Annotated in this window: 49 protein-coding genes (1 of these 49 running past the window's edge); 29 read left to right on the forward strand and 20 right to left on the reverse strand. The window is 64.9% G+C overall.

Annotated elements, in window-relative coordinates:
* Positions 1-253: 253 nt before the first annotated feature.
* The 4 genes from RAD16_RS36415 to tarD all read left to right on the forward strand — a co-directional run bounded on the left by RAD16_RS36415 (position 254) and on the right by tarD (position 3,695).
* Entirely contained in the window at positions 254-1,654 is a 1,401-nt protein-coding gene (locus RAD16_RS36415; RefSeq protein WP_458162694.1) for an amidase family protein, read from the forward strand.
* Positions 1,655-1,656: 2 nt separating this feature from the next.
* Positions 1,657-2,133 carry a glutathione peroxidase gene (locus RAD16_RS36420; RefSeq protein WP_458162695.1) on the forward strand — a complete coding sequence of 159 codons (477 nt, stop codon included), beginning with the start codon at positions 1,657-1,659 and terminating at the stop codon, positions 2,131-2,133.
* Positions 2,130-2,387 (forward strand): DUF3297 family protein, encoded by a 258-nt coding sequence (locus RAD16_RS36425; protein WP_148754636.1) that lies wholly within the window; start codon positions 2,130-2,132, stop codon positions 2,385-2,387. Before RAD16_RS36420 ends, RAD16_RS36425 begins: the two co-directional genes overlap by 4 nt.
* A 138-nt stretch (positions 2,388-2,525) precedes the next feature.
* Positions 2,526-3,695 carry a D(-)-tartrate dehydratase gene (gene tarD, locus RAD16_RS36430; protein WP_458162696.1) on the forward strand — a complete coding sequence of 390 codons (1,170 nt, stop codon included), beginning with the start codon at positions 2,526-2,528 and terminating at the stop codon, positions 3,693-3,695.
* 39 nt (positions 3,696-3,734) lie between these two features.
* Here tarD and RAD16_RS36435 read toward each other — a convergent pair whose 3' ends face one another.
* Positions 3,735-4,085, reverse strand: a complete 351-nt coding sequence (locus RAD16_RS36435) for a hypothetical protein (RefSeq protein ID WP_458162698.1) — start codon at positions 4,083-4,085, stop codon at positions 3,735-3,737.
* On the opposite strand from RAD16_RS36435, the gene RAD16_RS36440 reads away from it, so the two are divergent.
* Positions 4,084-4,371 (forward strand): GIY-YIG nuclease family protein, encoded by a 288-nt coding sequence (locus RAD16_RS36440; protein WP_458162699.1) that lies wholly within the window; start codon positions 4,084-4,086, stop codon positions 4,369-4,371. The genes RAD16_RS36435 and RAD16_RS36440 overlap by 2 nt on opposite strands.
* Before the next feature lie 146 nt (positions 4,372-4,517).
* Here the strand turns inward: RAD16_RS36440 and RAD16_RS36445 are convergent, their stop codons facing one another.
* Together RAD16_RS36445 and RAD16_RS36450 are read right to left on the reverse strand one after the other, a co-directional pair.
* Positions 4,518-5,870: a malonyl-CoA decarboxylase gene (locus RAD16_RS36445; protein ID WP_458162700.1), complete on the reverse strand. Its 1,353-nt coding sequence runs from the start codon at positions 5,868-5,870 to the stop codon at positions 4,518-4,520.
* 265 nt (positions 5,871-6,135) lie between these two features.
* On the reverse strand, positions 6,136-6,957 hold the full coding sequence (locus tag RAD16_RS36450; RefSeq protein WP_458162701.1) for an AraC family transcriptional regulator: 822 nt from the start codon (positions 6,955-6,957) through the stop codon (positions 6,136-6,138).
* Between the two features lie 50 nt (positions 6,958-7,007).
* Between RAD16_RS36450 and RAD16_RS36455 the strand changes: the two genes are divergently transcribed.
* The gene (locus tag RAD16_RS36455) at positions 7,008-8,180 is read left to right on the forward strand and encodes an MFS transporter (protein ID WP_458162702.1); all 1,173 of its coding nucleotides are present in this window, start codon (positions 7,008-7,010) and stop codon (positions 8,178-8,180) included.
* Between the two features lie 308 nt (positions 8,181-8,488).
* Here the strand turns inward: RAD16_RS36455 and RAD16_RS36460 are convergent, their stop codons facing one another.
* Both RAD16_RS36460 and RAD16_RS36465 read right to left on the reverse strand, forming a co-directional pair.
* A complete protein-coding gene (locus tag RAD16_RS36460) occupies positions 8,489-11,647 on the reverse strand; it encodes an efflux RND transporter permease subunit (RefSeq protein WP_458162703.1) in 3,159 nt (1,052 codons plus the stop codon).
* Positions 11,648-11,660: 13 nt separating this feature from the next.
* The gene (locus RAD16_RS36465) at positions 11,661-12,854 is read right to left on the reverse strand and encodes an efflux RND transporter periplasmic adaptor subunit (RefSeq protein ID WP_458162704.1); all 1,194 of its coding nucleotides are present in this window, start codon (positions 12,852-12,854) and stop codon (positions 11,661-11,663) included.
* Positions 12,855-13,106: 252 nt separating this feature from the next.
* Here RAD16_RS36465 and RAD16_RS36470 point away from each other — a divergent pair, with 252 nt between their 5' ends.
* Positions 13,107-13,898 carry a transporter substrate-binding domain-containing protein gene (locus RAD16_RS36470; RefSeq protein WP_458162705.1) on the forward strand — a complete coding sequence of 264 codons (792 nt, stop codon included), beginning with the start codon at positions 13,107-13,109 and terminating at the stop codon, positions 13,896-13,898.
* Between the two features lie 39 nt (positions 13,899-13,937).
* On the opposite strand, the gene RAD16_RS36475 is transcribed toward RAD16_RS36470, so the two are convergent.
* On the reverse strand, positions 13,938-15,113 hold the full coding sequence (locus tag RAD16_RS36475; protein WP_458162706.1) for a YncE family protein: 1,176 nt from the start codon (positions 15,111-15,113) through the stop codon (positions 13,938-13,940).
* Between the two features lie 270 nt (positions 15,114-15,383).
* Here RAD16_RS36475 and RAD16_RS36480 point away from each other — a divergent pair, with 270 nt between their 5' ends.
* Together RAD16_RS36480 and RAD16_RS36485 are read left to right on the forward strand one after the other, a co-directional pair.
* Positions 15,384-17,099: an alkaline phosphatase family protein gene (locus RAD16_RS36480; protein WP_458162707.1), complete on the forward strand. Its 1,716-nt coding sequence runs from the start codon at positions 15,384-15,386 to the stop codon at positions 17,097-17,099.
* Positions 17,100-17,112: 13 nt separating this feature from the next.
* Positions 17,113-18,432, forward strand: a complete 1,320-nt coding sequence (locus RAD16_RS36485; protein ID WP_458162708.1) for a cytochrome-c peroxidase — start codon at positions 17,113-17,115, stop codon at positions 18,430-18,432.
* Between the two features lie 41 nt (positions 18,433-18,473).
* Here the strand turns inward: RAD16_RS36485 and RAD16_RS36490 are convergent, their stop codons facing one another.
* From RAD16_RS36490 to RAD16_RS36510, 5 genes are all read right to left on the reverse strand, one after another.
* Positions 18,474-19,256, reverse strand: coding sequence for a hypothetical protein (locus tag RAD16_RS36490; protein ID WP_458162709.1), 783 nt, complete (start codon positions 19,254-19,256; stop codon positions 18,474-18,476).
* Positions 19,257-19,616: 360 nt separating this feature from the next.
* Entirely contained in the window at positions 19,617-20,618 is a 1,002-nt protein-coding gene (locus RAD16_RS36495) for an NAD-dependent epimerase/dehydratase family protein (protein ID WP_458162710.1), read from the reverse strand.
* Between the two features lie 86 nt (positions 20,619-20,704).
* Positions 20,705-21,778 (reverse strand): hypothetical protein, encoded by a 1,074-nt coding sequence (locus RAD16_RS36500; protein WP_458162711.1) that lies wholly within the window; start codon positions 21,776-21,778, stop codon positions 20,705-20,707.
* Positions 21,779-21,875: 97 nt separating this feature from the next.
* Positions 21,876-23,369: a flavin-containing monooxygenase gene (locus RAD16_RS36505; protein ID WP_458162712.1), complete on the reverse strand. Its 1,494-nt coding sequence runs from the start codon at positions 23,367-23,369 to the stop codon at positions 21,876-21,878.
* Positions 23,370-23,473: 104 nt separating this feature from the next.
* Positions 23,474-23,923, reverse strand: coding sequence for a cupin domain-containing protein (locus tag RAD16_RS36510; protein ID WP_458162713.1), 450 nt, complete (start codon positions 23,921-23,923; stop codon positions 23,474-23,476).
* A gap of 185 nt (positions 23,924-24,108) precedes the next feature.
* Between RAD16_RS36510 and RAD16_RS36515 the strand changes: the two genes are divergently transcribed.
* A complete protein-coding gene (locus tag RAD16_RS36515) occupies positions 24,109-25,134 on the forward strand; it encodes an AraC family transcriptional regulator (RefSeq protein WP_458162714.1) in 1,026 nt (341 codons plus the stop codon).
* An 18-nt stretch (positions 25,135-25,152) separates the two neighbouring features.
* Here RAD16_RS36515 and RAD16_RS36520 read toward each other — a convergent pair whose 3' ends face one another.
* Together RAD16_RS36520 and RAD16_RS36525 are read right to left on the reverse strand one after the other, a co-directional pair.
* On the reverse strand, positions 25,153-27,012 hold the full coding sequence (locus tag RAD16_RS36520) for an ATP-binding protein (protein WP_458162715.1): 1,860 nt from the start codon (positions 27,010-27,012) through the stop codon (positions 25,153-25,155).
* A gap of 111 nt (positions 27,013-27,123) precedes the next feature.
* Positions 27,124-27,756 carry a cupin domain-containing protein gene (locus RAD16_RS36525; RefSeq protein WP_458162716.1) on the reverse strand — a complete coding sequence of 211 codons (633 nt, stop codon included), beginning with the start codon at positions 27,754-27,756 and terminating at the stop codon, positions 27,124-27,126.
* 205 nt (positions 27,757-27,961) lie between these two features.
* Here RAD16_RS36525 and RAD16_RS36530 point away from each other — a divergent pair, with 205 nt between their 5' ends.
* The 8 genes from RAD16_RS36530 to RAD16_RS36565 all read left to right on the forward strand — a co-directional run bounded on the left by RAD16_RS36530 (position 27,962) and on the right by RAD16_RS36565 (position 40,211).
* Complete coding sequence (locus RAD16_RS36530; RefSeq protein ID WP_458162718.1) at positions 27,962-29,653, forward strand: peptide ABC transporter substrate-binding protein; 1,692 nt, start codon at positions 27,962-27,964, stop codon at positions 29,651-29,653.
* A 27-nt stretch (positions 29,654-29,680) separates the two neighbouring features.
* On the forward strand, positions 29,681-30,631 hold the full coding sequence (locus RAD16_RS36535; RefSeq protein WP_458162720.1) for an ABC transporter permease: 951 nt from the start codon (positions 29,681-29,683) through the stop codon (positions 30,629-30,631).
* 1 nt (position 30,632) lies between these two features.
* On the forward strand, positions 30,633-31,508 hold the full coding sequence (locus RAD16_RS36540) for an ABC transporter permease (protein ID WP_458162721.1): 876 nt from the start codon (positions 30,633-30,635) through the stop codon (positions 31,506-31,508).
* 36 nt (positions 31,509-31,544) lie between these two features.
* A complete protein-coding gene (locus RAD16_RS36545; RefSeq protein ID WP_458162722.1) occupies positions 31,545-32,873 on the forward strand; it encodes an NAD(P)/FAD-dependent oxidoreductase in 1,329 nt (442 codons plus the stop codon).
* Between the two features lie 7 nt (positions 32,874-32,880).
* A complete protein-coding gene (locus RAD16_RS36550) occupies positions 32,881-33,807 on the forward strand; it encodes a 2-hydroxyacid dehydrogenase (protein ID WP_458162723.1) in 927 nt (308 codons plus the stop codon).
* A 9-nt stretch (positions 33,808-33,816) separates the two neighbouring features.
* Positions 33,817-35,685 (forward strand): ABC transporter ATP-binding protein, encoded by a 1,869-nt coding sequence (locus tag RAD16_RS36555; RefSeq protein WP_458162725.1) that lies wholly within the window; start codon positions 33,817-33,819, stop codon positions 35,683-35,685.
* A gap of 329 nt (positions 35,686-36,014) precedes the next feature.
* On the forward strand, positions 36,015-36,530 hold the full coding sequence (locus RAD16_RS36560) for a hypothetical protein (RefSeq protein WP_458162726.1): 516 nt from the start codon (positions 36,015-36,017) through the stop codon (positions 36,528-36,530).
* A 306-nt stretch (positions 36,531-36,836) separates the two neighbouring features.
* Positions 36,837-40,211, forward strand: coding sequence for an adenylate/guanylate cyclase domain-containing protein (locus RAD16_RS36565; RefSeq protein WP_458162727.1), 3,375 nt, complete (start codon positions 36,837-36,839; stop codon positions 40,209-40,211).
* Between the two features lie 3 nt (positions 40,212-40,214).
* Here RAD16_RS36565 and RAD16_RS36570 read toward each other — a convergent pair whose 3' ends face one another.
* On the reverse strand, positions 40,215-41,438 hold the full coding sequence (locus RAD16_RS36570) for a polyhydroxyalkanoate depolymerase (RefSeq protein WP_458162728.1): 1,224 nt from the start codon (positions 41,436-41,438) through the stop codon (positions 40,215-40,217).
* Between the two features lie 171 nt (positions 41,439-41,609).
* Here RAD16_RS36570 and RAD16_RS36575 point away from each other — a divergent pair, with 171 nt between their 5' ends.
* A complete protein-coding gene (locus RAD16_RS36575; protein WP_458162729.1) occupies positions 41,610-42,266 on the forward strand; it encodes a glutathione S-transferase family protein in 657 nt (218 codons plus the stop codon).
* Positions 42,267-42,546: 280 nt separating this feature from the next.
* Here RAD16_RS36575 and RAD16_RS36580 read toward each other — a convergent pair whose 3' ends face one another.
* Positions 42,547-42,771, reverse strand: coding sequence for a hypothetical protein (locus RAD16_RS36580; protein WP_458162730.1), 225 nt, complete (start codon positions 42,769-42,771; stop codon positions 42,547-42,549).
* Positions 42,772-42,956: 185 nt separating this feature from the next.
* Here RAD16_RS36580 and RAD16_RS36585 point away from each other — a divergent pair, with 185 nt between their 5' ends.
* The 6 genes from RAD16_RS36585 to RAD16_RS36610 all read left to right on the forward strand — a co-directional run bounded on the left by RAD16_RS36585 (position 42,957) and on the right by RAD16_RS36610 (position 48,236).
* Positions 42,957-43,316 (forward strand): hypothetical protein, encoded by a 360-nt coding sequence (locus RAD16_RS36585; RefSeq protein WP_458162731.1) that lies wholly within the window; start codon positions 42,957-42,959, stop codon positions 43,314-43,316.
* 211 nt (positions 43,317-43,527) lie between these two features.
* A complete protein-coding gene (locus tag RAD16_RS36590) occupies positions 43,528-44,373 on the forward strand; it encodes a GyrI-like domain-containing protein (RefSeq protein WP_458162732.1) in 846 nt (281 codons plus the stop codon).
* A gap of 149 nt (positions 44,374-44,522) precedes the next feature.
* Positions 44,523-45,449 carry an SMP-30/gluconolactonase/LRE family protein gene (locus RAD16_RS36595; RefSeq protein ID WP_458162797.1) on the forward strand — a complete coding sequence of 309 codons (927 nt, stop codon included), beginning with the start codon at positions 44,523-44,525 and terminating at the stop codon, positions 45,447-45,449.
* Between the two features lie 109 nt (positions 45,450-45,558).
* Complete coding sequence (locus tag RAD16_RS36600; protein WP_458162733.1) at positions 45,559-46,152, forward strand: GNAT family N-acetyltransferase; 594 nt, start codon at positions 45,559-45,561, stop codon at positions 46,150-46,152.
* Between the two features lie 17 nt (positions 46,153-46,169).
* On the forward strand, positions 46,170-47,816 hold the full coding sequence (locus RAD16_RS36605) for a GMC family oxidoreductase (RefSeq protein ID WP_458162734.1): 1,647 nt from the start codon (positions 46,170-46,172) through the stop codon (positions 47,814-47,816).
* A gap of 114 nt (positions 47,817-47,930) precedes the next feature.
* Positions 47,931-48,236, forward strand: a complete 306-nt coding sequence (locus tag RAD16_RS36610) for a hypothetical protein (RefSeq protein ID WP_458162735.1) — start codon at positions 47,931-47,933, stop codon at positions 48,234-48,236.
* Between the two features lie 239 nt (positions 48,237-48,475).
* Here the strand turns inward: RAD16_RS36610 and RAD16_RS36615 are convergent, their stop codons facing one another.
* The 3 genes from RAD16_RS36615 to RAD16_RS36625 all read right to left on the reverse strand — a co-directional run bounded on the left by RAD16_RS36615 (position 48,476) and on the right by RAD16_RS36625 (position 50,614).
* Complete coding sequence (locus tag RAD16_RS36615; protein WP_458162736.1) at positions 48,476-49,129, reverse strand: hypothetical protein; 654 nt, start codon at positions 49,127-49,129, stop codon at positions 48,476-48,478.
* Between the two features lie 303 nt (positions 49,130-49,432).
* On the reverse strand, positions 49,433-50,275 hold the full coding sequence (locus RAD16_RS36620; protein WP_326903869.1) for an AAA family ATPase: 843 nt from the start codon (positions 50,273-50,275) through the stop codon (positions 49,433-49,435).
* 93 nt (positions 50,276-50,368) lie between these two features.
* Positions 50,369-50,614, reverse strand: a complete 246-nt coding sequence (locus RAD16_RS36625; RefSeq protein ID WP_326903868.1) for a GlsB/YeaQ/YmgE family stress response membrane protein — start codon at positions 50,612-50,614, stop codon at positions 50,369-50,371.
* Between the two features lie 122 nt (positions 50,615-50,736).
* Here RAD16_RS36625 and RAD16_RS36630 point away from each other — a divergent pair, with 122 nt between their 5' ends.
* The 3 genes from RAD16_RS36630 to sseA all read left to right on the forward strand — a co-directional run bounded on the left by RAD16_RS36630 (position 50,737) and on the right by sseA (position 53,455).
* The gene (locus RAD16_RS36630) at positions 50,737-51,912 is read left to right on the forward strand and encodes a vWA domain-containing protein (RefSeq protein ID WP_458162737.1); all 1,176 of its coding nucleotides are present in this window, start codon (positions 50,737-50,739) and stop codon (positions 51,910-51,912) included.
* A gap of 122 nt (positions 51,913-52,034) precedes the next feature.
* Positions 52,035-52,448 (forward strand): rhodanese-like domain-containing protein, encoded by a 414-nt coding sequence (locus RAD16_RS36635; protein ID WP_235544204.1) that lies wholly within the window; start codon positions 52,035-52,037, stop codon positions 52,446-52,448.
* A 155-nt stretch (positions 52,449-52,603) separates the two neighbouring features.
* The gene (gene sseA, locus RAD16_RS36640; protein WP_458162738.1) at positions 52,604-53,455 is read left to right on the forward strand and encodes a 3-mercaptopyruvate sulfurtransferase; all 852 of its coding nucleotides are present in this window, start codon (positions 52,604-52,606) and stop codon (positions 53,453-53,455) included.
* A gap of 60 nt (positions 53,456-53,515) precedes the next feature.
* On the opposite strand, the gene RAD16_RS36645 is transcribed toward sseA, so the two are convergent.
* Entirely contained in the window at positions 53,516-54,289 is a 774-nt protein-coding gene (locus RAD16_RS36645; RefSeq protein WP_458162739.1) for a hypothetical protein, read from the reverse strand.
* Between the two features lie 369 nt (positions 54,290-54,658).
* Between RAD16_RS36645 and RAD16_RS36650 the strand changes: the two genes are divergently transcribed.
* Positions 54,659-55,843, forward strand: coding sequence for a L,D-transpeptidase family protein (locus tag RAD16_RS36650; protein ID WP_458162740.1), 1,185 nt, complete (start codon positions 54,659-54,661; stop codon positions 55,841-55,843).
* Positions 55,844-55,900: 57 nt separating this feature from the next.
* Here RAD16_RS36650 and RAD16_RS36655 read toward each other — a convergent pair whose 3' ends face one another.
* Positions 55,901-56,738: the 3' portion of a D-2-hydroxyacid dehydrogenase family protein gene (locus RAD16_RS36655; protein ID WP_458162742.1), read on the reverse strand. 125 nt of this gene lie beyond the right edge of the window; 838 of the gene's 963 nt are visible here — the last part of the coding sequence; its start codon lies off the right edge, out of view; its stop codon occupies positions 55,901-55,903.

Genomic DNA, 56,738 nt, shown 5'->3' on the forward strand with positions numbered 1-56,738 from the left:
TGCGGATAGCGGCCGGTCCGTCGGAAAGATGATCGAACAACATCGTTGTCTCCAGGTTGAGTGCTTCAGCAACCTCAGTCTGGCCTCAGACCCGGTCGCTATCCACTCCCCATGGAATCTTCGTCGCAAGGGCTCCTCGCAATGACGGAAAATGAGGCGCCATCCCGCGCCAATCCGCCCTTCGCCCCTGCGAAATCCGCATGGCCTTGCCGCGTTCCCGGCGCTAAAAGACGCCGGTCACACGGAGCAAGCCATGCAAGATCTCTGGCGCCTGTCGGCCGCCGACCTCGCTACCCTCGTCAAGTCCAGGAAGGTGTCCGCCCGGGAGGCCGCCAAGGCCGCCCTCGACCGCCTGGACGCCGTCAATCCCCAGCTTAACGCCGTGATCGACCACCGGCCCGAGGACGTGCTGAAGCAGGCCGACGCCGTCGATGCCGCCATTGCCAGGGGCGAGGACCCCGGCCTGCTCGCCGGCGTTCCCGTCACGATCAAGGCCAATGTCGACCAGGAGGGCTTTGCCACCACCAACGGCCTCAAGCTCCAGCGCGACCTGATCGCGCGCGAGGACAATCCGGTGGTCGCCAATTTCCGCAAATCCGGCGCGGTTCTCCTTGGGCGCACCAATTGCCCGGCCTTCTCCTATCGCTGGTTCACCACCAATCTGGTCCATGGCGACACCAAGAACCCGCGCGATGCCGCGCTGACGCCGGGCGGCTCGTCCGGCGGCGCCGGCTCGGCGGTCGCGGCCGGCATCGGCCACATCGCCCACGGCACCGACATCGCCGGCTCGATCCGCTATCCCGCCTATGCCTGCGGCGTGCACGGCCTGCGCCCGACCCTCGGCCGCATCCCCGCGTTCAATCCCGCGCTGCCGGAGCGCCCGATCGGGCCGCAGATCATGGCGGTGTCCGGACCGCTGGCCCGCACCGTGAATGACCTGCGCATCTCGCTCGCGGCGATGGCCGCGCCCGACGCGCGCGATCCCTGGTATGTGCCGGTGCCGCTGGAAGGCCCCGCGCGGCCGAAGCGCGCTGCGCTCTGCCTCAACCCGGACGGTCTTGCGACCACGCCCGAGGTGAAGGCGGCGGTGACCGACGCCGGCAAGCGCCTCGAGCGCGCCGGCTGGACCGTCGACGTGATCGAGAACACTCCGCCGATGCGCGAGGCCGTCGAGTGGCAGCGCAAGCTGTGGCTCGGCGATGCCTTTGAGGCGCAACTCGAGATGGCCGAGCGCGAGGGCGATCCCGGCGCGCTGGCGTGCCTGCGCGGCAACCGCGCCAAGGTCACGCCGATGGATCAGGCCAACTACGCGCAGGCGCTGACCCGCCGCGCCACGCTGACGCGCGACTGGATGCTGTTCTTCGAGAAATATGCCGTCGTGTTGACGCCGGTCTCCGGCGAGCCGCCGTTCCCCGATCATCTCGACGTCAAGGACGCCGCCTCCTTTGAGCGCGTCTGGGAAGCGCAGCTGCCGCAGATCGCGACCCCGTTCATGGGGCTGCCCGGCCTCGTGGTCTCCACCGGCCTCGTCGGCAAGATTCCGGTCGGCGTGCACATCGTCTCCGGCCGCTATCGCGAGGATCTGTGCCTGCTCGCGGGCGAAGCGATCGAGGCGGGCGGCGTGCCGCCGTCGCCGATCGATCCCGTGGGTTAGCGATGTCTGTGATCTACGACTTCAAGGCCAATTCGCTTCTCGGCGAAGAGGTGCCGATGCGCCGTTTCGAAGGGCAGGTGCTGCTGATCGTCAACACCGCGAGCAAATGCGGTTTCACGCCGCAATATCGCGGGCTGGAGGATCTCTATCGCGATCTGTCGCCGCGCGGCTTTTCCGTGCTCGGCTTTCCCTGCAACCAGTTCGGCGCGCAGGAGCCGGGGCAGGCGGACGAGATCCAGGCGTTCTGCTCCACCCATTACGACGTCACCTTTCCGCTGTTCGAGAAGATCGACGTCAACGGCGCCAACGCGCATCCCTTGTATGAGTACCTGAAACGTCAGCAATCCGGACTGCTGGGCGCCTCCATCAAATGGAATTTCACCAAATTCCTGGTGGACCGTGCCGGCAAGGTGATCGCGCGCTACGCGCCGACCGCAAGGCCGGAAGGATTGCGGCAGCAAATCGAGACCCTGTTATGAGCGAGACAATCATGAGCGACGAATTTCCCGACCGCCTCTCGGTCGACCCGAACAGCCCCTATTACAACGCGGACATCCTGTCGCGCGACGTCGGCATCCGCTTCAAGGGCATCGAGAAGACCAATGTCGAGGAGTACTGCATCAGCGAGGGCTGGGTTCGCGTCACCGCGGGCAACGCCAAGGACCGCTACGGCAATCCGCTGACCATCAAGGTGCATGGCCCGGTCGAGCCGTATTTCCGGGACAAGAAGTAGTTTGAGCTGAGCGCGCGCCGCGTTCTCTCCCCTCGTCATTGCGAGCGAAGCGAAGCAATCCAGAATCTTTCAGCCGAGGCAGTCTGGATTGCTTCGTCGCTTCGCTCCTCGCAATGACGAATAACCACCGAGGCCCCCATGTCCGTCCGCATCGTCGACGTCCGCGAGATCACCAAGCCGATCTCATCGCCGATCCGCAACGCCTATATCGACTTCACCAAGATGACGACCAGCCTCGTCGCCGTCGTCACCGACGTCGTGCGTGACGGCAAGCGCGTCGTCGGCTACGGCTTCAACTCCAACGGCCGTTACGGCCAGGGCGGCCTGATCCGCGAGCGCTTCGCCTCGCGCATCACCGAGGCCGATCCGAAGTCGCTGCTTAATGCGGCTGGCGACAATCTCGACCCCGACAAGGTCTGGGCCGCGATGATGACCAACGAGAAGCCGGGCGGCCATGGCGAGCGCTCGGTCGCGGTCGGCACCATCGACATGGCGGTGTGGGATGCGGTGGCGAAGATCGCCGGCAAGCCGTTGTTCCGCCTGCTCGCCGAGCGTCACGGCGTCACCGCCAATCCGCGCGTGTTCGTTTACGCCGCCGGTGGCTATTACTATCCCGGCAAGGACCTCTCGATGCTGCGCGGCGAGATGCGCGGCTATCTCGATCGCGGCTACAACGTCGTGAAGATGAAGATCGGCGGCGCGCCCATTGAGGAAGACCGCACCCGCATCGAGGCGGTGCTGAAGGAGATCGGCAAGGACGCGCAGCTCGCCGTCGACGCCAACGGCCGCTTCAATCTGGAAACCGGCATCGCCTACGCAAAGATGCTGCGCGATTATCCGCTGTTCTGGTACGAGGAGGTCGGCGATCCCCTCGACTACGCGCTGCAGGCAGCCCTCGCCGAATTCTATCCCGGCCCGATGGCCACGGGCGAGAATCTCTTCAGCCACCAGGACGCCCGCAACCTCATCCGCTACGGCGGCATGCGCCCCGACCGCGACTGGCTGCAATTCGACTGCGCGCTGTCCTACGGCCTGTGCGAATACCAGCGCACGCTGGAGATGCTGAAAACCTACGGCTGGTCCCCGAGCCGCTGCATCCCGCACGGCGGCCACCAGATGTCGCTCAACATCGCGGCCGGCTTGGGTCTCGGCGGTAACGAAAGCTACCCCGACCTGTTCCAGCCCTACGGCGGCTTCCCCGATGGTGTGCGCGTCGAGAACGGCCACATCACCATGCCGGACCTTCCGGGCATCGGGTTCGAGGGCAAGTCCGATCTCTACAAGGAGATGAAGGCGCTGGCGGAGTAGCCGGGCGTTGGAAACGCGACGGCGCCGCCACACTCTCCGTCATTGCGAGCGTAGCGAAGCAATCCAGAATCTTTCCGCAGCGGCAGCCTGGATTGCTTCGTCGCTGCGCTCCTCGCAATGACGGCGAAGGGAGCGGCGTCCCACGCCGGTACGTCGTGCACAGCAGCCGGTGATAGTCTCCGGTGTTTCCACACCCTTCGTCATTGCGAGCGCAGCGAAGCAATCCAGGATCTCTCCATGGAGGCAGTCTGGATTGCTTCGTCGCAAGCGCTCCTCGCAATGACGATGTGGTGACGAGCGGCGCTTTTTGCCGCGCCGTTCGCAGCCTTTGCTCGCATTCATCTCGTGGTTGTGATAGTTTTCAAGCTCTCTCGAAATGAGGGTGACCATGAAGCAGCCCTGCGTCTACATGTTCGCTAATCGTCGCAATGGGACGATCTACATCGGCGTCACGTCGAACCCGCTGCGCCGCGCGTTCGAGCATCGCGAGGGCCTGGTGAAGGGCTTCTCCTCGAAGTACAGCTGCAAGCTTCTTGTCTGGTACGAGCTGCACGCGTCGATGACCGACGCGATTATGCGCGAGAAGCAGATCAAGGGCGGCAGCCGTGCGGAGAAGCTTGCGCTGATCGAGAGCGTCAATCCGGATTGGTCTGATTTATACGAGACGCTGATCTGACCGCTGGGAGTAGAGCGGAAGCAGGCGAGACGGTCGCCACACACTCCGTCATTGCGAGCGCAGCGAAGCAATCCAGAATCTTTCCGCGGAAGCAGTCTGGATTGCTTCGTCGCGCTCGCAATGACGGTGGGGAGCGAGCGTGGCCCTTACGACAACCGCATATCCAGCAGCCGCCGTCCTTCGCCCTTCAGCAGCTTCTTCACTGCGCTCGACGCCACGACCTCGCCGTCGTTGGCATACGCCTCGTGGTTCTTCTCGATGTCGTCGAGGCGGTAGAGGTAGTTGACCATCACGCCGGCGGATTCGCGCAGGCCCTTGGGTGAGAGATCGCCGAGCCAGTTGATGCGTTCGAGCCGGGCGCCGTTGCCGAGATGGAAGCGCGCGACGGAATCGATCAGCTTGCCCTTCGGCGTGCGCGCCTTCAGGAAGTAGTGCGCGGCGAGCGGTTCGATCAAGGCGCGGAGCAGCGCTGTCGTCTCGGGGTTCTCGAACCATTTGGGATCGTCGAGACGCTTCATCAGCTCGCGGTCCTCGTCGGACAGCGGCAGGTCCTTGTCCTGCTTGACCCAATTCATGAAGCCCGGCACCGGCGACAGCGTCACGAAGGAGTCCAGCTTCGGTGTCTCGCGGCGCAGCTCCTCCACCACCTGCTTGATCAGGAAGCTGCCGAAGGAGATGCCGCCAAGGCCGCGCTGGGTGTTGGAGATCGAGTAGAACACGGCGGTGCGCGCCTTCTCGATCGGAAGGTGCTGGCGATCGACGGCCAGCAGCGGCGCGATCGCGCCGGGAATGGTCTCGGTCAGCGCGACCTCGACGAAGATCAGGGGCTCGTCGACCATCGCGGGATGGAAGAAGGCGTAGCAGCGGCGGTCGACCGGATCGATGCGGCGGCGCAGATCGTCCCAGTCGGAGATCTCGTGCACGGCCTCGTAGCGGATGATCTTTTCGAGGATGTTGGCCGGGGTCGACCAGTCAATCCGGCGCAGCACGAGAAACCCCCTGTTGAACCACGAAGAGAGAAGATGCGAGACGTCGCGGTCGAGCGCGGCGAGGTCGGCGTGTCCGTTCATCATGCCGAGCAGGTCGGCGCGCATGTTGACGAGATCGCCGGTCCCGCCCGGCGCGCGGTTGAGGCGGCGGATCAGCTCCTGCCGCCGCGGTTCCGAGGCGAAATGCAGCGAGCTGGCGTCCTCGTCGCTGGGCTTGGCGCGCCACTTCTCGATCGCCTTGGACAGCCGTTCGCGGTCGGGGCCGAAATCGCGCACCAGCGCCTCGAAAAAGGCGCGGCGTCCTGCCGCATCCAGATCCTGGTAGAGATCGAGCACTTCGCGCGCCATGGCTGTGCCGGAGGCTTCGCCCCGGCCCGACAGCAGCGCTCCGCAGAGCTCGATCAGGCCGGCGGCGTCCTGTTTGTGGTCCAGACCGTCGCCGCGGCGGAGCAGCGTCCGGCCGCGTTCGGAGATCGTGGCGAGCAGATCGGAGAAGAAGGCATTGGCCATCTGGGCTTTCGGATCAGGTTTGTGCGATGCGGGAAGCTTACACGGGATTTAGGCGGAAGCCGATCACAATCAAGCAGGGGAATACGGCATCTTTAGTTGGGCTGTGCGTTTCGGGAAGGCTGGCATGCCTGAAGAAGGCTTGGGAGACGGAGGCGCCTGCCTCAACCGCCGTCATTGCGAGCGAAGCAATCCAGACTGTTGCCGTGGAAAGATTCTGGATTGCTTCGTCGCTTCGCTCCTCGCAATGACGAGGCGGGCAGCAACCCTATTTCCCCGCAAACTCCGTCGGCGTCCGCCCCGTCACCTGCCGGAACGCCGCCGAGAACGCCGGCACGCTGGCATAACCGAGCTGCGTCGCGAGCTGTTTCACCGACACGCCCGCATCCGTCGACAGCCGCTGGATCGCCGCCGCGATCCTGGCGCGCTGGCACCAGCTTTTGAAGCTGAGCTGCGTCTCCGTCGAGAACAGCCGCGACAGCGTGCGGGCGGAGGTTCCGACCTCGCGCGCCAGCGTGTCGATGTCGTGCAGACCCGTGGGATCGTCGAGCACGATCATCGCGGCGCGGCGGCAGCGCGGCTCGTGCGGCAGCGGCACGAAGGTCGCGGGATCCTCGGCCTGGTGCAATTCCAGCATCACCAGGCGCACCAGCAACTCGGTGCGCTCCTCGGTGTTGCGCGCGTCGAACAGCGCCAGGATCGCCTGGTTGAGCAGCGGCGACACCCGCACCACGAAGTCCCTGGTCAGCCCCTCATGGCGCTGCTCGCGCTTCAGCCACGCCACGTCGAAATACAGCGTGCGCATCTCGATGTCGGCGAGCAGGTCGAGGGCATGCTCGAGCCCGGCCGGCACCCACACCGCGCGGTCCGGCGGCACCAGCCAGCGTCCCCCGGGCGTCGTCACCTGCATGGTGCCCTTGGCGGCATAGATCAGCTGCGCCTCGCGGTGCATGTGAGGGTCGATCCGCAAACCTCTCGGATAATCGCGCGCGACCAGGTGCACCCCCGCGGTCGAGCGGTGGTTGCCCCGGACCTCCCGGAGGATTGGCGTTTCCAAGATTGGCGTTTCCAAGACAGTCATTGGCAGCATCCCGTCATGGGTCCGACATATAACTCATTTCGGAGCAGGAGAGGATTCGTATGAACAGCCCCAGTCGGGTCATCAGTTTCGTCAACGCAGGCCATTTCATCGATCATTATTCGATGCTGATCTTCGCCGCCGCCGTGATCATCATGGGGCCGGCGCTCGGCATGGCCTATTCGGAACTGCTTCCCTACGCGACGCCGGGCTTCATCGCCTTCGGCGCCGGCTCGCTGCTCACCGGCTGGCTCGGCGACCGCTGGAGCCGCCGCCACATGATGCTGATCTTCTTCATCGGCATCGGGGTATCCATGATCTCGGTCGGCTTCGTGCAGACCCCGGCGCAGCTCGGCGCCGCGCTGCTGGCGATCGGCATCTTCGCCTCGATCTATCACCCCGTCGGCACGGCGATGATCGTGTCCTATGCCGACCGGCTCGGCCGCGAGATGGGCATCAACGGCGTCTGGGGCAATCTCGGCGTTGCCTCCTCGGCGCTGGTCACCGGCGTGATCGGCCAGTATTTCGGCTGGCGCTTTGCCTTCATCGTTCCCGGCATCGTCACCATCCTGATCGGCATCGCCTTTGCGATGATGGTCGTGCACGAGGACCGCAAGGGCAGCAAGCAGGCGGCGCCCCAGGCGCGCGTCGCCAAGCAGGACATGTGGCGCGTGGTGCTGTCGCTGCTGATCGTCGTGATCGCGATCTCAACCACCTTCAACGCCGTGACCGTCGCGCTGCCAAAACTGTTCGCGGAGCGGCTTGCCGATCTCACCAAGAGCCCGGCACTGCTTGGCGTCATCGCCGCCTGCGTCTACGTCTTCGGTGCGATGACGCAGTACACGATCGGCCGGCTGCTCGACCGCTACTCGCTGAAGACGGTGGCGCTGCCGCTGTCCTTCATGCTGGCGCCGTTCCTCTATCTCGCCGCGAGCCTGAACAATCTGCCGCTGATATTAGTGTCGATCGGCATCGTCATGGGCGCGTTCGGCCAGGTCACGGTGAACGACGCCATGGTCGGCAAATACACCAGCGAGGAATGGCGCTCGCGCGCCTATGCCGTGCGCTATTTCATCGGCTTCACCGCGGCGGGCGCCTCGGTCGGCCTGGTCGCCTGGCTCTACGAGCAGGGCGGTTTCGTCACCATGCTGCACGCGTTTGCCGGTTTGTGTCTGCTGGCGATCGCCGCCGCGATCATCCTGCCCCGCGAGATCCGGACGCCCGCGGCGGCGTGAGGTCTCCGTCATTCCGGGCTCGTCGCTGCGCGACGCGACGCTCTCCCCATCGTCATTGCGAGGAGCGAAGCGACGAAGCAATCCAGAGTCCCTCCGCGGAGGCACTCTGGATTGCTTCGCTACGCTCGCAATGACGGAGAACTGGGGGACGCCGCGGCACGTCACGCATCCTGCCCACGATGCCACTATGCCCCTGTTTTGCCCGACGGAGCAAGTCATTTCGGCAAAGCAGAAATTACCCAGCCTTTTCAACCCCATCCCTACTGTGCATGGGGTTGTTTTCGCACTTTTTGCCGGACCCTCGAGAATTACGGCTTCACCTCCGCCACCGGCTGCGGCTTCGGGCTCGTCTTCGATGCGCGCCAGTTCTCGAAGCGTTGCACCACCACGAAGAAGGCCGGCACGAACAGCACCGCGAGGCAGGTCGAGGCCAGCATGCCCGAGAACACGGTGATGCCGATCGACTTGCGCGCGCTGGCGCCGGCGCCGGTCGCGATCACCAGCGGCACCACGCCGAGGATGAAGGCGAACGAGGTCATCAGGATCGGGCGGAAGCGGGCGCGTGCTGCCTCGATCGCGGCTTCGATGACCGGCTTGCCGTCGCGGCCGTGCAGCTCGAGCCCGACCTCGACGATCAGGATCGCGTTCTTGGCGGAGAGCGCGATCAGGAGGATCAGGCCGATCTGGCAATAGAGGTTGTTATCGATCTTCAGGCCGTTGAGGATCAGTGTCGGTCCGATCAGCGACAGCGGTACCGCGAGGATCACCGAGATCGGCGCGTACCAGCTCTCATACTGGCCGGCGAGCACGAGATAGACCAGCAGCATGGCGAGGCCGAACACCCAGTAGATCTGGTTGGAGACCGCCTTCTCCTGATAGGACATCGCGGTCCATTCGAAGCCGGTGCCCTGCGGCAGCGTCTTGTCGGCGATCTCCTCCATCAGCTTCAGCGACTGGCCGGACGAGTAGCCCTGCGCTGGCAGACCGATCACGGTCGAGGAGGGATAGAGGTTGTAGAGGCTGATCAGCGACGGGCCCGTCGCCGGCGTGATCGTGGCGACGGTGCCGATCGGGATCATGTCGCCGTTGGAGTTGCGCACCTGCATGTTGGCGATGTCGCGCTCGGTGACGCGGAAGGCGGGATCGGCCTGCGTGTAGACCTGGAACACGCGGCCGAACTTGTTGAACTGGTTGACGTAGGAGGAGCCGAGATAGGTCGACAGCGCCGAGAACACCTGATCCGTCGTCACGTGCAGCGTCTGGGTCTTGATGCGGTCGATCTCGACGTTGAACTGCGGCACCGACGAGCGGAACGAGGACTGCACGCGCTGCAGTGCGCTCTGGCTCTGGCCGTTGGAGACCATCGCGCCGGTGATGGCCTGCAGCTTGGCGAAATCGCTGTTGCCGTCACGGAGCTCGACCTGCATCGAGAAGCCGGCGGCGTTGCCGATGCCCTGGATCGGCGGCGGCGGCAGCACGATGGTGCGCGCCTCCATGATGACCGCGAGCTTGTCGTTCAGCCCATAGACCAGCGAGCGCAAATCCTCGCCGGGCCCTTTGCGCGCGCCCCAGTCCTTCAGGATGATGTAGGCGACGCCGGCATTGGCAAGGCTCGCGCTGCTGTCGAGCGCGGAGATGCCGGCAATGGTGATGACCTGCTGGACGCCGGGCGTCTCCTTGATGATCTCGCTGGCACGGTCGAGCACGTTCTGGGTCCGCTCCAGCGAGGCGCCGTCGGGCAGCTGGATGGCGGCGATCAGATAGCCCTGGTCCTCGATCGGCAGGAAGCCGGTCGGCACGCGTGACAGGCCGTAGCCGCCGACTCCGATCAGCACCAGCGCGACGGCAACCGATACGGTGGCGTGCCTGCACAGGAAGGTGATCAATCGCGTGTAACCGCGCTCGACCCGGTTATAGACGTTGTTGAAACCGCGATAGAAGAAGTTGCGCTGCTCCGGCGGCACCGTCGGCCGCAGCCACAGCGCGCATTGCGTCGGCTTCAGCGTCGCCGCGTTGATGGCGGACAGCAGTGCGGTCGCCGCGATCACCAGCGCGAATTGCGAGTAGATGCGGCCGGTGAGGCCGGCGAGGAACGAGGCCGGCAGGAACACCGAGATCAGCACCAGCGTGATGCCGACGATCGGCGCGAACAGCTGGTCCATCGCCCTGATCGCGGCGTCATGGCCGTTCATGCCCTGCTCGATATTGTGGGCGGCGCCTTCGACCACGACGATGGCGTCGTCGACGACGATGCCGATCGCGAGCACGATCGCGAACAGCGTCGACATGTTGATGGTGAAGCCAAGCGCCGCCATCGCGGCGAAGGCGCCGATGATGGTGACGGGCACGGTCGTCGCCGGCACCAGCATCGCGCGCCAGTCCTGCAGGAACACCAGGATCACGACCAGCACCAGGAGGCCGGCCTCGATCAGCGTCATGTAGACCTCGTGCACCGAGGCCTCGACGAATTTGGTGGTGTCGAACGGCGTGTCGTATTGGATGCCTTCGGGGAAGCGCTTGGCGAGCTCCACCATCTTCTTCTCGACGGCCTGCTCGACCTGGAGCGCGTTGGCGCCGGGCGACTGGAACACGCCGATGCCGACGGCGGGCTGCTTGTTGAGCGAGAAGATCTGGCTGTAGGTCTGTGCGCCGAGCTCGACCCAGCCGACGTCGCGCACGCGCGTGACGTCGCCGCTGGTGCCCGTCTTGACGACGATGTTCTCGAACTGGGTGGCGTCGTCGAGCCGGCCGTTGACGTTGAGCGTGTACTGGAATGCCTGGCCCGGCGGCGTCGGCGGCGCGCCGACCTGTCCGGCCGAGACCTGCTGGCTCTGCTGCTGGATCGCCTGGATGACGTCCTGCGGCACCAATCCGCGCGCCTGCAGCTTGTTCGGATCGAGCCAGATCCGCATCGAGTACTGGCCGGCGCCGAACACGGTGACGTTGCCGACGCCGGGCAGGCGCGAGAGCTCGTCGCGGATGTTGATGGTGGCGTAGTTGCTCAGATAGAGGCTGTCGAACCGGGAGTCCGGCGAGGTCAGCGTGACGAACAGCAGGATCGAGGTCGACTTCTTCTGGACGGTGACGCCCTGGTTCTGCACCGAGGTCGGCAGTTGCGACAGCGCGCTGGAGACGCGGTTCTGCACCAGCACCTGCGCGAAGTTGAGATCGGTGCCGATCTTGAAGGTGACGGTCAGCGTGTAGGTGCCGTCGGAGGCGCTGTAGGACTGCATGTAGAGCATGTCCTCGACGCCGTTGACCTGCTGCTCGATCGGCAAGGCAACCGTGTCGATCACGGTCTTGGCGCTGGCGCCGGGATAGCGTGTGGTGACCTGCACCGTCGGCGGCACCACGTCGGGATATTGCGCGATCGCGAGGTTGAACAGTGCGACGCCGCCGATCAGGATCATCAGGAGAGCGATGACGTTCGAGAGGACCGGCCGCTCGATGAAGAATTTTGAGATCATGACCGGCGGCCCCTTACTTGCTTGAGGCCTGGGCCTGGTCGATCTTCGTCACCTGCGGGTCGATCTTCTGGCCCGGGATCACGCGCAGCAGCCCGGCGATCACCACGCGGTCATCGGGCTTCAATCCGCTTTCGATCACGCGCAGGCCGTTGTCGGCCGGGCCGACCTGCACCTTGCGCTGCTCGACCACGTTGTCGCCGTTGGCCACCAGCAGATAGCGGCCGCCCTGGTCGCTGCCGAGCGCGGTGTCGGGAACGAGCAGTGCATCCTTCTCCTGGGTGAAGGGCACACGGACGCGAACGAAATAGCCGGGCAGCAGCACCCGCTTGTCGTTTGGCACCACGCCGCGCACGGCGAGCGTGCCGGTCGACTGGTTGAGGGTCGGCGAGACGTAGTCGAGCTTGCCGTCATGCGGATAGCCGGTCTCGGTCTGCAGGCCGACCTGGATCGGGAATTGCTTCATGTCGGCGACGGTCAGCCCGCGGCGCGCCGCTTCGGCACGGATGCGCAACACGTCCTGCTCGTTGACGGTGAAGTTCACATAGATCGGGTCCATCGCGACGATGGTCGCGAGCTGGGTCGGGGAGGAGACGCCGACGAGCTCGCCGATCGAAACCAGATGCGCGCTGACGATGCCGTCGAACGGCGCGCTCACCTTGGTGTAGCCGTAATTGACCTCGGCGAGCCTGGTGTTGACCTGGGCCTGCTGGAGATTGGCCTGGGCGTTGTCGCGGGTCGAGGTCGAGGTGTCCAGCGTCGCCTGCGAGACCGCCTGGCGCTGCACCAGATCGGTCTGCCGCTTGAAGTCGGCTTCGGCTTGCCGAAGCGAGGCCTGCGCGCCGGCCTCCGCCGCCTGCGCCTGCTCGAGCTTGAGCTTGTAGGTCTCCGGCTCGATCGTGAACAGCTGGGTGCCCTGCTTGACGAAGGTGCCGTCCTGATAGTCCTGCGATTGCAGGAAGCCCTGCACCCGCGCGACCAGATCGACGCTCTTGATCGGCGCGGTGTTGCCGGTGGCCTCGACATAGCGCGTCACCGGCCGCTGCACCGGCGTTGCCACGTCCACCTTGGGCGGGGGCGGGGCGACATACGCGTTCTTGTCCTCGCAGCCCACAAGGACCGCCAATGCGGCCAGGGCCGTCAGCGCTCGTCCGATCTGTCTCCACTCTCCGTTGCGATGTGCGAGAGATGCGGGATTCGCGCGGGTCATTCGATCGCCCCCGATTGCGGTGTGTCGGTGCGGCAGGGTACCAACAAATGACCGGCCGTGGAACACCATAGCCATGGCAGTCACAGCCCTTGCACCGCAAACGGCGGCGTGGCCTTTGACAAGGTTTGTCATGACAAACCGCTTTTCATTGCACGCACGATCGACCACAATTGTGTAAGGCCGCGTGACCGAGGCGGAGCGCTCGGGATGAAAGACGAGAAGAACAAGAAGAAAAGGTGAGGAGAGCATGAGATGCGAAAATCCCTCCAATCGGTCCTTGCCGGCCTCGTTCTCGCAGTGGGCCTCGTCATGCCCGCGCTAGCTGATGGCTTGAAGGACGAGATCGCGCCGACCGGCAAGCTGCGGGTCGCGATCGCGATCAGCCCGGCGGGCGGCGCGTTCTGGTCGACCAAGACGGAGGCCGGTTATGCCGGCGTCCCCGTCGATCTCGGCAAGGAGATGGCGGCCCAGCTCGGTGTCCCCGTCGAATATGTCGTGCACCAGAATTCCGGGCAGATCACCGATGCGGCTGGCAAGGGGACATGGGACGTGACCTGGTTGCCGAAAGATCCCGAGCGCGAGACCAAGATGCTGTTCGGCCCGATCTACGAGGTCGCCGACGCCACCTACATCGTCAAGGCCGGATCAAACATCACCAATTTCGCCACGCTCGACCAGACGGACATCAAGGTCGCGGCCGTCAACGCGACGACCACGATGCGCGGCGCGGTGGCGCATTTGAAGAACGCGAAGGTCACGGGCTACCAGACCTATGACGAGATCTTCGGCCTGCTTAGGAGCGGCGAGATCGACGCCTTCGCGCTATCACGCGACCAGCTCAACAAGATGGCGCAGAAGATTCCCGGCACCAAGGTGCTGGACGAGACGTTCAAGAAGACGGTGACCGCAGTCGCCGTTCCGCTCGGCCATCAGCAGTCTCTGGCGTTCGTCACCAGGTTCATGAACGATGCGGTGACGAACGGCACGCTGCGCAAGGCCTATGACAACAACGGCCTGAAGGACACGCCGATCCGCACCGAGTAGGGCAGGCGGCGCAGCGAGGCTGCGCCGCGCCTAACGGTCTCACGGCTCCGCGGTGCGAATGCCGGCGGGGCTCACCTGCAGCTTGAGCGTGGACGTCTTCGTCAGTGCCTTGCCGTCGAACGAGAAGGCGATCAGCTCGTTCTCGACCATGCACTGCGCTACGACATGCTTGGAGTCCTTCGACCACACCATGCCCTGGCACCAATGGCCGATCTTGGCTTCGGCGACCGGCGTGAGGTCGGTGCCCGAGATCTTGTAGACCTTGAGCAGGCCGAAATCGTTGAAGAAAGGTGAGGCGGACGGCTTGTTCGAGCCGTTCATGACGGTGACGGCGACATGGCTGCCGTCCGGCGACATCTTCACCGCTTCGGGCGTCTGCCCGACCGTCACCGTCGTGACGACGCGGATCGGCTTGGCGGTCATGTCGATCAGGCTGATCGAATCGTTGTCGCCGCTGCTGGCGCCGACATTGCCGACCACCGCCGCGGCGCTGCCGGTGAGATCGATGTCGTAGGGGCGGATGCCCGCGGAGAGGTCGCGCTTGGCGTATTCGACCTTGCTTCCGTCGACGGTGAGAAGCGAGACCTTGTTGTCGCCGTCGCGGGTGACCAGCGCGGTCGCGCCGTCGCGCGAGAACACGGCGTGGCTCGGGCCCGACTTGGCATCGCCGAGCTGGATCTTGCCGGCCGGCGTCAGCGTGCTGCCGCTGATCGTGAAGACCGAGACGGTGCCTTCGCTCCGGTTCGCAACCAGCGCCAGCGTACCTGCGCGATTGATCGAGACGCCGGCCGCGCCGGCGCCCGCCTGAAGTGTCGCGAGCACCTTGGGCGGCGAGGATTTCAGGTCGATGACCGAGAGCTTGTCGTCGGGCACCGTCTTGGTCGCGTCCGCCGGATCGATCTTCATGGCGCCGGTGACCAGCGCAAACGAGCCATCCGGCGCGATCGCCACGCTCGGCGGCGGGCCGACGACGCTGGCAGGGGCCGCGACCTCGCCGAGCAGCTTCAGCGTGCCGTCGGTGAGATCGATGACGCTGACCGTGTCGGGCAGCGGCTGCTTGCGGACGACGGCATTGCCGTTCTCCAGCGCCATCTTGCCGTCATTGGCGCTGACGACGATCTCGGCATGGGCGGCGAAACCGGCAAGGCCGACCAGCGACGTTGCGACCAGGGCTGACGCGGCATGGCGCGTGCGCCTGCGAAGAGCAGCTTTCATGTTTTCCCCCTGAGGCTTTGTTCTTGTCCGGCCAAGCTAAATGCAACCGGGCGCATCAGGCAACAATCCGGGCGCGATCATTTTTGCCGTCGCCCGGGGAATAAAACGGCGTGAGGTGTCCCGGCGCGGCGAGGCAGGCGCCTGCACAATAAATCTTGTCACGGCCACTGCGCAAAGTGTCTCGTGCGTCAAACTGACACAGCTCTGTCATTCGCGCTGTTTAGAATATTTCTGATCGTAAAACCTCCTCATTTCCGGGGCGTCAAAAAAATGAAATCGAGACTACTGACGACGGCTGCGATTTTCGCGGCCGCGAGCGCGCTCGCGTGCACTCTTCCTGTCCTCGCGGACGATTTCGGCCGCGATCGCGATCACGGCCACGATCACGACGACCATCATCGTCATCCGCACGACATCCACACCGAGACGCCGATCAAGCATCTCGTGATCATCTTCAACGAGAACCGCTCGTTCGATCATTACTTTGCGACCTATCCGAACGCGGCCAATCCGTCCGGCTCGATTCCCTTCGTGCCGAAGCCGCATACGCCCAAGGTCAACAACCTCGCCAACGCCAATCTGCTGGTGAACAACCCCAACACCAACCAGGCCAATGGCACCGGCGCGACCGACCCGTTCCGGCTCGACCGCACCCAGGCCAATACGCGCTCGCAGAACCACTCCTACACGCCCGAGCAGCAGGCCGTGGACAACGGCAAGGAAGACCTGTTCCCGAAATTCACCGGCCGCGGCACCGCCGGCGGCGCCGGCGCGTTCGGCACCAACGGTCAGGTCATGGGCTATTTCGACGGCAACACCGTCACGGCCTTCTGGAACTATGCCCAGCACTTCGCCATGAGCGACAACAACTGGACCGACACGTTCGGCCCGTCCACGCCCGGCGTGCTCGAAGTCGTCGCCGCCCAGACCAATGGGGTGCAGCCGGTCATCGGCACCACGGCGTCGATCGCCGACGGCCAGGGCGGCCTGACGCTGACCGGCGACACTGATCCGGGCAACGATGCTTGCTCGAGCACCACGAGCACGATGCTGATGGGCGGCAAGAACATCGGCGACCTGCTCACCGACGAGCACATCAGCTGGGGCAGCTTCATGGGCGGCTTCGACCTGACGCTCAAGAACGCCAATGGCACCACCGGTTGCGGCCGCAGCACGTTCTCGAGCAACGTCAACGGCACCATCGTGGACTACATCCCGCACCACGCGTTCTTCCAGTATCACGCGTCCACGGCCAACCCGACCCATGCGCGGCCGAGTTCGGTCCACGCGATCGGCCACACCCATGACCTCAACGGCAAGGTCGATCCGGCCAACCACAATTACGATCTCGAAGACTTCTACGCCGCGGTGAAGGCCGGCAATTTCCCAGCCGTGTCCTACATCAAGATGCCGGCCTACCAGGACGGTCACGCCGGCAACTCCGATCCGCTCGACGAGCAGGCCGGCAATGTCGAGCTGATCAACTTCCTCCAGAAGCAGCCGGAATGGCGCGAGACCGCCGTCATCATCACCTATGACGATTCCGACGGCTGGTACGACCACCAGTACGTCGCGCCGAAGAATGCCTCGTACGATCCGACCGCCGACCAGGTCAACGGTCCGGGCCTGTGCGGCCTCGGTCCCAACAAGCAGCCAGCGCCGAACGGTCTCGGTGGCAAGCCGGTGAACGGCCGTTGCGGTCCGGGCACGCGTGTTCCCCTGATCGTGGTCTCGCCCTACGCGAGGACGAACTATGTCAGCCACACTTACACCACGCAGGCTTCGGTGGTTCGCTTCATCGAGGACAACTGGCTGCACGGCAAGCGTCTGGGCGGCGGTGCGTTCGACGCCGGCGCCGGATCGCTCTTGGACCTGTTCGATTTCGATCAGGATCACCGCCACGACCTGCGGGCGGATGCGCTGTTCCTCGATCCGACCTCCGGCACGGTGATCACCAGCCCGCCGGACGAGCATCATCACCACTAGGACGTCCCTTCGCATGAACAGCCGCACGATGTGGCTTCTCGGCGCCGGCCTGCTTTGCCTGGCCGGCGCCGTCTTTGCAGCCGAGACCAATCCGGCGGGCATGAACCCGAACCCGGTTCAGCTCAGACGTCCGCCGGTCGCGCCATTGTCGGCGATGGCGCAACTCGGCAAGGCGATCTTCTACGACGCTTCGCTGTCGTCTTCAGGTGCGCTGTCCTGCGCATCCTGTCACAGCCCGGATCACGCCTACGGTCCGCCCAATGACGGCCCGGTGATGTTCGGCGGCGCGACCCTGTCGCGGCAAGGCGCGCGCGCGGTGCCGTCGCTGACCTATCTCGACCGTCACCCCAATTTCAGCATCGGCCCCGACAAGGGCGACGACGACAACATCATCGACCTCGCGCAGATGGCCGCGATCGGCCAGCAGGCCGCGCGCACGACCAAGACCGCGGGCGGCACCGGTGCGTCGGCGAACATCGTGCCGCAGGGCGGCCTGTTCTGGGATGGTCGCGCCGACACGCTGCAAGACCAGGCGCTGTTTCCGCTGCTCGACCCCAACGAGATGGATGGCGGCAGCGCCGAGATCGTCGCGGACAAGCTGCGCCGTGCGCCTTACGTCCAGCGTTTCGTCGAGCTGTTCGGTGCCGGCGTGCTCAGCAATCAAAGCCTCCTGATTGCGGAGGCGATGTTTGCCGTCGCCCGCTATCAGGTGGAAGAGCCGAGCTTCCATCCCTACACCAGCAAGTACGATTACTGGCTCGAAGGCAAGGCGCGGCTGTCCGAGAGCGAGCTGCGCGGCCTGCAGGCCTTCAACGATCCCGACAAGGCCAATTGTGCGGGCTGCCACACGTCGGCACCGACGCGCGACAACCTGCCGCCGCTGTTCACCGATCACCAGTACGAGGCGCTCGGCGCGCCGCGCAATGCCACGCTCGCGGGCAACAGCGATTCCGATCATTTCGATCTCGGCGTCTGCGGCCCGCAGCGCACCGACATTCCGGAACAGACGCAATATTGCGGCATGTTCCTGACGCCGACGCTGCGCAACACGGCAACGCGCCACGCCTTCTTCCATAACGGTGTCTTCAGCAGCCTGGAGCAGGTGCTGGATTTCTACAATTTCCGCGACACCAATCCGGAAAAGGTGTTTCCGCGCGCCGCCGATGGCACGACGCGGAAGTACGACGACCTGCCGCAAAAATATCACGCCAATGTCGACGTCACCGATCCGCCGTTCGATCGTCACCCCGGCGACAAGCCGGCGATGACCGAACAGGACGAGGCTGACATCATCGCGTTCCTGAAGATGCTGACGGATGGGTACACGCCCTGAATATTAGGACGTGGAAGTATGGACCGATCGCGTGGCCATGTTCAAAAGAACTCGAGCGAAGGAAAATGATTCACTAACCTGTCCCAGAGCGAAAGCGGTGGTCGTGGCTGCCTTTTGGCGTCACTGAGCGATAGGCACCGCGGTGCCAGCCTCATCCCATAATAGAGGTTCGCTCCGGAGACGCTCTGACCGCCTTGTATGCTCACGGTCGGGTCAATATGGTTCCTTATCAGGTCCGTCGTTTGTTCGACGGAGCCTGTCGCCGTGTTGTCGTAAGCTGCGACGTATTTGGTCGATGCTTTGAGGACCCGTTGTCCCTGGCAAACGTACTCTCCGTTTTCCAGATACCGTCTCACCGCCCGATCGCAGGATTCGCGATGGAACAGCTCGTCCGCGATGATCGACAGGTCTTCAAGGGAGACTTCCAGCACTTGAACGTCGTCGAGCTCGAGCTTGACGGCTTCTGCCAATTTTGCATCGGCGCTGGACTGAATCGAATGCACGACCTTCGAGTCGAGTGAATATTGTGTCTTGCGCAATTCGGACGTGACCTGGGTCGCCGAAGCGGACGTACGCGTGACGCCAACCAATCGGTCCGATGAGACTTCGCACAGCATGTCGTAGTCTTGGCCGTTCGAAGAGACATGATAGATCGAGCCGGGAGCGCGCAGGAGCACCGGCGGCGTTATCGGGTGGAAGCCGATCGCCGTGATGGCTTCATTGAGTTTGTTCGGGGGGGTGTGGAGATGTATCGCGGCCACGGATGCCAGTGGTGCGATGCTCACGATCGTTACTAATGCCCCCCACTTGATTAACGGGCGCATTGGAGTTCTCCGCCGATTATCCGCAACAATAGTTTCCACAGGGGCGCGCACACGCGTTGGCCGAATCTGTGGGCCCCATCGTTGTCAGTGCGGCGAGAGCGAAGGCAAAAAGGAGTACTGCGAACTTCATGACCTGTCCTCCTGTGGATTGACAGATACTCGCTCGACCTGACGTCCGGAGACCCGTAACGCCTTGGCGACGGGAAGCGAGACATCCTTCTTGCGAGGCTACGTCCGGCATTGGGGCGCAGGTATGAACTGGCTCACATTCGATCTTGAATTGTGTTGGAGCAGCGCATGGGCGGTCGTGGCCGCCTCTGAGCGGCGTCGTCACAAGAGCCGGCGAAAGTCTGCCGCTGATTACATTGTCGATGTGCCCTGGCTCGTCCTGCCTGCGTGCCACGCAGCGAGCACGGCCTTCTCCTCGTCCTCGGTAAGTCCGACGACGGGTCCGTTGCTGGTGCGGAGCCAGCTGCGCGTGTCGCGCGCGGTGGCCGCCACCGGCCGCGCGGTCAAGCCGGCCTCGCGCGCCGGCGAAGCGTCGCGCGTCATGAAGCCCGCGTAGTCGGGCAGGGGCAGCCATATGGGCAGCGACCGCGGGCCGGCCCAACGCCTGACGTCGTGCGCTTCAAGGAAGGCGCGATCAATCCAGGTGAACTTGCAGGACGGGTTCAGCGCGGCGGCACACTCGGCCAGGAATTCGCCGCGCGTGCGGATCGGTCCGATCCCGTCATAGATGCCGGTAAGGCCAGTCTCCGCCGCATGCACGATCCATTGCGCGAGGTCGCGCACGTCGATGAACTGGACGGCATCGTCCGGCGATCCCGGTGCCAGCACCTCGCCGCCGCGCACGAGCCGCGCCGGCCAATAGGCGAAGCGTCCGGTGGGATCCTCCGGCCCGGCGATGAGGCCGGCCCGGCAGATGAAAGCGTTGTTGCCGACCGCCTGTTCGCAGGCGACCTTGGCGGCGCCATAGATGGCATCGGTGCTGTGCTCGACATCCTCAGCCACGGGTTCGCGGAGCGGCGCATTGTCGGCGCGCTGCCCAGGCGTGCGATTGTCCGCATAGACACTGACGGTCGAGATGAAGCTCCAGTGCACGCCGGGCCGCTTCAGCGCCGCGACCGCGCGGCGGACCTGGCCCGGATGGCGCGCGACATCGACCACGGCATCGAACGTCTGGCCCGCGAGCGGTGCAAGACCGTCGGCGCTGTCGCGGTCGACCCGTACGAAGCGGGCGCGCCCCGCGATCGGACCCGCGAGTCCGCGGGCCGCACAGGTCACGTCGTGGCCGGCCGCGCAGGCGTGGGTGGCGACCGCGCGCCCGAGAAACTGGCTGCCGCCGAGGATCAGCAGTCGCATGAGATGGCTGATGGCATCGTGGTGCGTCCTTCCCGGAGGGTGTGGATCGACAGCCTACGACGTCCAGTGGCGGCTGCAACTGTGCGTCAGCGCCCCTTGAGCTCGGCGTATTTCGCCATCGCGCGCTCGAACTTCCGGTTGAACAGCCACATCGCGCCGAGGATCTCGCGGAAGCTTGCCGAGGTTCTGGCACGGTCGGCCTGGCCGAACGCAAAAATGCTGTTGTTGCGCAGGTGCTTCATGATCGTCGGGCTCGACACCCGGTAGTTCAGGAGATCGCCCGATCTAAGCGCCGACCGCGTCGGGGTGGGAACGATCTGGATCAGCTCGAACAGCTTCATCTGGTCGATCGGATCGGGCAGCGTCTTCACAATGGCCGGGATCTCCCGGAAGATGTCCGCATGCGCGTTCATCAGGCCGTCGCGCACATTGGTCCAGTGATTGAAGCGATGGTCGGTGCCGCGGGCGCGCGCCTCTTCCTTGTCGTCGCGCGCGTTCAGCGCGGGATCGAGTGCCGCGATTTCGGGCTTGATCGCCTCCCATTTCCGGCGGCCGTTGCGGTCTTCGGACGGGCCGGTCTGGAAGCTGCCCATATAGGTGTTCGAACGTCCGTTGCGGACATTCTGCTTGCCGTTGGTCTCGGCAAAGAACAGCCCGAGGCTGATGCGGCCCGCAGCTTCGGCGTGAACCGGTGCAAGCCCCTTGGCGCGCGCGATCGCGACGGCGAGATCGACGACGTCCCTGAACGGCGTCGGCGAGTTCTGCGCGTCCGCCGGCGGTGCCTCCATGACGTCGAACAGCTTTCCGTATTCGTCGATCAGCGGCTCGATATCGGCGTCGAAATAGGCCGGCGGGATCTCGAACTTGTTGGGCTTGCCGATGCGCGAGGGCATCGCGTCGGTGAGATCCTTGTAAGTGCTGATCACGGCGACACGCGCGAGATACAGCGCCTGGCCTGGCAGATTCGGCAGCGGCTGCTTGGCGTCGATCTGCCTGCGCCGCTCGGCGAGGACGGACTTGAAATCGCCGAGCGCGCGTTCATAGGTCGCAGCCGCCTCCGACTGCTTCGCCGTGAGCGTCTGCGCCGCGCTCACGCCGAACGTCGCGAGGATCAACCCAAGCGCCGCGATGGCTGCGGCGGCGTGACGTCGTGGTCCCATGACGGGTTCCCATGTCCCGGAGATTCGTCGATCATGGGATCGTAACCATCAAATGCGCAGCCTGGCGAGTTGCAATTCCCGCGCAGGCTCGTTGGTCTCACGCCGTGGCCCGGTACTCCGGCGCCGACGTCAGGAATTTTGCGTAGTCGTCCGCATTCGGCGGCTGGAAATGTCCGGCAAGCCCGCCGCGCTTCTGGGTCTTCGCGCCGATATCGGCCATCAGCTCGTCGAAATGGCGGTAGTGATAGGGCGCGACGCACAGGCCGCCATAGACGCCGGCGGCCGGCCGCTCGACACGCTTGAAGTGCAGCATCATCTCGATGTTGTCGTGCATCGCCTGCGCCGTCGGCTGGTTTGCGAGTTGCCCGTCGGCATAGCGCACCAGCCAGTTGGCGGCGAGGTCGGCGCAGAGCACGGTGCAGAACGACGAGTTGAAGCCGACGAAGCCGAGGTCGGGCAAATCAGGATTGGCGATCAGGCGGTAGAGCCGGTATTGCCCGTCCGCATCGACCAGTTTTGACTGATAGTCTTCCGGCAGGAAGGGCACACCGAGCTTGTAGCCGATCGCCAGCACGGCGACGTCGGCACCGACGCGCTCGCCGCCGCTCATCACGATGGTGTCGCCTTCGTAGTGATCGAAGCTGCCGAACACCGCCTTGATGCGGCCGTCGACGACCATCGGATAGAAACCGGGCGTTGCGATCGGCACCGAGCAGTTGACGCCGTCCTCGATCCGCTCCTTCGGCACCATCTTGCATTTGTCGAGCTTGAGCTGCGCCTTCAGCAGGCTCTCGAGCCCGCGCCAGTTGGCCCAGATCAAAGGTGCGGCCATGCGATACGCCAGTCGCGACATCGCGCTGATGCCCCAGCCCGGAAACATCTCCTCCTGCGCGCGGATGTAGAGGATGCGCTTGAAGTTGACGAGGCCGCCGACGAAATAGGGAATGCGCCACACCGGCTCGCGCATCACGATGGTGACCTCGCGCGCGCCCGATTTCACCGCGTTCACGGCGATATCGGTTGCCGACTTGGAGCCGCCGAGCACGACGATTCGGCGTCCTTTCGCCAGCGCCGGATCGCCGTATTTCGACGAATGCAGGATCTGCCCGCCCTGGTCCAGGAAGCTGCCTTCGCCGCGGCAGTGCAACTCGCGTGGCTCGTTGAACTGCCCGGTGCAGACCGCGACGAAATCGAAATCCTCGTTCGTGGTCGCGCTGTCCTTGTTCGTCAGCGCGAGCGTCCAGCCGGGCTTGCCGTCGGCGCGCCGCGCCATGCCCGCGACCGCCGTGTTGAGGCGCAGCATGCGGTCGAGACCAAAGCTCTTCGCGTAGTCGGCAAGATAAGCGTGGACCTGCGGCCCGGTCGGCCATTCCGGATAGGCGTCCGGCATGGCACGGTCGGTGTAGCGGTAGAGATCCTTCGGGCTCTGCGTCTGCACCTCGGGATAGGAGCGCGCCGGCTCCCAGACGCCGCCGATATCGCCGCTGCGCTCGACGATGGTGACGCGGTGACCGCGGGTGGAGAACGCCTTTGCGGTGGCAAGGCCGGAGACGCCGGCGCCGATCACGCAGACATGCTTGGGGCTGACCATGGGTTGCTCGCAATCAATGTGTTTCGCGCGCAAGCGGCCTCGTTCGGCAGCAAGGCGCGGCCGGCGGGCTGCAAGCAGGTGGGAGGAGACGAGGAGGCGGTGGCCTACTCGTTGGCCTCGGGCGGCAGAAAGTCGACCTCGTGCAGCGCCGAGATGCGCACGACCTCGGCCGGGTCGGTCAGATTGTGGAGCTGGTCGAACAGCGCCTCCAGCTTCTGCATCGGCGAGACCCAGAACAGCGCGCGGCACGGCTTGTCGGACTTGTTGAAATAGCCGTGCGGAATGCCGCGCGGCATGCGCACGAGATCGCCGGCATGGGCCTTGACCCATTTGCCGTCGAGCTTGAGGTCGAGCGTGCCCTCCTGCACCAGGATGAACTCGTCCTGGGTCGGATGGATGTGCACCGGCACGAACTGGCCGGGATCGCTGTTGGTCTCGAACGCGAAGGTGGAGTCGGTGACGGCCTTGGGGAAATAGACCTGACCCAGGATGTTCCAGGTCTTGCCGCCATAGCCCGTGCCGTTTGCGGTAATGCCCTTTTCGAGTGCAGTCATGGCTCGCCTCCTCATGAATCCGGCGAGGGAGCTTCCGCCAGCGACCGGCCGCCTGTCTATCCGCTAAACGAATCCGGACCTCGCTGTTGCCCTGCAGCACGACGATTTTGCCGGCGCGGCCCTTTTCGCCTCGGGGGAACTATTATAGGCTTAAAGCAATTCCGTGACGCGAAGCGTGGTCGACGATGTCCGCAGCCGTGCTGGAAATGTACGCAAAGGCGTCCCAGGCCGAACGGCTTGCGGACTTTGCCCGCGTCACCACGGATGACGTCGACGAGGCGGCCGAGCAGATCGGGCGCATCTTCTGTCCGCACGATCTCAAGCCGGCGCAGGCGCGCACGGCCGGCTTCTCGGCCCGGCACAATTGCGCGGCGTTCGACGGTTTCTCCATCAACCACGTCGCCTATGGCGGATCGGTCAGCATCGATCCCGGCTGCCTCGAGCGCTTCTTCCTGGTGCAGATCCCGCTCTCGGGCACCGCGAACATTCGCGCCGGCGCCGGCGAATTCGATGCCACGCCGGACCGGACGGCCTCGCTGCTGTCGCCGACCATCCCGACCCGGATGATGTGGTGCGACTGCGCACAGGCGATCCTGCTGCTCGACCGCCGCATGGTCGAGCAGCGCGCCGCGGCGCTGTCGGGCAGGGCGGCCGGCGCGGTCGAGTTCGATCCGGTGATCGATCTCGACACGCCGTCGGGGCAGGCCCTGCGGACCAGCCTTGCCGAGCTGATGCGGCTCGCCGAACGTCTCGGCCCGTCCGGCAGGCTGTCACCGGTTGCGGTGGCTGACTGGCGCGAGGTGCTGCTCGATCATCTCCTCAATGGCCAGCGGCATGACCTGTCGGATGCAATCAGAACCTTTTCGGGGCAAGCCGAACGTCTGCCGCGCGCGCTCCGCGCCGCGCGGGACCATCTTGCCGACAATGCCGGCGAGCCGCTCGACCTTGCGCAGCTCGCCTGCGCCGCCGGCATCGGCATCCGGGCGCTGCAGCTCGGCTTCCGCCGCCATTTCGGCGTGTCGATCTCGCAGATGCTGCTCGACATGCGCCTTGCCGGTCTGCACGCGCGGCTCGCGCAGGCTGCGCCCGATGCCTCCATCACCGACATCGCGTTCGACCTCGGCTTCACCCATCTTGGCCGCATGGCCGGCGCCTACCGCGAAAAATTCGGCGAGACGCCGTCGGCGACATTGCGGCGGCGGATGAGCTAGCGGGCGGCGCCGGAAAGCCTACTTCCGCGATCGCCGCGTTGCGCCGTCGTCCTCGGAGGCCTGCCTGCGCAGGAAGCCCTCCATCTCCGCCTGCACCGAATAGGGCGTCGGGATCGGATCGCCCGCGGCATCGACCGCGGTGTCGAGCGAGCGGCGCAGCATGCGCGCGAGCTCGGCCTTGCGGTAGGGCTTGGTCAGGAGCGGCGCGCCCATGGTGGCGTAGCCCGGCCCATGCGGCGCGTCGTGGGCATAGCCCGACGTGAACAGCACCCGCAGCGAGGGCCGTGCGGCCACCATCTCGTCGGCGAGCTCCCGTCCGTTCAAGGCGCCGGCCATCACGATGTCGGTGAACAGCAGATCGAACGGCGTGCCCTTGGCCGCGATGGCGAGCGCGTCGGCTGCATTGATGGCGGGGATCACCTTGTAGCCGAGGCTTTCGAGTTGGACCGTGACGAACTGGCGGACGTCGCGGTCATCCTCGACGCAGAGGATGGTTTCCGTCCCGCCCACGATCTTGCGCTCGTCATAGCCGGCCGGGCGGAGCGTGCTGGTCTCGGCCTTGGGCAGATAGATGGTGAAGGTTGTGCCGCGTCCTTCGGCGGAGTTGACCTTGATGCCGCCGCCGGATTGCTTGACGAAGCCGAACACCATGCTCAGCCCGAGCCCGGTGCCCTTGCCGACATCCTTGGTCGAGAAGAACGGATCGAAGATGCGTTCGAGGATGGCCTGCGGAATGCCGGTGCCGTTATCGGCGATCTCGATCTCGACATAGTGGCCGGCATAGCCCGCGCCGACCGCCACGGCCTCGCGCACGCCGAACACGACGTTGCGTGTCGTCAACGTCAGCCTGCCGCCATCGAGCATCGCGTCGCGGGCGTTGATCGCGAGGTTGAGCAGCGCCGAGCTCAACTGGCCGCGGTCGGCGAAGGCGAGCCAGATATTGCGGTCGAGCTTGGTCACGATCTCGATCTTCTTGTCGAAGGTCGCCAGCAGCAGCTTTGCCAGCTCTTCCAGCAGCTCGTTGACGTCGATCTCGGCCGGCTGCAGCGCCTGCTTGCGCGCAAAGGACAACAGGCTCGACGTCAGTGCCGCACCGCGGTCGGCGGCTTCGCTGATCAGCTTGGTGATGGTTGCGAGCGGCGGATTGTCCTTCACGGCGTCGGCGAGGATCTCGATCGTGCCGGTGATCACCGTCAGCATATTGTTGAATTCGTGCGCGATGCCGCCGGTGAGCTGGCCGACCGCCTCCATCTTCTGCGCCTGGATCAACTGCTCCTCGGCGGCGCGCTTCTGAGTCACGTCCTTGACGAAATTGTTGATGATGGTGCGCCCGCCGATCTGAAGCGCCGTGCTCGACGCCTCGATCAGGATCTCGTCGCCTTCCCGGTGCAGCAAGGTCGCTTCGAACCGGATGCCGATCGGCGTGTTCGACAGTTCCGGCAACAGCCGCATCATGCGTTGGCGAAAACCGTCGCGGAGTGGCTCGGCAATGAGGAGGTTGACGACGTCGGTGCCAAGCGCCTCCTCGCGCGTCCATCCGGTCAGGGCCTCGGCCTGAAAGCTCCACTCCAGGACGATGCCCCGTTCGTCGGTTTGAACGAAGGCATCGAGCGCGGTCTTGATGACGGCTTGCGTGACTTGCGCGCTGGCCTGCGCCTGTACAGCGAGCCGCGCGGCGGTACGTTTGTCCTGCGACGCCTCGATCGTGCGCGTGCAACGCCGCGCGAGGAGCACCGCGACGGCGGTGCTGGCGATGAGGGCAACGACCTGGGCAAAGCCGAATCCGGGACCGCTCACGGCATAGGAGGCGAGGAGGGCCGCCGCGGTCACGACGACCTGCGCGGCCATCGCGAATGTCAGAAGCCCCCTGAGTTTCATGGTCTCACACCAACGGCGTCAGTCACGGACCCCCGCGTCCGCCCTGGAGATGGTTCCGGCCTCTCGTGAGCTACAGTCTCCACGCGGCTGCGTCGAGGGTCAATCTCCGCCTCAACCTGGCGGCGAATCGGTCTGCCGCAGCGTCGTGACCCAGATCACACGGGCCGCCTGCTGGGTCGGGTTGTCGAACATGTGCGGCACGATGCTGGGAAAGCGGAAACTGTCGCCGGCTTCCAGCAGATGCGCCTGGTTGTCGAGCCACAGCCGCAGGCTGCCGGACAGGATGTAGCCGGCCTTCTCGCCGGTGTGCTGCAGAAAGTCGGTGCCGGAGGAGGCGCCGGGATTGAGCGTGAGCTCGTAGAGCTCCATCTGCCCCTTGCCCTCCGGCGTGAGCGCTTCCTTGACGACGCCGCTGGCGGTGAGCCGCAGCAGGCGCCGGTTGTTCTTGCGCACGATGTAGCGCTGCACGTCGGCGGGATCGCTGGTCTCGAAGAAATAGGAGATGGGAACCTCGAGCGCGATGCTGAGCAGGCGCAGGGTGCGGATCGACGGCATCGCGCGCGCGCGTTCGAGCTGGCTGATCATGCCGTTGGACAGGCCGGTCTTGTTGGCGACGTCCTGGATCGACAGGCCGGCGCGCTGGCGTAGCAGCCGCACGGTTTCGCCGAGGCGCTGGTCGACCGCATCGTCGGCCTCGATCGACGGGGCCCCCTTCGGACCGTTGGTATCGCCGCGACCGTCCATGTCGCTCTCCCATGCATTCCCTCGCCGCCGGAATAGCCGGCGGGGTGTGAAAAGGTCGCGCATACTAGCAATGTGATTGACAGCTGTATTTAGTCATGATGAAATTTTGGCTGAAAAATTTAGAAGCACTAAAGCCCACTCCTGTCCCTTTGCCGGGGTCTCGGGGCGCGGGAGACGGTGCCGCGTGCGGGAACGGAGACTGATTATGGCAGACAGCACCGGCAAGTTCGGCGTTGGGGGACTGCATCATCTCGGCATTCCGAATCGCCGACAATTCTTCCAGCTTGGCGCAGGCGCCGCGGCGGGATGGACGCTTTCAGGCAGCGCGTTCGCGCAGACCGAACGTCCCACCAGTCCGCCGGACAAGCCGCGCGGGCAGGTGATCGCGGCGCTGTCGCAGGAGCCGACCGTCTTTCATCCCTTGATGCCCGGCATCGAGGTCGACCAGGGCATCTGGTGGCAGGTGTTTTCGCCGCTCTGGTTCATCGAGCCCGACGGCAAGTTCGTCCCTGATCTGGCGCGCGAGGTTCCGACGGTCGAGAACGGCGGCCTGTCGGCCGACGGTCTGACCTGGAAGATCAAGCTGCGCAGTGACGTGAAATGGCATGACGGCACGCCGTTCACAGCCGAGGACGTCAAGTTCTCGCTCGAGCTGATCAACAATCCCGACTTCCGCGTCCGTAACCGCGTCGGCCACAACCTCGTCAAGGACATCAAGGTCGTCGCGCCCGACGAGATCCACTGGCGGATGGAATCGCCCTATTCACCCTACATGTCGATCCTGTCGCTCACCTTCATCGTGCCCAAGCACATCCTGGAGAAGCTGACGGATCCGAACTCTTCGCCGTTCCACAACGCGCCTGTCGGCACCGGCCCGTTCCGCTGGGCCGAGCGCGTGCCCGGCGACCACATCCAGCTGAACGCGCACACCGGCTATCACGGCAAGGGACCTTACGTCGAACGCGTGGTCTTCAAGTACATCCCCGACCTCACCGTCCTCTACACCCAGTTCCGCACGGGGCAGGTCGACTACACCGGCCTGCAAGGCATCCTGCCGAATTTCGTGCAGGAGGCGAAGACGCTCAAGGGCCGCAAGATCTTCGTCTCGGCGACTTCTTCTGTGGAGCATGTCGCGCCCAATCTCGAATTCGGCCCCTTCGCCGATCGCACGGTGCGCGAGGCGCTGTATCTCGCCATCAACAAGCAGGCGATCATCGATGCGCTGAACTACGGCCTGCCGACGCAGACCGAGAGTTTCGTGCCGCAGCAGGCCTGGTCCTTCCAGCAGGGATTGCCGCAGCACAAATACGATCCCGCCAAGGCCAACGCGCTGCTCGATGCGGCCGGCTGGGTTCGCGGCTCCGGCGGCGTCCGCGAGAAGGGCGGCGTGAAGCTCGAATTCACCAACTCGACCACGTCGGGCAATGCGGTGCGCGAGCAGACCCAGCAGCTCCTGATCCAGGACTGGCGCGCGATCGGTGCTGCGATGCGCGTGAACAACATGCCGGCCGCCGTGATCTGGGGCGATTTCTGGCAGCAGTCCAAGTTCAACTCGGTGCTCGTGAACGTGAACTTCATGCTCGGCAGCGATCCCGACGTGACGCCGCGGTTCGGCTCCGGCGCGATTCCCGCCAAGGGCGGCCGCGGCTACAACACCTATCAGTACAAGAGCGCGGAGGCCGATCGTCTTCTTGCCGAAGGCGCCAGGCAGTTCGATCTCGTCCAGCGCAAGACGACCTATGGCGATCTGCAGAAGTTGATCCGCAACGACCTCGCGATCCTGCCGCTGTTCCAGGGCTTCATCGCCGAGGGCGTGAAGGAGGGGCTGCAGGGCTTCCGTCCCAACATCAACACCTCGATCAACTGCTGGAACATCCGCGAATGGTACTGGGCCTGATGCCTCAGGTTGGCTGGATCGCCTGAGATGGCCCGTTACGTCGTCAACCGTCTAGCGCAGGCGGTCATGCTGTTGGTGATCGTCTCCGCGATCGGCTTTGCCCTGCTGCATCTGGCGCCCGGCGGTCCGCTGTCGCAATTCGCGGCCTCCGCGCAGATGACGCAGGAGGATCTCGACCGCGTCACCAAGCAGCTCGGCCTCGATCGTCCGCTGCCGATCCAGTATCTCGACTGGTTCGGCCGCATGCTGAAGGGCGACTGGGGCAAGTCGTATCGCGATGGTGAGGCGGTGCTGTCGGTGATCTCCTCGCATCTCGGCGCGACGCTGGAGCTGATGACGACCGCGACCATCATCGCGGTGCTGCTCGGCTGCTGGATCGGCATACTTGGTGCGCTCCGGCGATATTCGCTGTTCGACTCGCTTGCCACCGTCGGCGCGATGATCGCGCTGTCGATCCCGACCTTCTGGTTCGGCCTCGTCACCATCTACGTGTTCTCCGTCAAGCTCGGCTGGCTGCCGGCCGGTAACCGCCAGACCATCGGCGACGGCTCGTTCCTCGACCTGCTGCATCATCTCATTGCGCCGGCCATGGTGCTGGCGCTGGTCGAGACCGCGATGTGGGGCCGCTTCATGCGTTCCTCCATGCTCGAGGTGATCAGCCAGGATTACATCCGCACTGCGCGCGCCAAGGGCATGCCGGAATGGCGCATTCTCACCGTGCACGCGCTCCGCAACGCGCTGCTGCCGATGATCACGGTCGCTGGCCTGCAGTTTCCGACGCTGCTCGGCGGCGCGCTGGTCGCCGAGACCGTGTTCACCTGGCCCGGCATGGGCCGGCTGTTCCTGGATTCCATCGGTTATCGCGACTATCCCGTGGTGATGGGCATCCTGATGTTCTCCGCGACCATGGTGCTGATCGGCTCGCTGATTGCCGACATCCTCTACGCCGTCGTCGATCCGCGCATCCGGGTGGGCTAGCATGACGGCTGCGACACTCTCCACCGTTCAGGTCGCGCCAGGCCAGGCCGCATGGCGGCGCTTCTGCCGGCACCGGCTCGCGCTCGCGGGTGCCGTGATCATCCTGGTGCTCGTGCTCGGCTCGGCATTCGGGCCTTATCTGCTGCCGTTCGACGACACCTATATCGACATCATGAAGCGGTTCGCGCCGCCGCTGTCGGGCGCGCACATTCTCGGCACCGACGAGCTCGGCCGCGACGTGCTGGCGCGGCTGATGATGGGCGGGCGGGTCTCGCTGTCGATCGGCATCGTCGCCATGGTGATCGCGATGGCGGCCGGCATCGCCGTCGGGGCCTTCGCCGGCTTTTATGGTGGCGTGGTCGGCGCGGTGCTGATGCGGCTCGTCGATGCCGTGCTGTGCTTTCCGACCATCTTCCTGCTGCTGGCGCTCGCCGCGCTCACCGAGCCCGGTCTCGTCACCACCACCATCCTGATCGCGGCCACCGCCTGGATGGCGGTGGCCCGCGTCGTCGAGGCCCAGGTGCGATCGCTGCGGGAGCGGGAGTTTGCCGTCGCCGCGCTCGCCTTCGGCTCGTCGAACCTGCGCATCATGTTCCGCGAGCTCGTGCCCAACGCGATCGCGCCGATCGTGGTGGCGGCGACGCTGAACGTCGCGAAAGCGATCCTGCTCGAATCCTATGTCAGCTATCTCGGCTACGGCATCCAGCCGCCGGCCGCGAGCTGGGGCAACATGCTCAACAACGCGCAGATTTACCTGACCAGTGCGCCGTGGCTTGCGATCGCGCCGGGCGTCGCCATCACGCTGGCGGTGACGAGCTTCAACTTTCTCGGCGACGGCCTGCGCGACGCGCTCGACCCGCGCCTGAACATCCCATGACAAGATCTCGATCGAACTGACCTCCAGGAGTGCACCATGTCCCCGCCGCTCACCCGTATCAACAGCGACGAACGCCTGCCGGCGCAGGCGGATGTCGTCGTCATCGGCGGCGGCGTGATCGGCGTCTCCGCGGCGTATCATCTCGCCAAGAAGGGCCTCTCGGTTGCCCTCGTCGAGAAGGGCCATGTCGGCGGCGAGCAGTCGAGCCGCAATTGGGGCTGGTGCCGCCAGCAAGGGCGTGCGCGTGAGGAGATCCCGCTGGCGCGTGAGGCGCTGCGGCTGTGGGAGGACATGCAGAACGACGCCGGCGTCGATGCCGGCTTCCGCCGCACCGGCGTGCTGTTCCTGACCAAGAGCAAGGACGAGCTTGCGAGCTGGGAGCGCTGGGCCGCGGTCGCGCGCGAGATGCAGGTGCATTCGACCGTGCTGACGCCGGCCGAGGTCGCCGAGCGCATGCCCGGCAATACCGACAAATGGGTCGGCGGCCTGCACACGCCGAGCGACGGCCGCGCCGAGCCGTCGATGGCGGTGCCTGCGCTCGCCACCGCCGCGCGAAAGCATGGCGTCACCATCCATCAGGGCTGCGCCGCGCGCGGGCTGGAGACGACCGGCGGCAAGGTCAGCGCCGTCGTCACCGAGAAGGGCACCATTCGCACGCAGGCAGTGCTGCTCTCTGGCGGTGCGTGGTCGTCGCTGTTCTGCCGCCGCCACGGCATCGAGCTGCCGATCGGTCTTGTCAACGCCACCGCATGCCGGACCACGCCGGCGCCGGAGATCACCTCCGGCGCGCTCGGCACCGATCTCTACTGCATTCGCCGCCGTCTCGACGGCGGCTTTACCCTAGCGCTGCGCAACCGCGGTACGGTCGAGCTGTCGCCCGACCTGTTTCGCTATGCGCGCACCTTCTGGCCGACCTATCTGCATCGCAAGAACGGGTTGAAGCTCTCGTTCGGCAGGTCGTTCTTCGACCAGATCATGCGCGGCACCAGCTGGAGCTTTGACAAGCCGTCGCCGTTCGAGACCGAACGCGTGCGCGATCCCGCGCCCGACATGTCGCTGGTCAACGCGGCGCTGGCCTCGCTGATCAAGGCGAACCCTGAGCTGAAGGACATCGAGATCGCGGAAGCCTGGGGCGGCACCATCGACTGTACGCCCGACACGATCCCCGTGATCTCGCCGGTGGATGCGCTGCCCGGCTTCTTCCTCGCCACCGGCTTCTCCGGTCATGGTTTCGGCATCGGACCCGCGGCCGGCAAGCTCGCCGCCGACATCGTCACCGGCGCGACGCCGCTGGTCGATCCCGAGCCCTACAGCCACAAGCGCATGATCGACGGCCGTCGGCTTGCGCCGGTCAGCCCGTTCTGAGGGCGGCATGAGCGTTCTCTACAAGGCCAACATGGTACGGGGCGCGGAATGGGCGACCTTCTTCGCCGAGCGCGCGCCTGATGTGCCGTTCCGGCTCTGGCCCGACATCGGTAACCCCGCGGACGTGCGCTATCTCGTGGCCTGGGTGCCGCCGGACGATATCGCGACGACCTTCCCCAATCTGGAGCTGGTCTTCTCGGTCGGCGCCGGCGTCGATCAATTCGATACCACCAAAGTTCCGGCGCACATTCCGCTGGTCCGCATGCTGGAGCCAGGGATCGCCGAAACCATGGTGGAATACGTCACCATGGCCGTGCTCGGCCTGCATCGCGATCTCCTGCACTTCATCAACCAGCAGAAGGAGCAGGTCTGGCGCGAGATCCGGATCACGCCGGCCAGGCGCCGGCGCGTCGGCGTGATGGGGCTCGGCCAGCTCGGCCAAGCCGTGCTCGAACGTCTCAAGGCGTTCGGCTTCCCGCTGTTCGGCTGGAATCGTTCGCCGCGCGAGATCGAAGGCGTGACCTGCTACGCCGGTGCGGACACCTTGCCAAAATTTCTCGAGCAGGCCGACATCCTCGTCTGCCTGTTGCCGCTGACCGACGAGACGCGCGGCATCCTCAACGCCGATCTGTTCGCGCGCCTGCCGCGTGGTGCGGGGCTCGTGAATGTCGGCCGTGGCCCGCATCTCGTTGAAGCCGACTTTCTCGCCGCGCTCGACAGCGGCGCGTTGTCCGGCGCTGTGCTCGACGTCGCCGATCCCGAGCCGCTGCCGGCGGGACATCCGTTCTGGAGCCACCCGCGCATCCTGCTGACGCCGCACAATGCCAGCATGACCACGCCGGATACGGCCGTCGATTTCGTGCTCGACGTCATCGCGCGCCACCGCCGCGGCGAAGAGCTGCCGGGGCGTGTCGATCGCACGCGGGGCTATTAGGATCATCGCATGAGCATCGGCGCAACCAGACCTGATCAAATCGCGGCCGAAGCGCAGGCACCGGTTCTGTCGGTCGCGGGCCTAACGACGTCGTTCCTGCGCGAGCGGCAATGGATCCCTGTTGTCCGTAACGTCTCGTTCGACATCGCGCCGCGCGAAACCGTGGCGATCGTTGGCGAGTCCGGCTCAGGCAAGAGCGTCACCGCGCTCTCCATCATGCGGCTCGTTCCGAAGGAGAACGGCCGCAGCGAGGGCCGCATCACGCTGGCCGGGCGCGATCTGTTGACGCTGCCCGAGGCGAGCATGAAGGACATCCGCGGCAACGACGTCGCCATGATCTTCCAGGAGCCGATGACGAGCCTCAATCCGGTGCTCACCATCGGCTTCCAGATCGCGGAGGCGCTGGTCCAGCATCGCGGCCTGTCGCGTGCGGCGGCGGAGGCCGAGACGATCCGCCTGCTCGACCGCGTCCGCATCCCCGCGGCGAAATCGCGTTTCCACGAGCATCCGCATCGCTTCTCCGGCGGCATGCGCCAGCGCGTGATGATCGCGATGGCGCTGGCCTGCAAGCCGAAGCTGCTGATCGCGGACGAGCCGACCACCGCGCTCGACGTCACCATCCAGGCCCAGATCCTGGAGCTCTTGAAGGAGCTTCAGCAGGAGGAGGGGATGTCGATCCTCTTCATCACCCACGACATGGGCGTGGTCGCCGAGATCGCGGACCGCACGGTGGTGATGTATGGCGGCCAGGCGGTGGAAAGCGATGCGACCGCGCGCATCTTCGCCGCGCCCTCGCACAATTACACGCGCGCGCTGCTCGCCGCCGTGCCGCGCCTCGGCTCGATGGACGGACGCACGCGGCCGATGCGGTTTCCGATCGTCGACAAGGTGACGGGCACTTCGGACGAGCCGGTAGAAACACCTGATACGGTCTCGACTGCGGAGCGTCCGCTGCTCGAGGTCGCGGGCCTCACCACACGCTTTCCGATCCGCTCGGGCCTGTTCGGAAAGGTCTCGGGCCGCGTCCATGCGGTCGAGAACATTTCCTTCACCTTGCGTGCCGGCGAAACGCTGGCGCTGGTCGGCGAGTCCGGCTGCGGCAAGTCGACGACGGGCCGCTCGATCCTCAAGCTGACGGAGCCCGACGCCGGCACGGTCCTGATCGACGGCCAGGACGTGCTGGCCATGAACGCCCGCACCTTGCGCGACTTCCGCAAGCACATGCAGATCGTGTTTCAGGATCCGTTCGCGAGCCTCAATCCGCGTATGTCGGTGGGCACGGCGATCGCCGCGCCCTTGCTCGCCAACGGGCTCGCCACGGCGTCGCAGGCGCGCGACAAGGTCGCCGATCTGCTCGTGCGCGTCGGCCTCACCGCCGACATGGCCGCGCGCTTCCCGCATGAATTCTCCGGCGGCCAGCGTCAGCGCATCTGTATCGCGCGCGCGCTCGCGCTCGGGCCCAAGCTGATCGTCGCGGACGAAGCGGTCTCCGCGCTCGATGTCTCGGTCAAGGCTCAGGTCGTGAACCTGATGCTCGACCTGCAGGCCAGCATGGGTCTCGCCTATCTCTTCATCTCGCACGACATCGCGGTGGTCGAGCGGATGAGCCATCGCGTTGCGGTGATGTATCTCGGCGAGATCGTCGAGATCGGCCCGCGCGCGGCCGTCTTCGGCAATCCGCAGCATCCCTATACCAAGAAGCTGATGGCCGCCGTGCCGGTGCCCGATCCGTCGCGCCGCGGCACCAAGCGTGGGGTTGCCAACGACGAGATCAGAAGCCCGGTGCGCGCGCCGGACTATCAGCCGCCTGTGCGGCAATACCGCGAAGTCTCGCCCGGTCACGTCGTGCAGGTCTGGGGCGAGGAGTGGTCGGTCTGACTGCGAGCTTCACACGTCCTTGTGACCGGATGGAGCGACAGAGAACAGCGATCTGTGAACCGCTTCATAGTCCATCCCTCACGTTTTGAACTATCACTCCCGCAAGAAATTGCCGCACCCGGCGCTAGCTGACAGACACGGGTGAGTTGCAATGCCTGCGCAGCGGCGTGCGCGCAGCCTTGGATTGGCTCTCGCTTCGCGAGCAAGCCAGCCCCATCACTCAGCACAGATCTTTCTGAAATTGGAATCAAGGGCATCGAGAACCGCGTCCCGGCAGATTCTATTCGGGGTCGGCCAGTAGGCTGCCAATTACTCAGAAGGAGCCCCCAATGAAGATCACCAGTGCAAGTTCGAGTGCATTTTCCCTCACAAGGTACGTCAGCGGTCTTGGGATCGCCCGTTCCAGTCTGATCAAGTCGGCCCATGTCCTTGAAAGAATTGGGCTGGCGGCCGTTGGAGCCTCTTGCGGCCTCTATGTGGGCGCGACCCTGTTGCGTCAGAAAGGCGGGCTGTTTGAAAGCGGCTGGATCGTGCTGATAACGATGCTCTACGGAGCTCTCAGCTATTATGTCGGAATTGACTTGTCCGGCAATCTCGCACGGCGGCCGAAATCGAGCATTTCGGAAGAATGGACCGGTTCGGAGTCGGCTGAAATCATGAGTGCGGCGGGAACGTTCGGCGCGGCGATCGCGGCAACTCTGGCCGTAAGCATTCTCGTCCTTGATCAAAATCTATCCAACGCCCTGATAGGCTTTGTTGCCGGCTGCTGGGCGGTTGGTTCTTCGCTTCAGGTTGCGGCGGGCACGATGGCTCGCAGCCATGAAGCGCCGTTGAAGGAGCAATGAAGGACGACGTCCCCTTGGCATTGCATTTGAGTATTTGAGCACAGGACGCAGTGTCGGTCGGTTTCAGATCTGGAGTGGGTCGTGACGACTCATCGCAACCTCTGCTGTCCAACGCCGCGTACCGGCGATGTTTGGTAGCACAGCCGTTCGCATCGGGTCGTGTCGCGACCGAAGCATCATCGGTAACGAGTAACCTAATTTTTCGTAAGACAAACAAGACGTGCCATCATGGTGACGTTGGGATATTGTCTCGGCGCGGCCGTGGTCCAAGATTCTGCTAATCGCCAGCCATAAGATGGGTGAGCCATGCAGATTGCGGAGTGGCTCGAGAAGCTGGGGCTTGGGCAATACGCGGAGCGTTTTGCCCAAAACGGGATCGACGTTGACGTCCTCCCGGAGTTGATGGACGAGGACTTTGACAAGCTCGGAGTCCTGCTCGGTCATCGCCGCAAAATGCTGCGCGCCATTGCCGACCTCGATCCGGCCGCATTGATCGCATCGCCGGCTCCTCCTCACGACGCCGAGCGGCGGCACCTCACCGTCATGTTTTGCGATCTGGTCGGCTCGACTATGCTCTCGGCGCGCCTCGATCCCGAGGATATGTGGGAAGTGATCCGGGTCTACCGCGCCGCTTGCGCGCAGGTCATTGCCGCTTATGACGGTAGGATCGCCAGGTTCGTGGGTGACGGAATACTCGTCTATTTCGGCTATCCGCGTGCCCACGAAGATGATGCGGAGCGCGCGGTGCGCGCGGGTCTCGACATCATCTCCGCGATTCGCCAGCTCGAAACAGGCGCCGGCGAACGGGTGGAGCTGCGGATTGCAGTTGCGACCGGGCTCGTCGTGGTGGGCGACCTCATCAGTGGAGATGCGTCGGAGGAGCACGCGACCATCGGCGATACGCCAAATCTCGCGGCTCGGCTTCAGAGCCTCGCGGAGCCCGGGGTGGTCGTCGTTGCGTCATCGACTCGCCGGCTGCTTGGCGATCTTTTCACTTTTCGCAATCTCGGACGCCGCGAAGTCAAGGGGATAGGCGAACCCATCGCGGTGTGGGCGGTGGAAGGAGCGACCGCATCCGAGAGCCGCTTCGAGGCGGTCCGTGCCGCGCGCTCGATCGGCTTTGTCGGCCGCAAGGATGAGATCGAATTCATCCTCTCGCGCCAGCGGGAGGCATGGCAGGGCCACGGTCAGATCGTATTGATCTCCGGCGAGGCGGGTATCGGCAAGTCGCGCATCGTTGCAACGCTGTCCGAAAGTCCCTCGTTGGGGACGCACCGTCGCGTGCGATATCAATGTTCACCTTATCATACAAACAGCGCGCTCCATCCCTTTGTCGCGCAGCTCGAGCGCGCCGCCGGAATCCGCGCGCACGACACGCCAGAGCAAAGGCTCGACAAGCTCGAGGCAATGCTGGCGCTTGGAACCCAGCAGGTCGCCCGGGCAACGCCGCTCATTGCGGCGCTGCTCTCGATTCCAACCGGCGACCATTGCCCGCCCCTTGGCTTGAGTCCGGCGCAGCAGCGGCGACAGACATTTGCCGTCCTCCTCGATCAGCTCGAGGGGTTGGCGCGAGGTCAGCCTCTGTTGATCATCTGCGAGGATCTGCATTGGGCCGATGCCACGAGCCTCGAGCTGTTTGATCTCGCAGTCGATCGGATCAGGGCATTGCCGATCCTCGTGCTCATGACATCCCGGCCTGAGTTCGAGCCTTCCTGGTCGGGCCTTGCCAATGTCGGCCTGTTGCGGCTCGACCGGCTCGATCGGCAGGACACGCGCGCGCTGGTGGAACAGGTGGTTGTCGGCCGCCAGCTGCCACGCGAGATGATGAAGCAGATCATCGACAGGACGGATGGCGTCCCGCTATTCGTCGAGGAACTGACCAAGATGGTGCTGGAGTCCGGCCTGCTGGTCGAAGATGCGGGGCGCTATCGCCTGAATAGTCCGCTCCCGCCGCTCGCTATTCCCGCCACGTTGCAGGATTCGCTGATGGCGCGGCTCGACCGGCTCGCTCCAGTCAAGGAGGTGGCGCAGATAGGCGCCGCCATCGGCCGCGACTTCTCATATGCGCTGCTGAAGTACGTGGCGGGACGCGATGATCGGACGCTGAGTGCTGCGCTACAACAACTTGAAGAGGCCGAACTGCTGCTTCGCCGTGGGGCTCCGCCCGACGCAAACTATAGTTTCAAGCACGCCCTCGTTCAGGAAGCGGCCTATGAGAGTCTGCTCAAGAGCAAACGGCAGCTGCTTCACACGAGAATTGGCGAGGTCCTGCGTGAGAAGTTTCCGGTCGTCGCCGAGAACGAGCCGGAAGTTCTGGCGCATCACTTCACTGAAGCGGGGCTGAGCGAGGTAGCGCTCGAATGGTGGCGCAAGGCGGGCCAGCAGGCGCTGAAGCGCTCTGCCTATGCCGAGGCGGTCGCGCATCTCGGCAAGGCCGTTGCGACCGCTGACGAACTGCCTGACGAGCCCCGCCGGACGATGACCAGGCTGCATCTTCAAATCTCATATGGCCGTGCACTAAGGGGCAGCCTCGGGCACAGCGCTCCCGAAACGATCGCGGCATGGACGCGTGCGCGCCGGTTCGCAGCCGACATCGACGATCCCGTTGAACTTGCGCCTGTTCATTCGGGCCTCTTCAATGCCTGCCTGACACACGGCGAAGTCGCTCGGATGCGGGAGCTGGCGGATGCCATCAGGAGCGCCGCTGACCGGCGACCGGACTCGCCGGTGGCGGCCGTGGTTGCCCATTGGACGAGCGGCGTCACCTGCTGGTTCGGCGGCGAATATGTGAACGCGCGAACGCATCTCGAGCAGGCGCTGGCCATCTATGGTGCCGAACCGGATCCCGCGACATTCAGGGCTTCGGCACTGGATCTGCCGTTCGTGATCATGAGATTCCTTGCCCTGGTGCTCTGGCCGCTCGGTCTCACTGCACGCGCGCGCAAGCTCGCCGCCGAAGCGGTGGGTGCGTCGGGAGAAACACGGGCGCTTTCCCGGGCCAATGCGCTGGTCCATCGCGCTGTGTTCGACGGCGTATGCGGGGGCATGTTGCAGCAAACGGAGACGATCTTGGCGCTCGGTCTCGCGCGCGACCACACGATGCCGCTGTATGTGGCCGCGGGCACCTACCTGAATGGACTGGCCAGGTGGCGTGCCGGCGACCGAGTGGCCGGACTGGCGGACATGCGTCACGGCTGGACCTTGCTGCACGAGAACGATTGCTACCTCTGCGAACCGTTTTGGGGCCTGCATGTCGCCGTAGCGAATGCAGAGATGGGCCAGGTCGAAACAGGGCTCGACATCCTGAACGAACTGATCGCGGGGACCGGGCAGTCCGGCCAGCATTGGCTTGATGCCGAGCTGCATCGTGTCCGCGGAAAGCTTTTATGGCGTCATGATTCTTCAGACCAATCCAGTGCCGAGGTCGACTTCAAGCGAGCGCTGGAAATCGCGCGACACCAGCAGACGAAGACCTTCGAGCTGCGCAGCGCGCTTGAATTTGCCCGCCTGCACAAGACAAACGGCCGAGCAGGTGCGGTATCCGAAGTGCTCGCGCCCGTGTTCGCTGAACTCGAGGCGGAGCGCAACCTTCCTGAATTGGCGGAAGCGAAAGAGCTGCTCGCGCAAGAGCATGAGGCCCGCGCCGTTTCCCTGGCGGGTCGTCCTGGTGGCGGGGAATGACAGTTACGAGTTCACGTGCACGAAATCCCGCAGCAGCGGATAGATCTCGTTGTTCCAGCGCTTGCCGGAGAACACGCCGTAATGGCCGACGCCGGCCTGCATGTGATGGACGCGGCGATAGGCGCGCACGCCGGTGCAGAGGTCTTGCGCCGCCAGCGTCTGGCCGATCGAGCAGATGTCGTCCTTCTCGCCCTCGACCGTCATCAGCCCCATGCGGCTGACGGCCTTGGTGTTCACGGGCCGGCCGCGGTGCATCAGCTTGCCCTGCGGCAGGAGATGCTCCTGGAACACGTCGCGCACGGTCTCGATGTAGAACTCGGCCGGCAGGTCCATTACCGCGAAATATTCGTCGTAGAAGGTCTTGATCGTCGCAGCCTTGTCCTTCTCGCCCTTGGCGATGTGATTGGCGAGGTCCATGTGCTGCTTGATATGGCGCTCGAGGTTCATCGACACGAAGGCGGTGAGCTGCACGAAGCCGGGATAGACCTTGCGAAGCGCGCCGCGGCACTGCATCGGCACGTAGTTGATCAGGTTCCGCTCGAACCAGTCGATCGGCCTGCTCTTGGCGAACTCGTTGACCCTGGTCGGCTGGATCCGCGTGTCGATGGGACCTGCCATCAGCGTCAGCGTCGCGGGTCGTGACGGATGATTGCCCTCGCACATGACCGCCGCGGCGGCGAGCGCGGAGACCGACGGCTGGCAGATCGCGACCATGTGAGGGCGCGGGCCGAGCTGACCGAGGAAATCGATCAGATGATCGGTGTAGTCGTCGAGCCCGAAGCGGCCTTCGGTGCGCGGGATGTCGCGCGGATTGTGCCAGTCGGTGATGTAGACGTCGTGGTCCTGCAGCAGCGTCTTGACGGTGCCGCGCAAGAGCGTGGCGAAATGGCCGGACATCGGCGCCACCAGCAGCATGCGCGGCTGCTCCGGCGCGCCGTCTTTCTTGAAATGCAGCAGCGAGCCGAACGGCGTCGCGTAGGCGATCTCCTCGGTGATACCGACCTCGCGGTTGCCCACCATGACGCTGTCGATGCCATAGGCAGGACGGTCATAGGTGAGGGTGGAGCGCGAGATCAGCTCCAGCGCCGCCGAGAGCCGGCCGATCACCTGGTCCGACACGCCCTGCGGTACCAGGTTGAGGAATTTGAGCGCGGACGAGGCGCCCGTCCGAAACGGCGCCGTCAAATCCATGTGGTTCTGAAAGGCCTGATAATACATCGACATCATTCTGAAACGCCCACCTGTCCCGATGCTGCCATGCAATATCGAAGCCAAACGGGACCAGGGGCGCCCGCAAAATTGGCACGTCGCTTGCTGCTCCTTTCGCGGGAAGCACAGGTAATGGGCACGCCGCGGGCCGGGGCGGGCTGCCAGTGACAGGCGTTGAGGAAGGGCGAAATGGCGAAGGCGACACTGACCATCAGCAGCAAGAACTACTCGTCCTGGTCGCTGCGCGGCTGGCTGCTGACGAAGTTTTCCGGGCTCGATTTCGAGGAGATCGTGACCGCGCCGGACGACGCATCGGCGCGCGCGGAAATCCTGCTGCTGTCGTCGTCGATCCTGGTGCCGTGCCTGCGGCACGAAGGCGCCGTGGTCTGGGATACGCTGGCGATCGCCGAATATCTCAACGAGGTGATGCCGGATGCCGGGCTGTTGCCCGATGACCGTGCCCAGCGCGCCCATTGCCGCTCGATTTGCGGCGAAATCCATTCCGGCTTCACCACGCTGCGCGCCTCGCTGCCGGTCAACCTGAAGGGACACTTCCCCGGCTTCAAGATCTGGTCGCGCGCGCAGGCCGATATCGACCGCGTCTGGTTCATCTGGCGCGACTGCCTGGAGAAGTCCGGCGGCCCGTTCCTGTTCGGTGCGCGGCGCACCATGGCGGATGCGATGTACGCGCCCGTGGTGACGCGCTTCGTGACCTATGACGTCAAGCTCGAGCCGCGCCTGAAGGCTTATGCCGATACCATCATGGCCATGCCCGAGATGAAGGAATGGATCGCGGCGGCCAAGGAAGAGCCGGCCGAGATCGAGGAGCTCGAGGTCGAATATTAGGCAGACCCGGCGCCACGCTGCCCGTTTCGGGGGCGGGGGCCTCCCCGGGGTGGCGAGCGAGCCATGCCTTTTCCGCCGTTAACCTTTGGCGCCGGCGGCGGGGCCGCGCCAGTCCGCCCGTCCAGTAGATATTGTGCGCGCTGGCAAACCTATATCGACATCTAGCCGTGAACAGCCGCGTACGGAACGATTCGGCTGATTCGGACGTGATTCGTTCGGGCCGCGTTCCGTTCGTTAAGCCGGAGCGCGGCTCCGTTGCATTTTGAAACAGCCGCCGCCGTCAGGCGAGGCCCGAATGCTTCACGCGTGGCAGGCGCCAGCCGATGACGGTCGCTTCGACCGCGACGCCGGCATCGTGGTTCTGCCAGCGTCCTCCGACGTAACGGCAGGCGAACGGCAGTTGATACGTTCCGCTATGGTCCTCACAGAGCACTTCGACCGGCAGTCCAGGTGGCGGCTCTCCGGCGCCATCGAATTCCGCCAGACGTCTATCGCGCGTTGCCATTCCAAAAATCTCCCCTAAACAAAGCCGCGGAAAGAGTGCCCACTTCTCCCGCATGCGGATCATCGTTCCCCGTCCGAGGGAACAACCCAAGCTCAACGCGAGAATGCGGTACGAGTGTGGTAGCCTCGTGCGGCTGCGCGCAAACAGCGCACATTGCCGTGATCAATTTGACGAGGAACCCCTGCATGCTGCTTCGAAACGCCGGTGTTTGTTTCGCGATGTTGCTGCTTGCCGCGCTGGCGGCCCCGCCGGTCCGCGCGCAGGACGTACCCGGCATCGAGATCTGCACCGTCGAGAAGACCATGGAGCGGCGCACGAGCTGCCTGCAGAGCAATGTCGACTTCCTGCAGAAGACGATCACCAAGCTCAACCTCGATCATCAGCAGAAGCTGGACGCCGCGGGTCGCCAGATCGACGCGTTGAAGGTGACGGTGGCCGGCTTGCAGAAGACGCTCGGTGATCTCCAGACCGCGCAGGCGAAGTTCACTGAGGATTTGAAGAAGAAGCAGGACGCGCCGCCGCCGAAGGATGCGAAGGACAAGTAGGGTGGGTTAGCCCCGCGGCTGCGCGAAGCGCAGTCCGCCGGGCGTAACCCACCATGCTTCAGCGAATGCGGGACGAAGTTGGTGGATTACGCCTTCGGCTAATCCACCCTACGATTTCTGATGTGCTGCACTGCATCCGCAGAGAGCAATCCTGATCAAGCGCGCGGTGGCGGCGGGGCGCATGATCAAGAAGCTGCGAACGAGGGCCACCATGAACCCAGCCCAGCGCGCGCTCTGGTATATCGAGAGCCATCTGGCCGAGCCGATGACGCTCGACGAGATCGCTGCGATCTCGGGCGTGTCGCGGTTCCACATCGTGCGCGCGTTTGCCGCAGCCACCGGTTATCCGGTGATGCGTTACGTGCGCGCGCGGCGGCTGAGCGAGGCGGCACGTAGTCTTGCCAAGGGCGCGCCCGACATCCTGTCGCTGGCGCTGGAGGCGGATTACGGCTCGCACGAAGCATTCACCCGCGCGTTCCGCGACCAGTTCGGCACCACGCCCGAAGCGGTCCGGGCCGCGACATGCGTCAATCATCTCAAGCTACAGGAGCCGATCCTCATGGACTCCACCATATCAGACAATCTCAAGGCCCCGCGTTTCGAAACCGCAAAGGCCATCCTCGTCGCCGGTCCCGCCGAGCGCATCTCCTGCGACAATGGCGCTGCCATTCCGGGACTGTGGCAGCGTTTCCACCAGGAGGTCGCCGAAATTCCGGCGCGGGTCGGCCAAGGGAGAAATCAAGTCGCCTATGGCGTCTGCTGCAACGGCGATGATGCCGGCAATTTCGACTACATCGCCGGCGTCGAGGTCGCCGATTTCTCCGACCTGCCGCGTCGCTTCGGCCGCATCCGCATCCCCGAGCAGCGCTATGCGGTGTTCACCCACACCGAGCACGTCGCCTCGGTCCGCCGCACCGTCAACACGATCTGGAATCAATGGCTGCCCGCTTCGGGCCTCAAGGCTGCGGATGCGCCGAACTTCGAGCGCTATGACGAAAAGTTCGATCCCGCGACCGGCAACGGCGGCTTCGAGATTTGGATACCGGTCAGGGATTAGCGGTGCAACGCTGGCATACCGTCCCGCTTGCTTGGCAAGGGGAAGCGACTTTGTCATAACCGCTGGCAAAACTTGCCAGCGGGGCCCATGCCGGACATCCCGCGCAAGCCATAACAAGCAAGCCGGGAGGGCCCCAAATGTCCGCTGCCATGTCCAACGTCCGCGTTCTCGCCACCGACCTTGAATTTCCCGAAGGGCCGGTGGTGATGCCTGACGGTTCGGTGGTGCTGGTGGAGATCCGCGGCCAGCGCCTGACCCGCATCCATCCCGATGGCCGCAAGGAGATCGTCGCGAAGGTGCCGGGCGGCCCTAATGGCGCCGCGCTGGGGCCTGACGGAAAAATCTACATCTGCAACAATGGCGGCTTCTCCTGGATCCCGACCGGCAAGATGATCATGCCGGGCCCGCAGCCGGAGGATTATCTCGGCGGCTCCATCCAGCGCGTCGATCTGCAATCCGGCAAGGTCGAGACCGTCGTCACCAAATGCGGCGAGCACGATCTGCGCGGGCCGAACGATCTGGTGTTCGACAGGCATGGCGGCCTGTGGTTCTCCGATCTCGGCAAACGCCGCCCCCGCGAGATGGACGTCGGCGGCATGTACTATCTCAAGCCCGGCATGAAGGAGATCGTCGAGGTCGTGCACGGCATACTGCCGGCCAACGGCATCGGTCTGTCGCCGGACGAGAACACCGTCTACATCGCGGAGACGCCGACGGGACGGCTCTGGGCCTACGATCTGTCTGCGCCCGGCACGCTGAAGCCGCGCGACGTGATCTATCGCGGCGAGCGCGGCAAGCCGATCTGCGGCCTCGGCGGCTACCAGATGTTCGACTCGCTCGCGGTGGAAGCGAACGGCAATGTCTGCGTCGCCACCCTCGTGTCCGGCTGCATCTCGGTGATCTCGCCCGACGGGACCCTGGTCGAGCAGGTGCCGACCGGCGACCGCGTCACCACCAATATCGCCTTCGGCGGCCCCGAGCTGAAAACCGCCTACATCACGCTGTCGGGCAAGGGCGAGCTGATCGCCATGGACTGGCCGCGGGGCGGTTTGCCGTTGAATTTTCTGAACAAGTGAGCCAAGCCGTCATTGCGAGGAGCGAAGCGACGAAGCAATCCAGGCTGTCTCCGCGGTAAGACTCTGGATTGCTTCGCTTCGCTCGCAATGACAACGGAGAGAGACTTCAATGCCCTGGCCTGATCCGATCACCCTGCGTGGACAGCACGCCCGTCTCGAGCCGCTGTCGAAAGAGCACCGCGAGGGGCTGGTGGAGGCCGTGAAGGACGGCGAGCTCTACACGATCTGGTATACCGCGATCCCGACGCCGGAGAACGTGGCGAAAGAGATCGACCGCCGTCTGGGGCTCCAGGCCGCGGGCTCGATGCTGCCGTTCACCGTGTTCGACGCCGGCGGCAAGATCGTCGGACAGACCACCTACATGAACATCGATGCCGCCAACCGCCGCGTCGAGATCGGCTCGACCTGGTATGGCAAGAGCGCCCAGCGCGGCCCGCTCAACACCCAGTGCAAGCTGCTGCTGCTGACCCACGCCTTCGAGACGCTGAACTGCATCGCGGTCGAATTCCGCACGCATTTCTTCAACCACCAGAGCCGCCGCGCCATCGAGCGCCTCGGCGCCAAGCAGGACGGCATCCTGCGCAGCCATCAGGTCGCGCCGAACGGCACGCTGCGCGACACCGTGGTCTACAGCATCACCGCCGCCGAATGGCCGACGGTGAAGGCGCATCTCGAATATCAACTCAACGACAAGCCGCGCTAGGGGGCGGTCGAGGCACCATGGATAGATTTGACTATGTGATCATCGGCGCGGGCTCTGCCGGTTGCATCCTCACCAGCCGGCTCAGCGAAGATCCCAACACCAGCGTCTGCGTGCTCGAGGCCGGTCCTTCCGACTGGCACCCCTACATCCACCTGCCGGCGGGTTTCATCAAAACCTTCCACATGAAGAGCATCAACTGGGCCTACCAGCAGGAGCCCGGTCCCTACACCGGCGGCCGCAGCATCTACGCCCCGCGCGGCAAGACGCTCGGCGGCTCGTCCTCGATCAACGGCCACATCTACAACCGCGGCCAGAATCTCGACTTCGATACCTGGGCGCAGATGGGCAACCGTGGCTGGAGCTATGCCGACGTGCTGCCCTATTTCCGCCGGCTGGAGCGGCGCGTCGGCGAGGGCGACAACACCTATCGCGGCCGTGACGGCAGCCTGACCGTCACCACGATGGAGTGGCGCGATCCCCTTTGCGAGGCCTTCATGGAAGGTGCCGTCTCGCTCGGCATCCCGCGCAACCCCGACTACAACGGCGCGAAGCAGGAGGGCGTCTCTTACTGCCAGCGCACCATCGAGAGGGGCTTGCGCGTCTCCGGCTCGACCGCGTTCCTCAAGCCGGCGATGAAGCGGCCCAACGTGCATGTGCATACCCATGCGCACGCGACCGAAATCATCTTCGAGGGCAAGCGCGCCGTCGGCGTGCGCTACATGAAGGGCGGCCGCAACGGCACGCCGGTCGAAGTGCGCGCCAACAAGGAGGTGATCCTCTCGGGTGGCACCTACAACTCGCCGCAGCTCCTCCAGCTCTCCGGCGTCGGCTCGCCGGACCTGTTGCAACAGCATGGCATCGCCGTGCGCCACGCTCTGCCGGTCGGCGAAGGCCTTCAGGATCACTATGCGCCGCGCACCGTGGCGCGGGTGAAGGACATCAGGACCATCAACGAGCTCCGGCGCGGCCTCTCGCTCTGGGTCGAAGCGCTGAAATGGGCGACCGCGCGCCGCGGCCTGCTGTCGCTGTCGCCGACCATGGTCTATTGCTTCTGGTATTCGGGCGAGAGCCCTGACCGTTCGGATCTCCAGCTCACCTTCACGCCCGCAAGCTACAAGGAGGGCGTGCAGGGCCAGCTCGAGGACGAGCCCGGCATGACCGTGGCCTCGTGGCAGCAGCGCCCGGAGAGCCGCGGCTATGTCCGCATCCGCTCCAGTGATCCGTTCGCGCCGCCGATCATCCAGACCAATTATCTCGACGCCGAGCTCGACCGCCGCGTCATCGTCGGTGGCATGAAGCTCGCGCGCAACCTTCTGAAGTCTGCGCCGCTCTCGCCCTACTACGCCTACGAGGATTTCCCCGGCCCCAACGTCAACACCGACGACGAATTTTTGCACGCCGCCACTGAGCGCGGCACCACCACCTTCCACCCCGGCTGCACCTGCCGCATGGGCCCGGCGGAGTCCACCTGGGCCGTCGTCGACGACCAACTCCGGGTCCACGGCCTCGAAGGCCTCCGCGTGATCGATGCTTCCGTCATGCCGCGCATGATCTCGGCGAACCTCAATGCGTCGACCATGATGATCGCCGACCGCGCGTCGGACTTGATCCGAGGCAAGAAGCCGCTGGAAGCCGCGAACGTGCCGGAAAGCGCGGTTGCGTGACGACTCTTCGGCTCTCCCCGCTTGCGGGGAGAGGCCGGATCGCATCGACAGATCCGATCCGGGTGAGGGGGGACTCTCCGCGAGTCAGATTTCATTTGTCCGTGGGCCCAGCCGATGACTATTGCCGCGATCATCGAACAGCTGGAAACCGAATGGAATGCGGATGGCTTCTTCGACCGCGTCCGCAATGGCGATTACGATGCCATTCGAGGACAGGCGATCCTCGCCGTCCTGCGCGCAATCGAAATCGGCGACGATGACATGGTGCCAAAGCGATTGGTGTCACTGCTCTGGTATCTGCCTTCCTTTCTGGCTTGGCAGACCGATCGGATCGCCGAGAAGGGCGGAGACCGAGCCGCCTACGAGCGATTTGTGACTGAGGTCGACAATACTCTGGAAGTGGTTCTCGGTGTTCCCTAAGGCAAATTGTGTAGGGTGGGTTAGCCGACGGCTGCGCACGCGCGGCCGTTGGCGTAACCCACCGCTTCTGTGGACGCGGAGACAAACAGAGGCGGATTACGCCTTCGGCTAATCCGCCCTACGAGTTGGACGACAGACCAGGTGTCGTCTCCGTCGTGAAAGGTCAATTCCACCGGCGCCTTCCCGTTCATGACGGCGTCGCAGTCGACGGGCTCGGTCGCGGATGCCGCGCAAGCGCCTCATCGGAGCCGCTCAAGCTCATCGATGGCATTCGGTCCGGCGTTGCTCGCATCGTATTTGCTGACCTTGTCGAAGATGTCGGCTCGTCCAAGCGCGGCGTAGCGCTTGTAGATCTCGTCGAAGGTGAGTGTCGCGTCGCGAACGTGCTCGCCATAGGCTGACGAGCCCCCGCTTGCGTCCAGGAAATGGCAATGGCCCTCCGCACCAAGGCCCATCACGGCAAGCGTGCTGTCGCCGTTGACCCAGAGATGATTGCGTACCAGCGCGAAGCCCGATTGGCGGTCGCGCACATAGCCGGCGAGCCCACGCGCCACCGCGAAGAAGTACACGATGTCGTTAGGATTCTCCGACAGGGTCAGCGTGCCGAAGCTGAAGAGCTGCGTCGCCGCGTCATAAGTGCATCGGCCGAGCGCGGGCGCTTCGGAGAATTTCAGCACCCAGCGCACCGCATGCCGGTAGGAAGCGCCGAGCCATTCGTCGACGCGGGCAAGCACGGGCGGAAGATCCTGGTCCCAGGAAAAGCCGTGCCACTGGCCGCCGCCGCGGGACCACTCGTTCCATTGTGACGCCGGCCGCGGCCGGGCATCGAGGAAGCGGATCAGCGCGGACCGCTCGATCGTGACTTGCGCCAGCGCGGAGTAAGGCTCGGACATGTGTCGCTCTCAGGCGCGATTTCTCGTTTGCCGGAGGCGGCTTGCTCCTGATCTGTCGTGCGTTGCAGCGCGCCCGTTCATGTGTCGCCCTCTCGCAACGACGAGATTGGGGGAGCGGCATGCCACACTCTCGTGGCCCGGACGCAGCGCAGCGCTTCCCCGGCGATGCCCAGCATCGTCCGGCAGCGGTGCGCTGCGGAGCCGGGGTCCACATTGCAGTGACGTGGTGTGGCTTCTGGGTCCCGGCTCAGCGCAGCAGCACTATGGCGCTGCTGCGCGTCCGGGACACGAGAGCGAAGCTCCCTACACTTCCCGTCGGCTCAAAAACGCCAGCCGCTCGAACAGGTGCACGTCCTGCTCGTTCTTGAGCAGCGCGCCGTGCAGCGGCGGGATCAGTTTTCGCGGATCTCGTTCCCGCAGCTGCTCGACGCTCATGTCCTCGTTGAGCAGCAGCTTGAGCCAGTCCAGAAGCTCCGAGGTCGACGGCTTCTTCTTCAGGCCGGGCACCTCGCGCACCTCGAAGAAGATGCGCAGGGCTTCCTCGACCAGGCGCTTCTTGATGCCGGGGAAGTGGACGTCGACGATGCGGCCCATGGTGTCGGCGTCGGGGAACTTGATGTAGTGGAAGAAGCAGCGGCGCAGGAAGGCGTCAGGCAACTCCTTCTCGTTGTTCGAGGTGATCATCATGATCGGGCGCTGCTTGGCCTTGATCGTCTCGCCGGTCTCGTAGACATGGAATTCCATGCGGTCGAGCTCGAGCAGCAGGTCGTTCGGGAATTCGATGTCGGCCTTGTCGATCTCGTCGATCAAGAGCACCGGACGCTGCTCGGCGGTGAAGGCGTCCCACAGCTTGCCGCGCTTGATGTAGTTCTTGATATCGGAGACTCTGCTATCACCGAGCTGGCTGTCGCGCAGGCGCGACACCGCGTCGTATTCGTAGAGGCCCTGCTGCGCCTTGGTGGTGGACTTGATGTGCCAGGTCAGCAGCGGCGCGTTCAGCGCCTTCGCCACTTCCTCCGCCAGCACCGTCTTGCCGGTGCCGGGCTCGCCCTTCACCAGGAGCGGGCGCTCCAGCACGATCGAGGCATTGACGGCGACCTTGAGATCGTCGGTCGCAACATAGTCCTTGGTGCCGGTAAATTTCATTGCGCGTCCTTGTTGGTCGTCATCCCAGGCATTGCTCTGGTCGCGACATGGGAACGGCCGCGCATGGCGGCCGTTCCTGGTTCGGTCAGGCTTTCAGACCCGTTTTATCAGCGAAAGGATGACGAGCACAATCACCGCGCCGACCGTCGCGTCGATGATGGAGCCCAGCGTGCCCGTGGCCAGCGCAATGCCAAGCTGCGGCAGCACCCAGCCTGCGACCAGCGCGCCGATGATGCCGACGACCATGTTGCCGATCAGGCCAAATCCCGCCCCGTGGACAATCTTGCCGGCCAGCCAGCCGGCGATCGCGCCGATGATGAGTGCTGCGAGAATTCCCATTGCAAACGTCCCCAAAACAACCCCTTGAGGCGGTCAATTCTAGAGCAAAAACCACCCGGGTCCAGCGCCCGGCGACGGCCTCCGCCCTTGACGTTCGCCACCCGACGGGCAATCTGTCACCCATGTTCCTGCAATTCTTCACTTCTCTGCGCGATGCGCAGGTCCCCGTGACGCTGCGCGAATACCTCACGCTGATGGAGGCGCTCGACGCTGATCTGTCGGACTATTCGGTCGAGAATTTCTACTATCTGTCGCGCGCGTCGCTGGTGAAGGACGAGCGCAATCTCGACAAGTTCGACCGCGTCTTCGGCACGGTGTTCAAGGGGCTGGAAAGCCTGCTCGACGCCATGGAGAAGGCCGAGATCCCCGAGGAGTGGCTGAAGAAGCTCGCCGAAAAATACCTCAGCGAGGAAGAGAAGAAGCAGATCGAGGCCATGGGCTGGGACAAGCTCATGGAGACGCTGAAGAAGCGCCTTGAGGAGCAGAAGGGCCGCCATCAGGGCGGCTCGAAGTGGATCGGCACCGCCGGCACCTCGCCGTTCGGCGCGCACGGCTACAATCCCGAAGGCGTCCGCATCGGCCAGGAGAAGAACCGCAACAACCGCGCCGTGAAGGTGTGGGACAAGCGCGAGTTCAGGGATCTCGACGGCAATGTCGAGCTCGGCATCCGCAACATCAAGGTGGCGCTGCGCCGCCTGCGCAAGTTCGCGCGCACCGGCGCGCCCGACGAACTCGATCTCGACACCACCATTCGCGAGACCGCCAATCACGGCTATCTCGACGTTCACATGCGCCCCGAGCGGCGCAATGCGGTGAAGCTCCTGGTGTTCTTCGACATCGGCGGCTCGATGGATTCGCATATCGAGCAGGTCGAGGAGCTGTTCTCGGCGGCGAAGAGCGAGTTCAAGCACATGGAGTATTTCTACTTCCACAACTGCCTCTATGAAGGCGTGTGGAAGCAGAACAAGCGCCGCTTCACCGACCGCACGCCGACCTGGGACGTGCTGCACAAATACCCGCACGACTACAAGGTCGTGTTTGTCGGCGACGCCTCGATGTCGCCTTACGAGATCATGGTGCCGGGCGGTTCGGTCGAGCACGTCAACGAGGAGCCCGGCTCGGTCTGGCTCGATCGCATCATCCGCACCTATCCGCATACGGTGTGGCTGAACCCCGTGCAGCAGAAGCACTGGGATTATTCGGAATCGACCACCATCATCAAACGCATCTTCGCCAACCGCATGTACCCGATCACGATCGAGGGGCTGGAAGGTGCGATGAAGGAATTGACGCACTAGCCTGTCGTCATTCCGGGGCGCCCGAAGGGCGAGCCCGGAATCCATCGGGCCGCAGTGTTTGCAGAGGAATGGATTCCGGGCTCGCGCTGCGCGCGCCCCGGAATGACAAGAGGGAGAACCAAATGCCCCAGAACATCACCCGCGGCATCAAGGCGCTGATCGACGAGGCCAATGCCGAGATCGAGACGCTCAACGCCAAGGACGCCATCGAGATCTCCAAGAACGGCGACGTCGTCATCGTCGACATCCGCGACCCCCGCGAGATCGAGCGCGACGGCCGCATCCCCGGTGCGTTCGCCTGCACGCGCGGCATGCTCGAATTCTGGATCGATCCGCAGAGCCCGTACGCGAAGCCGATCTTCCAGGAGGACAAGAAGTTCGTCTTCCACTGTGCCGGTGGCTTGCGCTCCGCGCTCGCGGCCAAGACCGCGCAGGACATGGGCCTGAAGCCCGTCGCCCACATCGCCGGCGGCTACGCCGCCTGGCGCGATGCCGGCGGGCCGACCGAGCAGTGGGAGCCGAAGAAGAAGGGGTGAGCCCCGCTCTCTCCACCCGTCATTCCGGGGCACGCGAAGCGCGAACTACGATGCGCAATTGCGCATCTGAGAATCCATTCATCCACCAACTCAGCCGTACGATGGATTCCGGGCTCGCCCTCCGGGCGCCCCGGAATGACCACAAGGAAACACCGATGGCCACCGACCCTCTCGTCTCCACCGAATGGCTCGCCGCCCACATCAACGACGCCAACGTCAAAGTGCTCGACGCCAGCTTCAAGCTGCCGGGCGTGCTGCCGTTGCCGAAGGACGATTATCTCGCCGCACATCTGCCAGGCGCGGTGTTCTTCGACGTCGATGCGGTGTCAGACCATTCCAATCCGCTGCCGCACATGTATCCGAGTGCCGAGCAGTTCGGCCGCGATATCGGCAATCTCGGCATCGGAAATAGCGACACCGTCGTGCTCTACGATGCCGGCGGCTGGGTCGCCGCTCCCCGCGCGTGGTGGATGTTCCTGGCTTTCGGCCACAGCAATGTGCGCATCCTCAATGGCGGCCTGAAGAAGTGGCGCGCCGAGGGACGCCCCGTCGAGAGCGGCGAGGTCAAGCCGAAACCTGCGACGTTCAAGGCGAGCTACGATTCAAAGCGGGTGCGCAGCATGCAGCAATTGGTCGCCAACGTCGAAAGCCGCGCCGAGCAGGTGATCGACGCCCGCGCCGCCGACCGTTTCGAAGGCCGTGCGCCGGAGCCTCGCGCGGGCATCCGCTCCGGTCACATCCCCGGCGCCCGCAACGTGCCCTACAACCAGCTGTTCGATGCCGCGACCGGCACGATGAAGCCGCTCGACGATCTTCGCGCCGCGTTCACCGGCGCAGGCGTCAAGCTCGATGCACCGATCGTGACGAGCTGCGGCTCCGGCGTCTCGGCCGGCGTGCTGACGCTCGCGCTCTATCGCCTCGGCATCACCGACACCGCGCTCTATGACGGCTCGTGGTCGGAATGGGGGCAGGAGAAGGGCCCGCCGATCGCGACCGGGCCGGCCTGAGATAGCAGTCACGGTGAAAGTGCGCTCCCTCTCCCCGCAAGGGGGCGAGGTGAAGCAAGATCACCGCGTGCGCGAGGTCGTCGTCGCGAAGGTCTGCTGCTGCCCGAACGGATCGAGCTGTTGCTGCAACTGCTGAGGCGGCGGACGCCTGACGATGCGATGGCGCTTCTTCGCCTTCGCCTTGCGCTTGATCGCCTTGCTGTCCGGCGTGGTGGCGTCCGCTTTGGCCTTCGCCGGCGGATCCTTCCAGGCCGTGGTCGCGGGATCGTTCAGCGCGGCCAGCTTGACCGAAGCGACATCGAGCGCCGAGGAGGCGAGGGCGATGCTGGGGTCAGCCGGTGCCGGCTCGCCGGCAGTCGGCTTAGCTTCCGGCTTGGCCTCGGGGATCGATGCCGTGGTGTCGGCCGGGGTGAGCGTATCGGTGGCGGCCGGCGTGGCGGCGCCCGTGGTCATCTCGGCCTTGGTCTCAGCTTTGGCTGGCTCGGCGGCCGGAGGCGCGGCTTCCGTCGCCTGCGGCTGCGCATCGGTCGCGGTCGCCAGCGCGGCGATCTGCTCGGGCTCGGTCGCCGGCAACCCGATCGTGGGCACCTGGTCGCGCAGCGACGGCGCAGGCTCGGCGGCCACCTCCGGCTCGGCGCGCAGCACCGCGAGCACCGGCTGGGCCGGCTCGGGAGCCTGTGCGAAAACCTGCTCCTGCGGGCCGTTCCGCCAGGAGGGGTTGCTGACATACTGCTCATGGGTTGCCCGCAGCAGCGCGGCGGCACCTAGCCCGAACACTAGGATGGAGGTTGACAGCAGGATCGCGGCAAGCAGGAAGCGAAAGCCGGGAAGCATCGAGGGATTGCGAATTTCCGCCCCGGCGGGAGGGTAGCCAGGGCCCAAGAGCCATCTGAACGCGGTGACGGTACTGATTGCCGCGTTCGCCACGCGGGGATCGGAGCTCAAAGCAATGGCGAATCAGGCTGATTCGACCATATCGCAACGTCTCCGTGCCGCTCCCCTAAATTCAGGGCCCATGCACGCGGCAATCCCCGGCGCAATCCGATTTCCGCCCCGTGATGCAACGGGGCAACGGTCGTCTTGCGGATCACAATTCGGCAAATCCGGCGCAAATAACCCTGATATGTCTTGAATGTGCCGCTATCTTCGGTCATTTGGCCTTTGACGGCTCGGACGGGGCCCGGGGACGATGCAAGAGCGATGATGATCAAACATTTTCTGACGATATGCGCTGCCGCAACAGTCGCTGCGGCGGGAACCACGCTCGCACAAGCCCAGAGCTATCCGGTCCAGCAGGCGCCGAGCTATGGCGCTCCGGCCGAATATCGCCCCGGCGACCGCACGCCGAATTTCGACTCGCTGGACGATGAGGACGACGCGATGCCGCAGGCTTCGCTGCCTCCGCCCGGTCCGGTCGATGATCCGCGCTATGGCCGCCCGGCTGGCCCCCCCGTCTATTCGGCTGCCCCGCCGCAAGGCCCGGTGATGTCGCCGGATGATCCGCGTTATGGCCGTCCCGCCGGCGCTCCGCCCGTTTACTCCGCCGCCCCGCCGCAGGGGCCGGTGATGTCGCCCGACGATCCCCGCTATGGCCGCCCCGCCGGACCGCCGCCGGTGATCTATGCCAATCGCCCGGGCCAAGGTCAGGGCCAGGCGCCCGCCAATGATGGTCTTCGTCCGCCGGAGGCGGTCGGTGGTCCCGCCGCGACCGGAACGGTTCAGTCCGGCCAGCCCCCCGTGGGCGCCGATGGCCGTCCGATGTCGGTCGCCGGGTTGCCGCCCGAGGAGCAGCCTGACGCAGCGCCGGCGCAGTTGCCGCCGAACCTCCGCCGCCAGGAGGTCGCGTTCCAGACCAAGGAGCCGGCCGGCACCATCGTGGTCGATACCCCGAACACCTACCTCTATTACGTCCTCGGCAATGGCCGCGCGATCCGCTACGGCGTCCGCGTCGGCCGCGACGGTTTCACCTGGACCGGCGTGCAGAAGATCACCCGCAAGGCCGAGTGGCCGGATTGGCATCCGCCGACGGAGATGATCGAGCGCCAGCCCTACCTGCCGCGCTTCATGGCCGGCGGCGAAGGCAATCCGCTCGGCGCCCGCGCGATGTATCTCGGCTCGACCGTGTACCGCATCCACGGCACCAACCAGCCCTCGACGATCGGCAAGTTCGTCTCCTCCGGCTGCATCGGCATGCTGAACGAGGACGTGTCGGATCTGTTCGAGCGCACCAAGGTCGGCACCCGCGTGGTGGTGATGCCGGGCGGTGCTGCGCCGGGAACGGCGACCGCATCGGCTGCGCCTGCGCCGGGCGCGGCCCCGGCTGGCCCCGTCCCGGGCACCCAGCCGACCGTGGTGCCGCCGCTGCCCGCACCGGTCACCGTGCGCTAAGCGCTGCGAAAGAACTCAGATTTGCGAAGGGCGTGCCATCGGCACGCCCTTTTCGTTTCAGGCCAGCTTTCGCGGCAGTTCACTGCCCTTGGTGAAGGCGTCGATCGCCTCGACCATCTGGCCGTAATGGATGCGCAGGCCGTCCTCGGTCGCGTAGCCGAGATGCGGCGTCAGCACGAGATTGTCGAGCTTGCGGAAGGGATGGTCGACCGGCAGCGGCTCGACCGAGAACACGTCAATGCCGGCGCCCGCGATCTGCTTCTGCTGCAAGGCCTCGAGCAGCGCCTGCTCGTCCACGATCGGTCCACGCGCGGTGTTGACGAGGAACGCGGTCGGCTTCATCCGCGCGAGATCGGCACGGCTGACGAGGCCGCGCGAGCGATCGCTCAGCACCACATGGATGGTGACGATATCGGCCTTGGCGAACAGCTCCTCCTTGGTGGCATAGCCGACGCCGGCTGCCGCGCACTTCTCCGGCGTGAGGTTCGGGCTCCAGGCGATCACGTTCATGCCGAAGGCTTTCGCGATCCCCGCCATCTTGGTGCCAAGCTTGCCGAGGCCGACGACGCCGAGCGTGAGGCCCTCGATCTCGACGCCGGCAAAGGTTTGCCAGGGCTCGCCGGCGTGCATGCGCGCGTTCTCGCGGCCGATGCCGCGGGTCAGCTCCAGGATCAAGCCCATGGTGAGCGGCGCAGTCGGATCGCGCGAATATTGCGTGCCGCCGAGCGCGACGCCCTTCGCCTTCGCCGCCTCCATGTCGATCGCGGCGTTGCGCATGCCTGACGTGAGCAGCAGCTTCAGCTTGGGCAGCTTGTCGAACAGGCTCTTGGGGAACGCCGTGCGCTCGCGCATCGCGCAGATGATCTCGAAATCGGCCAGCGCACTCGCTGCGGCC

Source organism: Bradyrhizobium sp. 18BD (assembly GCF_054185225.1).

Bases quoted from the DNA above. Each gene is read 5' to 3' on its own strand.
- RAD16_RS36415 (WP_458162694.1), top strand. From the start codon at position 254: ATGCAAGATCTCTGGCGCCTGTCGGCCGCCGACCTCGCTACCCTCGTC.
- RAD16_RS36420 (WP_458162695.1), top strand. From the start codon at position 1,657: ATGTCTGTGATCTACGACTTCAAGGCCAATTCGCTTCTCGGCGAAGAG.
- RAD16_RS36425 (WP_148754636.1), top strand. From the start codon at position 2,130: ATGAGCGAGACAATCATGAGCGACGAATTTCCCGACCGCCTCTCGGTC.
- tarD (WP_458162696.1), top strand. From the start codon at position 2,526: ATGTCCGTCCGCATCGTCGACGTCCGCGAGATCACCAAGCCGATCTCA.
- RAD16_RS36440 (WP_458162699.1), top strand. From the start codon at position 4,084: ATGAAGCAGCCCTGCGTCTACATGTTCGCTAATCGTCGCAATGGGACG.
- RAD16_RS36435 (WP_458162698.1), bottom strand. From the start codon at position 4,085: ATGGTCACCCTCATTTCGAGAGAGCTTGAAAACTATCACAACCACGAG.
- RAD16_RS36445 (WP_458162700.1), bottom strand. From the start codon at position 5,870: ATGGCCAATGCCTTCTTCTCCGATCTGCTCGCCACGATCTCCGAACGC.
- RAD16_RS36450 (WP_458162701.1), bottom strand. From the start codon at position 6,957: ATGCTGCCAATGACTGTCTTGGAAACGCCAATCTTGGAAACGCCAATC.
- RAD16_RS36455 (WP_458162702.1), top strand. From the start codon at position 7,008: ATGAACAGCCCCAGTCGGGTCATCAGTTTCGTCAACGCAGGCCATTTC.
- RAD16_RS36460 (WP_458162703.1), bottom strand. From the start codon at position 11,647: ATGATCTCAAAATTCTTCATCGAGCGGCCGGTCCTCTCGAACGTCATC.
- RAD16_RS36465 (WP_458162704.1), bottom strand. From the start codon at position 12,854: ATGACCCGCGCGAATCCCGCATCTCTCGCACATCGCAACGGAGAGTGG.
- RAD16_RS36470 (WP_458162705.1), top strand. From the start codon at position 13,107: ATGCGAAAATCCCTCCAATCGGTCCTTGCCGGCCTCGTTCTCGCAGTG.
- RAD16_RS36475 (WP_458162706.1), bottom strand. From the start codon at position 15,113: ATGAAAGCTGCTCTTCGCAGGCGCACGCGCCATGCCGCGTCAGCCCTG.
- RAD16_RS36480 (WP_458162707.1), top strand. From the start codon at position 15,384: ATGAAATCGAGACTACTGACGACGGCTGCGATTTTCGCGGCCGCGAGC.
- RAD16_RS36485 (WP_458162708.1), top strand. From the start codon at position 17,113: ATGAACAGCCGCACGATGTGGCTTCTCGGCGCCGGCCTGCTTTGCCTG.
- RAD16_RS36490 (WP_458162709.1), bottom strand. From the start codon at position 19,256: ATGCGCCCGTTAATCAAGTGGGGGGCATTAGTAACGATCGTGAGCATC.
- RAD16_RS36495 (WP_458162710.1), bottom strand. From the start codon at position 20,618: ATGCGACTGCTGATCCTCGGCGGCAGCCAGTTTCTCGGGCGCGCGGTC.
- RAD16_RS36500 (WP_458162711.1), bottom strand. From the start codon at position 21,778: ATGGGACCACGACGTCACGCCGCCGCAGCCATCGCGGCGCTTGGGTTG.
- RAD16_RS36505 (WP_458162712.1), bottom strand. From the start codon at position 23,369: ATGGTCAGCCCCAAGCATGTCTGCGTGATCGGCGCCGGCGTCTCCGGC.
- RAD16_RS36510 (WP_458162713.1), bottom strand. From the start codon at position 23,923: ATGACTGCACTCGAAAAGGGCATTACCGCAAACGGCACGGGCTATGGC.
- RAD16_RS36515 (WP_458162714.1), top strand. From the start codon at position 24,109: ATGTCCGCAGCCGTGCTGGAAATGTACGCAAAGGCGTCCCAGGCCGAA.
- RAD16_RS36520 (WP_458162715.1), bottom strand. From the start codon at position 27,012: ATGAAACTCAGGGGGCTTCTGACATTCGCGATGGCCGCGCAGGTCGTC.
- RAD16_RS36525 (WP_458162716.1), bottom strand. From the start codon at position 27,756: ATGGACGGTCGCGGCGATACCAACGGTCCGAAGGGGGCCCCGTCGATC.
- RAD16_RS36530 (WP_458162718.1), top strand. From the start codon at position 27,962: ATGGCAGACAGCACCGGCAAGTTCGGCGTTGGGGGACTGCATCATCTC.
- RAD16_RS36535 (WP_458162720.1), top strand. From the start codon at position 29,681: ATGGCCCGTTACGTCGTCAACCGTCTAGCGCAGGCGGTCATGCTGTTG.
- RAD16_RS36540 (WP_458162721.1), top strand. From the start codon at position 30,633: ATGACGGCTGCGACACTCTCCACCGTTCAGGTCGCGCCAGGCCAGGCC.
- RAD16_RS36545 (WP_458162722.1), top strand. From the start codon at position 31,545: ATGTCCCCGCCGCTCACCCGTATCAACAGCGACGAACGCCTGCCGGCG.
- RAD16_RS36550 (WP_458162723.1), top strand. From the start codon at position 32,881: ATGAGCGTTCTCTACAAGGCCAACATGGTACGGGGCGCGGAATGGGCG.
- RAD16_RS36555 (WP_458162725.1), top strand. From the start codon at position 33,817: ATGAGCATCGGCGCAACCAGACCTGATCAAATCGCGGCCGAAGCGCAG.
- RAD16_RS36560 (WP_458162726.1), top strand. From the start codon at position 36,015: ATGAAGATCACCAGTGCAAGTTCGAGTGCATTTTCCCTCACAAGGTAC.
- RAD16_RS36565 (WP_458162727.1), top strand. From the start codon at position 36,837: ATGCAGATTGCGGAGTGGCTCGAGAAGCTGGGGCTTGGGCAATACGCG.
- RAD16_RS36570 (WP_458162728.1), bottom strand. From the start codon at position 41,438: ATGATGTCGATGTATTATCAGGCCTTTCAGAACCACATGGATTTGACG.
- RAD16_RS36575 (WP_458162729.1), top strand. From the start codon at position 41,610: ATGGCGAAGGCGACACTGACCATCAGCAGCAAGAACTACTCGTCCTGG.
- RAD16_RS36580 (WP_458162730.1), bottom strand. From the start codon at position 42,771: ATGGCAACGCGCGATAGACGTCTGGCGGAATTCGATGGCGCCGGAGAG.
- RAD16_RS36585 (WP_458162731.1), top strand. From the start codon at position 42,957: ATGCTGCTTCGAAACGCCGGTGTTTGTTTCGCGATGTTGCTGCTTGCC.
- RAD16_RS36590 (WP_458162732.1), top strand. From the start codon at position 43,528: ATGAACCCAGCCCAGCGCGCGCTCTGGTATATCGAGAGCCATCTGGCC.
- RAD16_RS36595 (WP_458162797.1), top strand. From the start codon at position 44,523: ATGTCCAACGTCCGCGTTCTCGCCACCGACCTTGAATTTCCCGAAGGG.
- RAD16_RS36600 (WP_458162733.1), top strand. From the start codon at position 45,559: ATGCCCTGGCCTGATCCGATCACCCTGCGTGGACAGCACGCCCGTCTC.
- RAD16_RS36605 (WP_458162734.1), top strand. From the start codon at position 46,170: ATGGATAGATTTGACTATGTGATCATCGGCGCGGGCTCTGCCGGTTGC.
- RAD16_RS36610 (WP_458162735.1), top strand. From the start codon at position 47,931: ATGACTATTGCCGCGATCATCGAACAGCTGGAAACCGAATGGAATGCG.
- RAD16_RS36615 (WP_458162736.1), bottom strand. From the start codon at position 49,129: ATGTCCGAGCCTTACTCCGCGCTGGCGCAAGTCACGATCGAGCGGTCC.
- RAD16_RS36620 (WP_326903869.1), bottom strand. From the start codon at position 50,275: ATGAAATTTACCGGCACCAAGGACTATGTTGCGACCGACGATCTCAAG.
- RAD16_RS36625 (WP_326903868.1), bottom strand. From the start codon at position 50,614: ATGGGAATTCTCGCAGCACTCATCATCGGCGCGATCGCCGGCTGGCTG.
- RAD16_RS36630 (WP_458162737.1), top strand. From the start codon at position 50,737: ATGTTCCTGCAATTCTTCACTTCTCTGCGCGATGCGCAGGTCCCCGTG.
- RAD16_RS36635 (WP_235544204.1), top strand. From the start codon at position 52,035: ATGCCCCAGAACATCACCCGCGGCATCAAGGCGCTGATCGACGAGGCC.
- sseA (WP_458162738.1), top strand. From the start codon at position 52,604: ATGGCCACCGACCCTCTCGTCTCCACCGAATGGCTCGCCGCCCACATC.
- RAD16_RS36645 (WP_458162739.1), bottom strand. From the start codon at position 54,289: ATGCTTCCCGGCTTTCGCTTCCTGCTTGCCGCGATCCTGCTGTCAACC.
- RAD16_RS36650 (WP_458162740.1), top strand. From the start codon at position 54,659: ATGATCAAACATTTTCTGACGATATGCGCTGCCGCAACAGTCGCTGCG.